This is a genomic window from Modestobacter sp. SSW1-42 (assembly GCF_046635825.1).
Lineage (GTDB): Bacteria > Actinomycetota > Actinomycetes > Mycobacteriales > Geodermatophilaceae > Modestobacter.
Genome location: NZ_JBISCA010000003.1, coordinates 171041 through 228711 on the forward strand (window position 1 = coordinate 171041; position 57671 = coordinate 228711).

Genomic DNA, 57671 nt, shown 5'->3' on the forward strand with positions numbered 1-57671 from the left:
CGAGCACGAGGACTACATGGGCCGCCTGCTGCGTGACGGCGGGGTGCAGGTCCCCGAGCCGATCGGGGTCGTCGAGGTCGTGCCCGGGCGGGAGTACCTGCTGGTCACCGAGCTGGTGCCCGACGCGGTCGAGGTGCTCGAGTCCGGAGTGCCCGACGCCGTCGTGGACGACGCGCTGCGGCAGGTCCGCCGGATGTGGGCCGCCGGCGCCGCGCACCGCGACGTCAAGCCCTCGAACGTCCTGGTCCGCGGGGAGCGCGTGGTCCTGGTGGACGTCTCGTTCGGCGAGCTGCGTCCCTCGCGGTGGCGCCAGTCGGTGGACCTGGCCAACATGCTGCTGACCCTCGCCCTCGTCGCCGGTCCCGAGCGCGTCCTGGCCCGGGCGACGGCGTTCTTCACCGCCGACGAGCTCGCCGAGGCCATGGCCGTGACCGGTTCGGTGACCGTCCCACGCCAGCTGCAGCGGCTGATCCGGGAGACCGGTCGTGACCTGGCGGCCGAGTTCCGCGGGCGGCTGCCGGAGCGGCCCCGGGTCAGCGTGCAGCGGTGGAGCCTGAGCCGGGTGCTCCTCGCGGTGGCGACGGTGGGCGGGCTGCTCCTCGCGGCGACGCTGGTCGGCCTGAACCTGGAGGCGGGCGGGCTGCTGTAGCCACCGTCCGTCCGGGCACCGTGGGACGACGCGGTGCGCACGCACGTCGCCCGGGACCTCAGCAGGAGAGGAGTCCGGCGCGGTGACCGGGGACCAACGACCCGGGTCAGGGGCGCGCATGCGGACCTAGCGTCCTGAGCAGGACGTCGACGACCCCGGAGGGCACCGTGACCCAGCTGCGAGACCCCGGATCCACCGCCACCCGGACCAACCGGCTGGGCTGCGTGCTGGCCGTGCTGGTCAACGCCGCAGGCCTGGTCGTGCTCCACGTCTGGCCGGGCTGGGAGGAGCTCCCCTTCCTGACCGACGAGGCCTGGGACGTGCTCCCGTTCGTCGACGCCGCGCTCGTCGCGGGGATCGTCGTCAACGTCGTGCTGCTGGCGCGCCGCCCGGGCTGGCCCATCGCGGCCGGCACCCTGGTGACCACGGTGTTCGGCCTCGTGGCGTCGGTGGAGGTCCTGTCGGTCTTCCCGTTCGACGTCTCGCCCACCTGGGCCACGCTGCTGCGGGTGGTGCTGGTCTTCGGCATCGTCGGTGCCGTCCTCGGGATCCTCGCGCTGCTGGTCTCCCTGCTGCGGCTGCGCCAGGTCGAGGGCCGCTGACGGTCGCCGTGGACCTGGCCACGGACGTCGAGGGACCCGCTCACCGCGGCGTCCTGGCCCGCCGTCCCACGGCAGCCGCGGGGCTCTCCGCCGCGGAGGTCGCCGCGCGGGCCGCTGCCGGGCAGACCAACGCGACGACGACCCGGACCAGCCGCACGGTCGGTCAGGTGGTCCGGGCCAACGTCCTCACGTTCTTCAACGGCCTGCTCGCCGCGCTGTTCGTGCTGGTCGCGCTGACCGGCCAGTGGCAGAACGCCCTCTTCGGCGGGGTCGTGGTCGCGAACTCGGCGATCGGCATCGTCCAGGAGCTGCGGGCCAAGCGGACGCTGGACCGGCTCGCCGTGCTCGACGCCCCACGGGCGCGCGTGCGGCGCGACGGCGCCGACCGGCAGGTCGGGGTGGCCGAGGTGGTCCTCGACGACCTGCTCTCCCTGGGCGCCGGCGACCAGGTGACGGCCGACGGCGTGGTGCGCGACGCCACGGGTCTGACCGTCGACGAGTCGTTGCTGACCGGGGAGTCCGAGCCGGTGGTCAAGGCCGCCGGTGACCCGGTGCTCTCCGGGTCGATCGTCGTCGCCGGCCGTGGGCTGGCGCAGACCACGGCCGTGGGCGACGACGCGTACGCCGCCCGGCTGGCCACCGAGGCACGCCGGTTCACCACCACGAGCTCCGAGCTGGTGGCCGCGACGAACCGGCTGCTCCGGTGGATCTCGCTCGTGCTGCTCGTCGTCGGCCCCGCGGTCCTGTGGAGCCAGTTCCGCACCAGCGACAACCCGACCTGGCGCGACGCCGTCACCGGGACGGTCGCCGCGCTCGTGGGGATGGTCCCCGAGGGGCTGGTGCTGCTCACCACCCTGGCGTTCGGGGTGGCCACCGTGTCCCTCGCCCGGCGGCAGACGCTGGTGCAGGAGCTGCCCGCCGTCGAGGGGCTGGCCCGGGTCGACGTCGTCTGCCTGGACAAGACCGGGACGCTGACCCACGGCGACGTCCGCTTCGACGAGCTGGTCGAGCTCACGCCCACGGCAGCCGTCGACGCACCGCGGGCGCTGGGGCTGCTGGCAGCCGGCGACCCGGCGAACGCGACCGCCGCCGCACTCGCGGCGGTCTTCCCGCTCCGGGGGCCCGTGCCCACCGACCTCGTGCCCTTCTCCTCCGCCCGCAAGTGGTCGGCGGTGCGCGAGGAGGCCTCGACCTGGGTGCTGGGAGCGCCGGAGATGGTGCTGCCGGCCACGACCACGGCCGCCGGGGCGGCCGCTCGGGCGCGGGCCGACGAGCTGGCCGGCCGGGGGCGCCGGGTCCTGCTGCTGGCCCGGGCGACCGCGCGCTGGACGTCGGGCGCACAGGACGCCGAGCTGCCGGCGGACCTCGGGCCGGTGGCGCTGGTGGTGCTGGCCGAGCGCATCCGGGCGGACGCGGCCGAGGTGCTGCGCTACTTCACCGCCCAGGGCGTGGCGCTCAAGGTCATCTCGGGGGACAACCCGCGCACCGTGGGCGCGGTCGCCGCCGCGGTCGGGGTGCCGGGTGTGACGGGGGCGGTGGACGCCGTCGACGCCCGCACCCTGCCCGAGGACCCCGGCGCGCTCGCCGCGGCGATGGAGGCGGGGAGCGTCTTCGGCCGGGTGACACCGCACCAGAAGCGGGCGATGGTCGCCGCCCTGCAGAGCCGCGGCCACGTGGTGGCGATGACCGGGGACGGCGTCAACGACGCCCTGGCGCTCAAGGACGCCGACATCGGGGTGGCCATGGGCAACGGCTCACCCGCCACCCGCGCCGTGGCCCAGCTGGTCCTGCTGGACGGCCGGTTCGCCCACCTGCCCGAGGCCGTCGCCGAGGGGCGGCGGGTCATCGCCAACATCGAGCGGGCCGCCAACCTGTTCCTGGTCAAGAACGTCTACGCGCTGTTCCTGGCGTTGATCACCGTGCTCACCCTCGGCGCCTATCCGCTCGCGCCGGTCCAGCTGACCCTGGTCTCCACCTGCACGATCGGCGTCCCCGGGTTCTTCCTGGCGCTCGCCCCCAACAGCCGGCGCTACCTGCCCGGCCTGCTCCGGCGGGTCCTGGTGTTCTCGGTGCCGACCGGGGTGCTCACCGGGGCCGCGGCGTACGCCGGCTACGCGGTCACCCGGTGGACGGTGCCCGAGGTCGGCCCGGCCGGGGCGCGTACGACGGCGACCGTCGTGGTCCTGCTGGTGGCGCTCTGGACGCTCGGCGTCCTCGCCCGGCCGCTCACCCGCGGCAAGGCGCTCCTGCTGGCCCTCATGGCCGGTCTGGCCTGCCTCTGTGTCGCCGTCCCCGCCGTCGCCCGGTCGATCGTCCTGCTCGAGGTGTCGGTGCCGACGCTGACCATCGGCCTGGCCGTCGGGGCGGGCGGGGCGCTGCTGGTGGAACTCGCCCACCGCGCGACGCAGCGGTGGGTCCGCTGACGGTCCCCGGGACCGAGCGGGTGGACATCGTGCGCCCGGCCGGTGTCCGGCGGCGATCGACCCACGGATCGAGGACCTCCGGCCCCGGTGGGCTCCGCCGCTGCCTGCCAGGGTCGGTGCCGAGGCCGCCGACGTGGGCGGACCCGGGGCGAGGAGGCGCCGTCCATGTGGGCCCGCAACCACCTGGTCAACCCGGTCGTCCGGGCACTGGGACACAGCCGGGCGCACCGGCTCCTGGGCCGGCACCTGGTGCTGCTGTCCTACACCGGGCGGCGCACCGGCCGCCGGTTCGAGCTGCCGGTCATGGCCGCACCGGCAGGGGAGGACCTGGTCGTGGTGGCCGGCGGAGCCGGGGGCAAGACCTGGTGGCGCAACTTCGGTGCGGACCCGGCGGAGGTGCTCGTCCGCGCCGGGGGCGGCGACCAGCGGCGCAGCGCGCGCCGGCTGTCCCCGGGAGACCCCGGGCACGCCGCCGCGCTGGAGGCCTACCGCCGGACCTTCCCGCGGGGGCACGTGCCCGGCGGGAGCCCGGTCGTCGTCCTGACCCCGCCGGACCGGACGTGACCGCTGCCCCGGCGCGCCCTCCGGCACGCCCACGCCCGGTGCAGAGCCGATCGGCCCGCGCGGCCGCGACCTCCGGCCCTGGTGGCGGTCGCCGGGCGGGGCGAGGCTGACGGCCGGAGACGACGGGCCCCCGGTCCACGGCCGGCGGGCCGCCTGGACCGCCGCGGCCCGGGACGACCAGGAGGAGGCCCGCATGCACCCGACGTCGATCGGCCCCGGTGCGCGGCGGTGGCGCGCGGACGGCGTCCTCGCGGTGGTGCCCCGGGCCAGCCGCCGTGCCGCGGTGGCGGTCTCGGTCCCGGTCGCCCTGCTCGGCGCGCTGTTCAGCCCACCGGTGGCCACCCTGGTGGCCGCTCCCTTCGCGGCCGCGGCCGCGGCCCTCCAGGCCGCCGTCGTCTGCCCCGGCTTCCCGGACGAGGTCACGGCCCGCCGGGCAGTGGTCCTCGTGGGGGCGGGCGGAGGGCTGGTGGTGCCCTACGTGCTGGGCGCCGCGGCGCTCGGCCCTGTCGGCGTGGCGGCCAACGTGCTGCTCCTGCTCCTCGGCGTCGTCGCGCTCGTCGGCTGGATCGCCGAGCTGGACCGCCGGGGGCACGACGCGTCGTCCGCCGGCCGGGACGAGGAGCTGCTGGGCGACCTGGTCGGCGGGCTGACGACGGCGACGCTGCTGGAGGAGTGGCGGTCCACGGACGGCGCGGCGGAGGCCGGGGACCCGCAGCGGCGGTCCGACGCCCTCCGCCTCCGGGCGGCCGTGGCGCAGGAGCTGACCCGCCGCCACCCGGCCGAGGCGGGGGAGTGGTTGCGGCCGGGGTCGTCGGCGTTCCCGGACGGACCGCCACCTCCCAGGTGACCCCGGGGCGTCGTCCGGCGCCAGGATCCGGGCGCCCCGCGACGCGGCCGTCCCCGCGGATCGCGGTCAAGGATCAGACGTCTCATACGTCTGGAACTCGTGGGCTAGGCTTCGGCGAGCCGGTCGATCGGGGGTCCAGACCGGCGCTCCGTCGGCCGACGGCGCCGCGGTCCCCAGGCCCCCAGGACGGAGGTCCGATGAGCCCCTCGGCTGCGACGACGCGCGGGAGCTGCCGGGGGACGCGCGCCGGCCGGTGTGCGCACGTCCGTCGGGTCGGCAGGACGTCCGGGCCGTGCGCCCCGGCGCCGGGCCGCGGCGTCCGGTGAGCGGACCGTCCTCGGCCGGTGACCCCGACGACGTCGTCCCGGTGTTCTTCCTGTCCGACAGCACCGGGATCAGCGCCGAGACGATGGGCAACGCACTGCTCATCCAGTTCCCCGACCGGCAGTTCGAGCGCACGCTGGTCCCGTTCATCTCCACCGTGGAGATGGCCCGCGAGGTCGTCGCCCAGCTCGACGAGGTGATGGCCGGCCCGGTGCCGCCGCTGGTGTTCCTGACCGCCGCGGTCGAGGAGGTGCGGGCCGAGCTGCTGCGCACCAAGGCCCCGGTCATCGACTTCTTCGGCCTGCACATGGCCCGGGTGGAGGAGCAGCTCGGGGTGGCCGGGCTGCGCGAGGCCCGGCGGCTGCACGGGGTGGGTGACGTGCGCCGCTACAACGACCGGATGGCGGCGATCGAGTTCGCCATCGAGCACGACGACGGGCTCAGCCCCCGCGGGCTCGACCGCGCCGACGTCGTCCTGCTGGCCCCCTCGCGGTGCGGCAAGACCCCGACGGCCATGTACCTGGCGCTGCAGCACGGGCTGTTCGTCGCCAACTACCCGCTCGTCGACGAGGACCTGGAGACCACCGACCTGCCCCGACCGGTGCGCGAGCTGGCCGACCGGTGCTTCGGGCTGACCACCACGGTGGCCCGGCTCAGCCGGGTGCGCCAGGAGCGCCGCCCCGACTCGCGCTACGCCTCGGAGGAGCAGTGCCGTGCCGAGCTGCGCCGGGCGACAGCGATGTACGACACCCACTCCCTGCCCACGGTCGACACCTCGGCGGCCTCCGTCGAGGAGATAGCCGCCGTGGTGATCCAGACCCTGGCCCGCCGGCGCCGCCGGCCGGGTGCACCCGCGTCGTCCCGCCCCGCCCGATGAGGAAGGACCTGTCATGAGCACCGAGACCGCACCCGAGGCCACCGCACCCGACCGACACGCACCCGAGGACAACGTCCGGTGGTTCGCCGAGCTGGGACTGGGCGACCTGGAGGTCGTCGGCGGCAAGAACTCCTCGCTGGGCGAGATGATCTCCCACCTGGCCGACGCCGGGGTGCGCGTCCCCGACGGCTTCGCGACCACGGCCGCGGCCTACCAGCGGTTCCTCGGCGACACCGGCCTGGCCGCCCGGATCGCCGACCGGCTGCGCGCGCTGGACACCGACGACGTCCGGGCGCTGTCCGCCGCCGGAGCGGAGATCCGGCAGCTCGTGGTCGACCAGCCCTTCCCGCCGGCGCTGGAGGCCGACATCCGCACCGCCTACGCGCAGCTGGCCGGCGACGACGCCGAGGCCTCTTTCGCCGTCCGCTCCAGCGCCACCGCCGAGGACCTCCCCGACGCCTCCTTCGCCGGGCAGCAGGAGACCTTCCTCAACGTGCGCGGCATCGACGCGGTGCTGCAGGCCGTGCGGGAGGTCTACGCCTCGCTCTACAACGACCGGGCGATCGCCTACCGGGTGCACCACGGCTTCGACCACGAGGCGGTGTCGCTGTCGGCCGGCGTCCAGCGGATGGTGCGCTCGGACGTCGGGGCGTCCGGCGTCATGTTCACCATGGACACCGAGTCCGGCTTCCGGGACGCCGTCTTCGTCACCTCGGCCTACGGGCTGGGGGAGGGCGTCGTGCAGGGCGCGGTCAACCCCGACGAGTTCTACGTCTACAAGCCCGCGCTGGCCGCCGGCCGGCCCGCGGTGCTCAAGCGGGGCGTGGGGGAGAAGGCGACCAAGATGGTCTACACCGAGCACGCCGAGGTCGGCCGGACGACGGAGTTCGTCGACGTCGACCCCGCGCAGCGCCGGCTGCTGTCGCTCACCGACGACGAGGTCACCGAGCTGGCCCGGCAGGCGGTGCGGATCGAGGAGCACTACGGCCGGCCGATGGACATCGAGTGGGGCAAGGACGGCCTCACCGGCGAGCTGTTCGTGCTGCAGGCCCGACCGGAGACGGTGCAGTCGCGCGCCGGCACCACCACCGAGCGCTACCGGCTCACCGGCAGCGGGGAGGTGCTGGTCGAGGGGCGGGCGATCGGGCAGAAGATCGGCGCCGGCGCGGTGCGCGTGCTGTCCGACATCGACCAGATGGACTCCTTCGCCCCCGGCGACGTGCTGGTCGCCGACATGACCGACCCCGACTGGGAGCCGATCATGAAACGCGCCTCGGCGATCGTGACCAACCGGGGCGGGCGCACCTGCCACGCGGCGATCATCGCCCGCGAGCTGGGCATCCCCGCCGTCGTCGGCACCGGGACCGCGACCCGCGCGCTGCGCGACGGCGACCCGGTCACCGTCTCCTGCGCCGAGGGCGACACCGGCCTGGTCTACGCCGGGGAGGTGGGCTTCGAGGTCGCCGAGACCTCGCTGGAGGCCATGCCGGAGATCCCCACCAAGATCATGATGAACGTCGGGACGCCGGAGCAGGCGTTCGCGTTCTCCCGGCTGCCCAACGCCGGGGTCGGGCTGGCCCGGCTGGAGTTCGTCATCAACCGGCAGATCGGCATCCACCCGCGCGCGCTGCTGGAGCTCGACACCCTCGACGCACCGCTGAAGGCCCAGGTCGAGGAGCGCATCGCCGCCTACCCCTCGGCCCGGGACTTCTTCGTGCGGCGGGTCGCCGAGGGCGTCTCGATGATCGCCGCGGCCTTCGCGCCCGAGCCGGTCATCGTGCGGATGAGCGACTTCAAGTCCAACGAGTACGCGAACCTGCTGGGCGGCGAGCAGTACGAGCCGCACGAGGAGAACCCGATGCTGGGCTACCGGGGGGCCTCCCGGTACCTGTCGGCCGACTTCGCCGAGTGCTTCGCTATGGAGTGCGAGGCGCTGCGGTACGTGCGTGACGAGATGGGCCTGACCAACGTGCAGGTCATGATCCCGTTCGTGCGCACCGTCGCCGAGATCGAGGGCGTCGTCCGGCTGCTCGGCGAGCACGGCCTGCGGCGCGGGGACAACGACCTGAAGGTCGTGATGATGTGCGAGCTGCCCTCCAACGCGCTGCTGGCCGGGCAGTTCCTCGAGCACGTCGACGGGTTCTCCATCGGCTCCAACGACATGACCCAGCTCGTGCTCGGCCTGGACCGCGACTCCAGCCTGGTGGCCGGCAGCTTCGACGAGCGGGACCCCGCCGTGCTCGCCGTCCTGGAGATGGCGATCACCGCCTGCCTGGAGCGCGGCAAGTACGTCGGCATCTGCGGCCAGGGCCCCAGCGACCACCCCGACCTGGCCGAGTGGCTCGTGGCCCGGGGGATCGGGTCGATGTCGCTGAACCCGGACACCGTCGTCGACACCTGGCTGCACCTGGCGCGGGTCGCCTCGACGGCCTGACCTGCGGTCGGAGCGCCCGGCGCGCGGCAGGACGGCACCGGGGCCGTGCTGCTGCGCGCCCGTCCCCGGGCGACCCGGTTGCTGGGCGGGACGATCTCGTGTCGGTACGCTGCTGCCTGCGACTTCCGGTGACCTCCGGCGACCAGGGGAGCGGTTGCATGCCCAGTGAGCGGTTCACCGGGCTGGTCGCCGTCCTCGATGCGATCCGCACCGGCCAGGGCATCACCCAGCCCGAGCTGACCGAGCGGGTCGGCCTCGGCCGCAGCGTGGTCGCCCAGCGGGTGGCCGAGCTCGAGCAGGCCGGGCTGGTCGCCAGCGACGGCCTGGGTCCCTCCACCGGCGGCCGGGCCCCGCGGCGGCTGCGTCTGCGAGCCGAGGCGGGGCACGTCCTGGGCGTCGACATCGCCTCCAACGAGCTGGTGGTGGGCCTGGCGGACCTGGCCGGCGACATCCTGGCCGTCCGGCACGAGCACGCCCCCGTCACCAGCGGCCCGGAGCACACGCTGGCCGCCGCCGAGCGGATGGGCGACGCCCTGGTCCGGGAGGCCGGGCTCACCGGGGGTGTCTGGGCCGTCGGCGTGGGCACGCCCGGCCCGGTGGCCTTCGAGCGTGGTGACCTCCTGGCCGGACCGCACATGCCGGGCTGGGCGGGCCACCCGTTGCGGGCGCGGCTGGCCCGGCACTGGTCGGCGCCGACGTGGGTCGACGACCGGGTGAACCTGCTGGCGCTCGGTGAGATGTGGCAGAACCCGGTGGCCGCGCGGGCGGCCCAGTTGCTGTACGTGGGCGGCGGGTCGACCATCGCCGCCGCGGTGGTCGTCGACGGGCGGGTCTACCGCGGCGCGAACGGCCTGGCGGGGGCGATCGGGCACATCCCCGTCGCCGAGTCCTCCGACGTCATGTGCGCGTGCGGGCAGACCGGCTGCCTCGAGGCGGTCGCCGGCGGGACGGCGCTGACCCGCAACGCCCGGCTGCTGGCCGAGTGCGGGCAGAGCGAGGCGCTGCTGACGGTGCTCCGGGAGAGCGGCCGGATCCGGCCGGTGGACGTCACCCTGGCGGCCGACGCCGGTGACCCGGCCGCGCGCGCCCTGCTCCGCCGCACCGGCCTCCTGCTCGGGGACAGCCTGGCGACCCTGGTCAGCGTCTTCGACCCGGAGCTGCTGGTCATCGGCGGTGGCATGGCCCGCGCCGGCGAGCACGTCCTGACCTCGATCGGTGAGGCGGTGCGGGCGCGCGTGCCCTCGCTGACCGGCCAGCGCCTGCGGGTGGAGCTGTCGGCGGTCGACGAGGAGGTGGCCGGCGTGACCGGCGCCGTCCAGTTGGCGGTCGGTGAGCTCTTCTCCCGCGACCAGCTCTCCTCCTGGCTCGACGACCGGTCGCCGGCCGGCCGGCCGGAGCTCGCCGGTGTCGGCGACGAGGACCTCTCGGCCTGACCCGTCGGGCCCCAGCTGGGCGACCGGCATCCACCCGGGTCGCCGGGCGGGGGAGTCCATCAGCGGAGGTGATGCTCGGCATCAGGAGGTCGTCGGTTCTGGTCCATTGACTTCCTCCGGTCATAGGCAGAAGGCTGTGGTGGTCATCACGTAGTCCTGTACCGCAACGACGCGGTGCACCACGAGAGGTCCCCCCATGACACAGCGAGGCCCCTGGCGTCTCCGCCGCGTGAGCGTCCTGCTGGCTGCACCCGCGGTCGGCGCGCTGACCCTGACCGGGTGCGGTGGCAGCGACGACGCGAACGTGGCCGGCGGTCCGGCCGCCGCCGCGGACAGCTTCACCTTCACCTTCGAGAACGCCAGCGGTGGCGAGAGCCCCTGGCAGCTGCTGGCCGACGCCTACACCGAGGCCACCGGCGTGGAGATCGAGACGCAGGGGCTGCCGCCGGACAGCTACGGGCTGACCGTGCGCACGCAGCTGCAGGGCGGCAACGCCTCGGACCTGATGATGTTCTCCCCGGGCGCCGGCAACTCCAACGCGGTGCTCCCGCTGGCCGAGGCCGGCTACATCGAGCCGCTGGGGGAGAGCTCGACCGACCTGATCCCCGAGGGCAACGAGGACCTCTTCCAGATCGACGGCAAGACCTACGCCCAGCCCACGGACCTCGTCCCGGTCGGCATGGTGTGGAACGCCGGCGCCGCCACCGAGGCCGGCGTCCAGGTGCCCGGGGACTTCGACGCCATGATCGAGGCCTGCAAGACCCTCGGTGAGGGCAAGTCGATGTTCGCCATCGCCGGGTCGGTGCCGCAGAACGCCGGCCTGATGACCATGTCGATCTCGGCGACCCGGGTCTACGCCGAGGACCCGGACTGGAACGAGAAGCGCGCCGAGGGCTCGGTGTCCTTCGCCGACAGCAAGGGCTGGCAGGACACCCTGCAGACGGTCGTGGACATGAACGAGGCCGGCTGCTTCCAGGACGGCGCCGCCGGTGGCGGCTTCGACGCGATCACCCAGGGGCTGACCCAGGGCAGCTCGTACGCCGCCTTCGTGCCCGGCGCTGCCGCCACCGAGCTCGCCAAGGCCACCCCCGGTGCGCAGTTCGAGGTCGAGCCGTTCCCGGCGCCGACGGGTGCGGACCCCTACATGTTCGCCAGCCCCAACTACGCGCTGGCGGTCAACGCCAAGGCCGAGCCCGGGGCCAAGCAGGCGGCCATCGACTTCCTGGCCTGGGCCGCGCAGCCGGAGAACTCCAAGACCTTCACCGAGCTGCAGGGTGGCGTGGCGATCACCGGTCCCGACGAGAACCTCGCGCCGGTGTATGCCCCGGTGGCCGACCTGCTCGAGGCCGGCGACTACTCGCCGCTGCCGCTGCTGTCCTGGCCCAACCCCGGCGTCTACGACGCGCTGTCCACCGGCGTCCAGGGGCTGCTGACCGGCCAGGGGGACATCCCCTCCGCGCTCGCCGCCGTCGACGCGGCGTGGGACCAGTAGGACCCTCGAGCACCGTCCTCCCGACCCGATCCGAGGGACTGACTGACGATGACTGCGACGATGCGGACCACCCCGGTCGTGCGAGAGGGCAGTTCGGCCGCCGGGGGCGGGGCACGACCCCGCTCCCGGCGCACCGGGCCGCTGATCACCTACGGGCGGTGGTGGTGGGCCCTGCCGGCCATCCTGATGGTGGTGCTGGTCCACTACGTGGCCACCGCGGGTGGAGCGGTCTACGCCTTCACGAACTGGACGGGCATCGGTGACTTCGACTTCATCGGCCTGGACAACTTCCGGCGGATCTTCGCCGACCCCAAGCTGATCGGGTCGCTGCAGAACACGCTGTTCCTGGCGTTCGGCTTCCTGGTCCTGACCAACGTGATCGGGCTGGCCCTGGCGCTGGCGCTCAACCGGACGCTGAAGTCGCGCTACCTGCTCCGCGTGCTGTTCTTCATGCCCGTGGTGCTCAGCCCGCTGGCGGTCTCCTACGTCTGGAAGTTCATCTTCGACTTCAAGGGGCCCCTCAACGGCGTGCTCGGCTGGGTGGGCATGGAGCCGCGCACCTGGCTGGCCGACCCCACCCTGGCCCTGTGGGCGGTGCTGGTCGTGATGGCCTGGCAGACCACCGGCATGGTGATGGTGATCTTCCTGGCCGGGCTGGCGACGGTCCCGGTCGAGATCGAGGAGGCGTCCGCGATCGACGGGGCCGGCACCTGGAGCCGCTTCCGGCACATCACCATCCCCTCGATCCGGCCCTCGATCGCGATCGCCTCGACCCTGATGCTCATCCAGGGCCTGCGCGTCTTCGACCAGGTCATGGCCCTCACCGGCGGCGGCCCGGCCGGGGCCACCGAGACGCTGGCCACGCAGGTCTACAAGCAGACGTTCGCGCTGAGCAACTTCGGCTTCGGCGCGGCGCTGGCCCTCCTGCTGACCCTCATCATGCTGGTGTTCTCGGTGCTGCAGCAGACAGCCACCCGAGACCGCTCACAGGGAGCGTGACGCCCGTGTTCCGGTACTCCAAGGCCACGGCGGTGCGCGAGGCCGTCGTCTGGGTCTTCGCGCTGCTGACCCTGCTGCCGTTCTACTTCCTGGTCGCCACCGCGCTCAAGCCGAGCGAGGAGCTGCTCACCACCAGCACCTCCGCGCCGCCGAAGCGGCCCACGCTGGAGAACTTCACCGACGTACTGACCGGCGGCGGGGACAACAACATCCTGCTGGCCCTGCTGCACAGCGTGGTCATCACCGCGGGGAGCATCCTGGGCCTGGTGGCCTTCGGGTCACTGGCGGCCTACGTGCTCTCCCGGACCACACGGCGCTGGGGGACGATCGCCTTCTACGGCTTCCTCATCGCGATCCTGCTGCCCACCCAGCTGGGTCTGGTGCCGCTCTACATCGGTGCCCGGCAGGTCGGTCTGGTCGGCACGATGTGGGGGATGATCGTGCTCTACGTCGGCACGCTCATGCCGCTGGCGGTCTTCCTCTACGCCGGGTTCTTCCGCAACCTGCCGCGGGACTACGAGGAGGCGGCGTCCCTGGACGGCGCGAGCCCGGGGCGGGTGTTCCTGCGGGTGGTGTTGCCGCTGATGTCCCCGGCGACCGGCACCGTGGCCATCCTGGCCGGGCTCATCGTGTGGAACGACTTCTTCTCCGCGCTGATCTTCCTCGGCGGATCGGACAACCAGACGCTGCCGGTGTCGATGTACTACTACGTCGGCTCGCTGGTCTCGGCGTGGAACAAGATCTTCGCCATCGTCCTCATCTCGATGGTGCCGATCCTGGCCTTCTACCTCTTCGCACAGAAGCGGTTCATCCAGGGCTTCGCCGGCGGGATCAAGTAACCCGCCGTCGGTTCCTGCGGCATCCACCGCGTCGATCGCACCCATCAGCAGCGTGACGATGCCTGGGCTCGACTTCATCCGGCCACCGGACAAAGCTGGGGGTCGCCGCTCGCCCAGGCGACGGGTCGACCACCCGTCCACCTGCACCGCCCGGCCCGTCCTCCCGACCGGCCGTTCCCCTCCCGCGCGCACCCGTCGTCGCGGCCGCCTGAGACGAGGCCCTCCATGACCACACCCGCCCACCGCATCCAGCGGGGCGTCAGCCTGTACTCCTACCAGGAGGAGTTCTTCCTCCGGACGATGTCGCTGGAGGACTGCATCCGCGCCGCCGCGGAGTGCGGGGCCCTCGGCATCGAGGTCATCCCCGAGCAGTCGATCCCCGGGTACCCGCAGCTGACCGACGAGTTCCTGCAGACCTGGCACGGCTGGATGGGGCAGTACGGCACCCACCCGGCCGCGACCGACCTCTTCCTGGACACCAAGCGCCACCCCGACCGCTGGCTCACCCTCGAGGAGCAGGTCGCCTCGGTCCGCCAGGACGTCGACATCGCCGTCCGGCTGGGGGCGCCGGTGGTGCGCGCCATCATCAACACCCCGCCGGAGGTGATGGAGGCGGCGGCCCCCTACGCCGAGGAGGCCGGCGTCCGGCTGCTGCTCGAGGTGCACGCGCCCTTCCACTACGAGCACCCGTGGGTCCTCCAGCACCTGGAGGTCATGTACCGGACCGGGTCCCCGGCGCTGGGCCTGATGCCGGACATGGGCACCTACGTGCGGCGGTTCCCCCGCGTCGTGAGCGAGCGGGCGCTCCGCGACGGCGCGAAGCCCGAGCTGGTCGACCTGATCGTGTCCACCTACGACGACCACGGCGACACCCATGCCCTGATGGACGTCGTCAACTACCGCGGCGGCGGCCCGGTCGACTTCGGGCTGGCCCGCCAGGCCACGCACTACATCTGGTCCGAGCCCAAGGCGATGCTCGACCACATGGGCCTCATCGGCCACGTGCAGGCGAAGTTCTACGAGATGACCGACGAGGGCGTCGAGTACTCGATCCCCTACGACGAGATCGTCCCGGTCCTGGTCGAGGGTGGCTTCACCGGCCACCTGTCCAGTGAGTACGAGGGCAACCGGCACGTCCAGGACGCCTTCCCGGTGGACAGCGTCGAGCAGGTCCGCCGTCAGCACGCCATGTTCGCCCGCCTGCTCGGCGAGACCACCGGAGAGGACGCCTGATGTTCGACCAGTACATCGTCTGCGAGGAGGGCTTCCGGGCCCGCGAGGACGGCCGCCCCGGCGGGGTCGTCGAGGTGCGCATGCCCTACTACCGCGGTCTGGCCCTGTCGATGGTCGAGGCCGTCGACCTGGTCCTGGACGGCCGGCCGGTGCCGGCGGCCCGCACGACCTTCACGGTGCACGGCCACACCTACGGCTTCGACCAGCTGCCGCAGACCACCGACGACCGGTGGGAGATGGGGGAGCGGGCGCAGCTGGCGTTCACCACCGACGAGCCGCTGGCGCCCGGCGAGCACGACGTGGCCGTCGCGGTGCGGCTGCGCATCTCCTACATGCCGGTGCCGGGCGGGGGCCGCGACAGCAAGCGGCTCACCCTCGCCGGCGCCTGACCCGGACCGGGGGACGCCAGCGATGAGCGAGCAGGACGAACGGGGCGGCGCCGCGCCGGCCGGCGGGTACGACGTCGTGGTCGTCGGGTCCGGCCCGGTCGGCACCGCGGTGGCGCGGGAACTGGCCGATCGGGGACCCGGGCTGCGGGTCCTGGTGCTGGAGGCCGGCCAGGCGATCGGCGAGACGCCCGGTGGGCACGTGAAGAACATCGCCGACGCCGCAGCCCGCGACGCGGCCCTGGCCGCGCTCCCGGCGAGCCGGGACGCCCTGCCCGGGGGGCGCCCGGCCCGGCCGGGGACGGCGCTGGTCGGCACCCCGGCCATGCCCAACGCGGCCATCTCCACCAACGTCGGCGGCATGGGCGCGCACTGGACGGCCGCCTGCCCGCTGCCCGGTGACGACGAGGTGCCCGACTTCCTGGACCGCGGGCAGTTCGACGCCGCCCTGGAGCGTGCCGCCGAGCTGCTGTCGGTGACCACACACGCCTTCGACGGGGCGCCGCTGACCCCGGCGGTGCTGCGGGTGCTCGGCGGGGTGTTCGACGGGCCCGGACGCCGGCCGGTCGGGCCGATGCCGGTCGCGGTGCGGCGTGAGGCCGACGGGCAGCTGCACTGGACCGGGCCCGCGGTCATCGCCGGCGACCTGTGGGATCGGCCGCGGGTCACCCTGCGGACCGGGACCCTGGCCCGGCGGGTCGTGGTCGACGGCACCACGGTGACCGGGGTCGAGGTGGTGGACGTCGCCACCGGTCGGAGCGAGGTGCTGGCCGCGCGGGCCGTCCTGGTCGCCGGCGACGCCTTCCGCACCCCGCAGCTGCTGTGGACCTCCGGCATCCGCCCGCCGGCCCTGGGTCGCTACCTCAACGACCAGCCGCAGGTCATGCTCGCCTCGCTGGTGGCCGAGGAGCACGTCCCCGCTGATGCCGCGGGGCTGGGCTCGGTCCCGACGTCGGTGGCCACGACCCCGGGAGGCGGGGCGATCGTCCCGCTCTCGGGGGTGTCCTGGGTGCCCTACGCAGCCGACCGCCCCTTCCACGGCCAGGTGATGCAGCTGGACGCGTCGCCGGTGCCCCTGGAGCCCGACGTGACCGTGCGGCCGGGGCAGGTCGTGGGGCTGGGCTGGTTCTGCCGCAAGGAGCTGTCGGCCGACGACCGGGTGTGGTTCGACGAGCGCGAGCTCGACGAGCACGGGATGCCGGCGATCCGCATCGACTACACGCTCACCGCGGCCGACGAGGAGTCGATCGCCGCGGCGACGGTGGAGATCCGCCGGGCGGCGGCGGCGCTGGGGCGGACCCTCGGGGAACCGTTCTCCATGCCCGCGGGCACGTCGCTGCACTACCAGGGCACGACCCGGATGGGCCCGGTCGACGACGGCACCAGCGTCTGCGACACCACGGGCCGGGTCTGGGGCACCGACAACCTCTACGTCGGGGGCAACAACGTCATCCCGACGGCCACCGCCTGCAACCCGACGGTCACCGCCGTCGCGCTGGGGGTCCTCTCCGCGCGCGCGCTGTTGGGCCGGCTGGCCGCGGACGGGTCGCCGGTCGACGCGCGCGCGGTGCCCGAGGGCGCGCAGGCCTGACGTCCGCCGTCCGGGGTCGACCGACCCCGGACGGCGGGGCGCGCCCGGCGCCGACGACGGTCCGGTGGGGGCCGTTGACGAGTTGCCTGGCGCACTCTACGGTCACAAAACCGAACCAACATTCTGATTCGAAGCATCGACGACGAGGAGGAGCGGGATGCCCGCGAGCACACCGCCCGCCACCGCTCCGGCGGGGTTCCGCCGGGCGCTCGGCCACTACCCGACCGGCGTCTCGCTGATCACGGCCCGGCAGGCCGACGGCACGCCGGTGGCGATGGTCGTGGGGACCTTCACCTCCGTCTCGCTGGACCCGCCGCTGGTGGGGTTCCTGCCCGACCGCGCCAGCACCTCGTGGCCGCTGATCCGGGAGTCGGGGCGCTTCTGCGTCAACGTGCTGGCCGCGGACCAGGAGCAGGTCTGCCGCGCGTTCGTCTCCAAGGACCCCGACCGGTTCGAGCGCTGGACCAGCGTCGAGGACCGGCACCGCCCGCCGGCGCTGCGCGGCGCGGTGCTGCAGATCGACTGCGACATCGCCGACGTCCTGCCGGCCGGCGACCACGACATGGTGCTGGGTCGGGTGCGCGGCATCTCCGTGGCCGAGGGTGCCGGGATGCCGCTGCTCTTCCTGCGCGGGGGCTACGGTTCGCCGTCCCTGCCCTCGATCCAGGTCGAGCGCCCCGGCTTCGCCGAGCAGCTCCGGCTGGCCGACCTGGTCCGCCCGGAGGCCGAGCGGCTGTCGGCCGACCTGGGGCTGGAGTGCCTGGTCAGCGCCGCCGTGGACGACGCCGTCGTCTCGCTGGCGGCGGCCGGCATCGGCACCGCGGGGGGCAGCAGCGACACCCGGGTGGGCAGCACCTTCCCGCTGGCCGCCCCGATCGCACCGCTGTTCGCCGCGTGGGCCCCGGCCGCCGACCAGGAGGCCTGGGTGGCGCGGGGCGCCCGGCTCACCGGCGCCGACACCTCCGGGTGCGCCGCGGACCTCGCCGCGGTGCGCGCGCTCGGCCACCAGGTCACCACCGGCCGGGCCAGCGCCGACCGGTTCGAGCGCTCGCTGTCCGGCCGCGACGCCCCCGGCGGGGTCGCCGACGTGCTCGGCGAGCTGCTGCAGCGGGGGCCCGAGCCCGGTCTGCGCCGGCCGCTGCGAGAGCTCTCCGACGTCACCTCGATCGCCGCGCCCGTCCGTGACCGCGACGGACAGGTGGTGCTGGCGCTGCACCTCATGGGCTTCACCGGCCAGGAGACCCCCGACCGGCTCACGACCTGCCTGGACCGGCTGCTCGACGCGGCCCGCCGGGCGACCGACCGCACCGCTGCCTGACCCCACCCGTCCGGACCCGACCAGGAGGTCGCCGTGCACTTCTCCGCATTCCTCACCAGCCGCTCCATGGCCCCCGAGCAGGACCGGGCGGTGACCCTGGCGATGATCCAGCACGCCACGGACGCCGAGCGGCTCGGCTTCGACGCCGTCTTCCTGCCCGACCACCACTTCACCGGCTACACCCCGCCGGCCAGCGACCCGATGATGTTCGCCGCCTACCTGACGGCCAAGCTGCCCCGGCTGCACCTCGGGTTCTCGGTGCAGACCATCCCGCTGCACCACCCGGTGCGCTTCGCCGAGCGGCTGAACATCATCGACCAGCTGACCGAGGGCAAGGTGCTGGTCGGGGTGGGCAGCGGCACGACCCCGGAGGAGATGATCGGCCTCGGGGTCAACTACAAGGACGCCGCGGAGCTGGCGATCAGCAACCTGGAGATCGTCGAGCGGCTGTGGGCCAAGAAGCCCACCGACGAGCCGGTCGTCTTCGACAACGGCCGCTACCAGGGCGCGGTCGTCTCCCGCATCGCGCCGGCGGCCTACTCGCCGGACGGCCCGCAGGTCATGTCCGTGGCGCTGCGTCCCAGCAGCGTCCAGCGGGCAGCGGAGAAGGCCCAGCCGGCGTTCATCCCGGCCTTCACCCCGCCCGGCTTCGACGGCGACCCGATGCCGCACCTGCGCCGCTACTTCGCCGCCTACCGCGACGCCCTCGAGGCGGCCGGCCACCCGGAGGAGAAGGTCGCCCACGCCCTGGAGTGGACGACGCACACCTACCAGCACGTGCACGTCGCCGAGACCGACGAGCAGGCCGAGGAGGAGTTCCAGCAGCTGATGGCCGAGTACCAGGAGGCCATCGACCACGAGTACGAGGCGAACAAGGCGGCGGAGGAGCTCAGCGGGGTCGACCTGCGTCGCGCGCCGGACGCCCGGGGCCCGGAGTACCAGGGCACCTGGTGCCTGCGCGGCAGCGTCGAGACCGTCACCGCGCACCTGGCCGAGATCAGCGACCTGGGCATCGGCAACTTCCTCGGGGGGTTCATGGGCGGCCCGCTGACGCCGGGCCGGCAGGAGCTGGGCACCCGCTCCATGGAGCTGTTCGCCACCCGCGTCATGCCCCGGTTCCGGTCCGCGTGACGCCGTCCGGGGGTGCGGCTGCCGGCGAGGACGTCCTCCGCGCGGTCCTGGCGCAGCTGGAGCCGGGGCGGCGGGCGGAGCTCACGGCGGGGGAGACCGGCTGGAGCACCGTGCCGGCCCCGGAGGTGGGCCTGCGCCCGGTCGTGCTGGTCGACGGGCCGCTGGGCCTGGTCAGCCCGACGTTCGACGAGCGGGACACCTCCCTGCTGCTGCCCTGCGGCACCGCGCTGGGCGCCACGTGGGACCCCGAGGTGGTCCGGGCGGTGGCCGCGGCCGAGGCGTCGGAGGCCCGGCGGCGCGGCTTCGACGGGGTGTACGCGCCGAACCTGAACCTGGCGCGGACCGGGCTGTCCGGGCGCACCTTCGAGATGCTCTCGGAGGACCCGCAGCTCGCGGGCGTGCTCGGTGCGGCGTTCGTGCAGGGCGTGCAGGGACAGGGGGTGGCCTCCTTCCCCAAGCACCTGGTCTGCAACGACACCGAGACCGAGCGGCAGCGGATGAGCGCGACCGTGGACCCGGTGACCCTGCGGGAGGTCTACCTGCGCCCCTTCGAGCTGGCCGTGCGCGCCGGCGCCTGGGGCGTGATGACCGCCTACAACGGCATCAACGGCGTGCCCTGCGCCGAGGACGCGGAGCTGTTGGGCGTCCTCAAGGACGAGTGGGGCTTCGACGGGCTCACGGTCTCGGACTACTTCGCGCTCAAGCAGACGATCGCGCCGGCGCTGGCCGGGCTGGACCTGGAGATGCCGGGTCCGGCGATCCACCTGGGCGCGCGGCTGGCCGCGGCCGTGGCCGCCGGTCAGGTGCCGCAGGAGCGGGTGGACGACGCCGTCCTCCGGCTGCTGCGGCTGGCCGGCCGGGTCGGGGCCCTGCCCGGGCACGACCGCGTGGTCGGCGCACCCGGGGAGCAGGTGGACCGCGAGCAGGCCGCGGACGTGCTCGCCGCCGCCGCGGCCGCCGCGTTCACCCTCGTCCGCAACGAGGGGCCGGTGCTCCCGCTGGACGGCGCGGGCACCGCCCGCCTCGCGGTGCTCGGCCCCAACGCCGACCGGCCCTGCTACCAGGGCGCGACCTTCGGCCGGATCCGGCCCGACCGCCCGCCGGTCGTGCCGCTGGACGCCCTCCGCGCGCGCTTCGCCGGCGAGGTCGTGCACGAGCCGGGCATCGCGCTGACCCGGCCCGAGCCGCTGGGCGCCTTCGCGGTGACCGCCCCGGACGGCACCCCCGGCGTGCTGCTCGAGCACCGGGTCGCCGACGCCGGCGCCGAGCCGGTCCTGACCGAGGTGCGCGGGGACAGCAGCTTCATCTGGTTCGGCACCGTGCCCGGGGTCGGCCCGACGACCCGGCCCGGCTCGCTGCGGCTGACCGCCGTCCTCACCCCGACCGTCAGCGGAGTCCACCTGCTGGGCGCCGGCGGCTCGGGGGACACCACGCTGACCGTCGACGGCCGCCCGGTGGCCGACCGGCCCGCGCCGGCGCCGCAGGACGTGATGGGCCAGGTGGCCCGCGCGGAGATGACCGCCGGCGAGGTGGAGCTGACCGCCGGGGTGCCGGTGACCGTGGTGGTCGAGATGCGCTCGGCGGGCTCGCGGGTGCAGGCACTGACCGTCGGCTGTCTGGCCCCGCAGCCCGCGGGCGCCCTGGCCCGCGCCGTCGGTGCCGCGGCGGGCGCCGACGCCGTCGTCCTGGTGGTCGGTGACGTGCTGGAGACCTCCCGGGAGAGCCGGGACCTCGAGGACTCCGCCCTGCCGGCCGCCCAGGAGGAGCTCATCCGGGCGGTCGCGGCGGTCAACCCGCGCACGGTCGTCGTGGTCAACGCCGGTCGTCCGGTGCACGCGCCCTGGGCCGAGGAGGTGGCCGCCGTGCTCTTCGCCTGGTTCCCCGGGGAGGAGTTCGGGCCGGCGCTGGCCGGTGTGCTCGCCGGGGACCGCGAGCCGGGCGGGCGGATGCCGGTCACCGTGCCGCTGCAGGACGCCGACCGCTCCACCTGGGGCGAGCAGCTCGACGCCGACCTGGCCCTGGACTACACGGCCACCGAGCCGGTCGGGTACCGGCACCTGCAGCGCACCGGGCGCCCGGCCCGCTTCCCGTTCGGCTCGGGTGAGGGCTACACCAGCTGGGAGGTGCGGGAGCCCGGGCTCACGGTCGACCGCGACGGGCCGGTGGTCCGCGCCGAGGTCGGCGTGACGGTGGTCAACACCGGTGCCCGGGCCGGCCGCGACGTGGTCCAGGTCTACGTGCAGGGCCCGGGCGAGGACTCCGCGCGGCTGGCCGGGTTCGCCGCGGTGCGGCTGGGCGCAGGGGAGAGCGCCCGGGTGGCGGTGACCCTGGACGAGCGGTCGTTCCAGCGGTGGGACGTCGGCGCCGGCTGGGTCGTGCCGGGCGGCCGGCACGCGGTCCGGGTCGGCCGCTCCTCGGCGGACCTGCCGCACGAGCTGGCCGTGGACCTGTGAGCGCCGCGGACCAGGCCGCGCCGGAGGCGGCACCGGGCCGGCGCAACCGGACGGGGATCGCCCTGGCGATCGCCTGTGCCACCCAGTTCATCAGCGTGCTGGACGTCTCGATCGTCAACGTCGCCCTGCCGGCGATGCGCACCGACCTGTCGCTGTCGGCGCCCGGTCTGCAGTGGGTGGTCAACGGCTACACCCTGACCTTCGCCGGCTTCCTGCTGCTGGGCGGCCGCGCCGCGGACCTGCTGGGCCGGCGCACCGTGTTCATCGCGGGGCTGCTGCTGTTCACCGTCTCCAGCCTGGCTGCGGGGCTGGCCCAGGAGGGCTGGCAGCTCGTGGCCGCCCGGGTGGTGCAGGGCCTCGGTGGTGCGGTGCTGGCGCCCACCGCGCTCAGCCTGGTGACCACCACGTTCACCGAGCCCGCCGCGCGGGCGCGCGCGCTGGCCGCGCTCACCGCGGGCGCGGGGGCCGGCGGCGCGCTCGGCGGCGTCATCGGCGGGGTGCTGACCGGGCTGCTCAGCTGGCGCTGGGTCTTCTTCGTCAACGTCCCGCTGGGGGCGCTGCTCGTCGCCGGGGCGCTGTGGGCGCTGCCCGGAGCGGTCCGGCAGCCGCTGCGGGGCAGGCTGGACCTGCCCGGGTCGGCCACCGTGACCACCGGCACCGCGGCGCTGGTGGCGGCCATCGTGGTCAGCGAGGAGCGCGGCTGGACGTCGACCCCGACGCTGTCGCTGCTGGCCGCCGCCGTCGTGCTGCTCACCGGGTTCGTGCTGCGCGAGCGCCGGGCGGCGCACCCGCTGGTGCCGTTGGCGGTGTTCCGGATCCGGTCGCTGGCCCTGGCCAACGGGCTGTCGGCGCTCATCGGCGGGGTGCTGCCGGCGACCATGTTCTTCCTGTCCCTGCACCTGCAGCAGGTACTGGGCATGAGCCCGCTGCGCGCCGGGGTGGCGTTGCTGCCCGGTGCCGCCGGCATCGCCGCCGGGGCGTGGGCGGCCTCCCGCCTCGTGGCCCGCGGGGCGAAGACGACCTTCATCGGGGGGTGCCTGCTCAGCGGCGCCGCGCTGGCGTGGCTGTCGGCGATCGACCCCGACGCCGGGTACGCCCTGCCCGTCGCCGTCCCGCTGTTCGCCGTGATGTTCGGCTTCGGGGTCTCCGGGCTGCCGCTGACCGTCGCCGCCACCTCCGGGGTCGGCCCGCACTGGGCCGGGCTGGCGTCCGGGCTGCTCAACACCGCCCGGCAGGTCGGCGGCGCCGTCGGCCTGGCGGCCCTGGTGACCCTCGCCGCGACCCGCACCGCCGGTCTGCTGGCCGGCGGGGGTGTGCCGGAGGACGCGGCCACCACCTCCGGCTTCGGCGTCGCGCTGCTCTGCGGCGCCGCGGTCATGGTGCTGGCGGCCCTCGGCGGGTCGGCCCTCCCGCGGGCGTCCCGTCCCGCCGCCCGCCCCGCACCGGTGCCGGGCGCATGACCGGCACCCTGCGGGCCGCCCCGCTCGCCTGCTCGCCGGAGGACCGGGGCGCGGCCACCGCGGCCACCGCGGCCGACCGGCTGGTCGCCGACGTCACCGCCCGGACCGGGCGCGCACCCGGCGCGGTGTGGTCGGTGCCAGCGGTCCTGCCGCTGCTGGGTGGTGCCGAGCCCGGCCGGACCGCCGCGGTGTTCACCACCGTGGACCGCCGCGCGCTGGTCGCCGTCGGGCGGTGGCCGGCAGGCGGGACGGACCTGCTGGCCGAGGACGACGGTGCGCCCGTGCCGCCGCTGCTGCGACCCTCCGCCGAGCGCGTGGCCCGTGGCCTCGCCGCGCAGCAGCCCGGCGCGGGGCCGGCCACCGGCGGGCCGGCGCGCGGGGTGGTGGCCGCGGAGCTCGAGGCCGCCCTCGCCGGCCCCGGCACCGCGGTGGCCGTGCGTGCCGACGGGGCGGTCTGCGTCCCCGTCCCACCGGGCGTCGGCGCCGGCGGGTGGTCCCTGCTGCTGCTGGACTCCGGGCAGCGCGACCCGGCTCCGGCCGCGGGCCGCAGCCGCCTGCACGCCGCCGGCGGGAGGCACGCGCGCCTGGCCCGGTGGTCCGCGGCCGAGGAGGCCCGGGTCACCGCGGCGGTGGCCGCCCTGCGCGCCGGTGACCTGGACGCCGTCGGGCAGCTGATGACGGCCTCGCACGTCGGCGCCCGCGAGGACCTGCGGCTGTCCTCGGCGCAGGTCGAGGCGACGGTGGCCGCGGCCCTGGGCGCCGGCGCCGCCGGGGCGCGGCTGGTGGAGGCGGCCTTCTGGGGCCCGGTGCTCGCCCTGGTGCCGGCCGCGCGGGTGGAGGACGTGGCTGCCGCGGTCCGCGAGTCGGCGGCCCGCCTGGGCTTCCCCTGCCCGTGGGCGACGCGGCTGGGGCCGGGCGTCCGGGCCCGGCGGGTCCGGTGAGGACGTGACGACACGGGGGAGGCGCCTTCCGTACGGTCGCGGCGTGGAGAACACCAACGCCTACGTCCGCGAGCCCAAGCAGGAGCGCAGCCGGCTGTCCTTCGACCGGGCCGTGGACGCCGCGGTGTCGCTGCTGGTGGAGCGGCGCGCGGCCACGTTCACCCTCGCCGAGGTGGCCGAGCGGGCCGGGGTCTCCACCGGCTCGATCTACGGCCGGGTCGACAGCAAGGACGACCTGCTGCGCACGGCGCACGCGCGCGAGATGACCCGGATGTCGGTCGAGCAGACCGAGGCCCTGACCGCCGACGCGCCAGAGGGGGAGACCTTCCCGGAGACGGTGAGCCGGCTGGTGCACACCGCCGGGGACCTGCTGCGCCGCAACGCCGGCGTCCTGGCGCCCTTCATGGTCATGGGCCCCCATGACCCGGTCATCGCCGAGCTCGGCCAGCGCAGCTACCGCGAGTTCAGCGACGCCTTCAGCGCAGCGCTCCTCGCGCGGGACGAGATCACCCACCCCGAGCCCGCACGCGCGGCCGCCTGGAGCTGCACGGTGGTCTACAGCGTGCTCGCCCGCTGGCTGGGCCTGGGCAGCGCGCCCGACGCGGCCGGCGAGGGGGACTGGGACGTCATCCTCGACGACCTCGCCGAGATGGTCACCGCCTTCCTCACCGGCGCCCCCCGCGGCTGAGCCACCGCGACGCCGCACCGCTCGAGGACTTGAGCGGAGCACCTGCCAGAGAATAGAATCCGAACACCGGTTCTGATCTAGTGGGCGGAGTGTCGAACGCCCCGCCGCGCCACTGCTCGACCCCGGGTCCGACACCGACGTCCCCCACCGCCGACCGAGAGCAGGCCACGTGTACCAACTGTCCCCGAACATCGAGCTCCTCTTCACCGAGGCCGGGCCCGCCCACGCCGACCGGGTCCGTGCGGCCGCGGCCGCGGGCTTCGACGCCGTCGAGATGTGGGGCACCGCCGAGAAGGACGTGCCGGCCATCGCGCAGGCGCTGGCCGACACCGGTGTGTCCATGACGGCCGTGCTGGCCGAGCCACGCACCAACTTCGCGCTGCCGTGGGAGACGATGGACGCCTTCTTCGAGGGGCTCGACCGCGGCGTCGAGGCCGCCCGGACGCTCGGCTGCCCGCGCATCGTGCTGCAGTCCGGCGTCGGGTTCGGTGGGGCCAAGCGCTCGGTCAACCACGAGCGGCTGGTCGGCATCTACGCCCAGGCCGTCGAGCGGGTGCAGGGCTCGGGCGTCGCGCTCGTGCTGGAGCCGGTCAACACCCGGGTCGACCACCCCGGCACACTGCTGGACTTCACCGCCGACGCCGTCCTGGTCGCCCGGGCGGTCGGGTCGGACTCCTTCGGCCTCCTGTACGACCTCTACCACTCCCTGACCCAGGGCGAGGACCCCGTGGCCGAGCTCGCGAACGCCGGCGACCTCGTGCACTACGTGCAGGTCGCCGACGTCGCCGGGCGCGGCGAGCCGGGCAGTGGGGACGTCGACTGGGCCGCGCGCCTGGCCGACCTGCGCGCCGCCGGCTACGACGGCCCGATCGGCCTGGAGTACGTCCCGACCACGGAGACGACGGCCTCGGTGGCCCACGTCCGCGCCGTCGCGGCGGACGCGTGATGAGCGCCCCGACCGAGCGCGCGGTCAAGTGGAGCTACATGGACCACTGGCGCAGCAACGGCCCGTCCGGGCCGGTCGACCAGTGGCACTCCCACAAGACGATGTCGGCGTTCCTCAAGCAGGTGAAGGCGGTCGGCTTCGACGCCATCGACACCTTCGACTTCCGCATCTGGCAGATGTACGGCGACTACGGCGGCCCGGCGAAGTACCAGGAGATGGTCACCGACCACGGCCTGGAGCGGATCGTGAACACCTTCCACGCCGCCGACTACGACGTCCGCACCTACGCCCCGCACGTCCCCGAGACGCACGCGAACATCCTCGAGGACTTCCGGGTCACCATGGGCCGCTGGTCGGAGATCCAGCTGGACAACATCATCGTGATGCCGGCGACCCTGTACCACGACATGGAGCCGGTCACCGAGGACAAGCTCAAGACCACCGCGGAGCTGTGGAACAAGGTCGGGGAGATCACCGCCGGGTACGGCGTCAAGCTCACCTGCCACCACGAGTTCTTCTGCGGCATCCAGTCCGAGGCCGACATCGAGACGTTCTACTCCTACACCGACCCGGAGTACGTCCACCTCTTCCTGGACACCGCCCAGCACTGCATCGCCTCGGTCGACCCGGTCGCGCTCTACCGGCGGCACGCGTCCCGGGTCAGCGGTTTCCACTTCAAGGACACCCACGACGTCGCGACCGGCGACGACCACCGGCACCGGCCGGACTCCGAGATCATGGCGCCGACCACCGGCAAGTGGTTCTACGAGATGGGCACGCCCGAGGGCCGGGTGGACTTCGAGGCGATGATGACCGCCGTCCGGGACGAGGGCTACCGCGGCTGGATCAGCGTCGAGCACGACAAGGCCAACAAGCAGGGCGGCGACTACTCGGAGGCCACGGCCGTCTCCCGCTGGTACGCCAAGAACGTCCTCGAGAACATCTACCGGTAGGGGCGCGACATGACCGACATCCAGTGGGGCTACGCGCTCAACCAGTGGAAGCCCCAGTTCGACGACTTCGTGCGCCGCGAGGAGCACGAGCGGGCACTGAAGACGATGTCCATCGCCGGGTTCACGGGTGTGGAGCTGACGGCGGCGAGCGGGCGGTGGGAGCCCTTCGGCAACCCGCAGCAGGTGGCGGCGAACTTCGGGTCGCTCGCCGGGTTCCGCGCGTTCCTCACCGACTGCCGGGTGGACGCCGTCCCGGCCTGGTTCTACGACCCCCAGCAGCGGTTCCACGAGACGCTGACGGCGGCGCTGTCGCCGCTGGTGGAGGGGGACGTGGCCGGGATCGTGGAGAAGGCCGAGTGGTTCGCCGCCGCCCTGGCCGAGCTCGGCGGCACGGTGCTGTCGGTGCGGGCCGCGCCCTCGGGCTGGGACGTGCCGGCCGACGCCGAGGACGTCGTCGGCCGGCTCGCCGCCTGCTGGGACGCCGTCGGGCGGGCCACCGCGCGCCACGGTGTGCGCACCGCGCTGCACGTGGACTTCCTGTCCTGGTTGCGCCGTCCCGGCACGCTGGACGACCTGCTCGCGGCCACCGACGCCGGCCTCGTCGGGCTGACGCTGGACACCGGCGAGCTGACGGTCGCCGGCATCGACCCGCTGGCGGTCCTGCAGCGGCACGCCGGACGCGTCTGGCACGTGCAGTTCAAGGACGCGTTCGCCGTCGACGAGGCGCAGGAGTACCTGCAGCCGCACGCGGAGTACTCGGTGCGGGTGCAGGGTGGCGCGCGGGAGGTGCCCCGCTGGTTCGGTGAGCCCGGCACCGACGGCGGGCTGGTCGACTTCCCGGCGCTCACCCGCGCCCTCGTCGCGGCCGGGTACGCGGGCTGGGTCGTGGTGGAGAGCGACCAGAGCCCGCACCCGGCGCAGAGCGCGCTGGTGGCCGGCTACACGGTGCAGCGCGAGCTCCGCCCGCTCGTGGAGGCCGGCGGCGCGACGCGGTGACCCACGTCCGCAGGCCCCTCCGGGGGGGGGGGGGGGGGCCTGCGGACGTGCACGAAGGGGCGGCGGTCCGGCTGGACCGCCGCCCCTTCGTGCGTCCTGATCAGTTGACGACGTGCAGCTGGTCCATCCACGTGACCTGCCACGCGTGGCCGTCGGGGTCGGTGAAGCTCCCGGTGACGCTGGTCCCGTCCTCCGGCGCGGGCGCCCCGGGACGGCCACCGGCGGCGAGCGCCCGGTCGACCAGTTCGTCGACGCCGGCGCGCTCGTCCACGGTGAGGCGGTGGACGGCCGTCGGCGCGGAGCCCGGTCCGGGCACGTCCCCGGCGACGAGCGCGGCGAAGGAGTCCCTGACCAGCAGCTGGACCACGATGTCGTCGGCGAGGACGACGGCGGCGGTGTGCTCGTCCGAGGAGTGCTCGTTGACGCCGAACCCCAGCGCCTCGTAGAAGGCGCGGGAGGTGGGCAGGTCCTGCACGGGCAGGACCACGAAGAGCATGGGCACGGGAGTGAGCTCCTGTCTGGAGGGGTGGACGGGGAGGTCAGTCCCGGGTGGCGAGCTCGGCGAAGGTGTCGGCGACCCAGTCGGCGACGAAGGTGCTCACGTGCGGCAGGTGGTCGAGGCCGATGTGCTCGGTCGCGCCCTCCTCGGGGGTGAAGACCCGCAACTCGACCTTGGGGGAGTTGACCGCCTGCTCCTGCGAGCGGTGCGCCATGGCCAGCGGGATCTGCCGGTCGTTGGCGCCGTGGGCGATGAGGAACGGCACGGTGATCTGCTCTACGACGCCGTCCAGGTTCACCCCGTCGGCGAAGTCGAGGAAGGGGTCGAGGTGGTCCTCGTCGCCGTCGAAGCCCCAGACCCACAGCACGTGGCTCCAGTAGTGGGGGACCGGGCGCTCGCCCTCGCGCTCACGCCGGCGGCGCTGCACCGCGCCCCAGTCGTGGTTGGCGCCCCACGCCACGCAGAGCGCGAACCGCTTCTCGAACGCGGCCGCGCGCGGGGCGTAGTAGCCGCCCAGCGACCAGCCGGTGATGCCGATCCGGCGCGCGTCGACGTCCGGACGCGTCTCCAGCCAGTCGACGGCCGCCCCGGCCCACGCCTCGGTGTCGATGCGCGCGGTGAGGCCCTGCAGCCGCAGCGCCTCACCGGTGCCGGGCTGGTCGAGCATCAGGCAGGAGATGCCGCGGGCGGCCAGCTCCTCCCAGTGCCCTGAGGAGTACATGTGCTCCTTGGTCGAGTCCAGCCCGTTGACCAGCACGATCACCGGCGCGGGCCCGTCGTCGGTGGCCGGTGCCTGGCTGAAGTAGGCCGGCAGCGTGGTGCCCTCGTACGGGACGGCGACCCGGCTGACCCGGGGGCTGTGCAGGTCGAACGCCTTCTGCGCCAGCTCCAGCAGCCGCCGGTAGCTGGGCACCCGCTCCGGGTCGGCGTGCGACAGCATCCGCTCGGCCTGGGCGAGGTAGTTGGTGGCGCGGGCGTACAGCTGACCGGCCGTGCGGGTGTGCCCGGCCTTCTCCGCCTCCTCGGCCTGGCCGACCAGCTGCTCGGTGAGCGCGGTCCAGGCCCGGAGGAAGTCCGGTGTCCCGGCGTCCTCGCCGGCGTTGGCGGCGTCCTTGATCGGCCGGCAGGCGCGGTCGACCTCGTCGATGAGGCCGCCGGAGTTCAGCGTCGCGACGACGCCGAGGTTCCAGGTGTAGGGGCCGGTGGGGAAGTACTCGAACACGGGTGTCCTCTCGGTGCCGTCGGTCAGACGGGACGGGTGCGGGGGCGGGGTCGGGCGGGGGGGACCGGGGGCAGCTCGACCCCGGCGACGACGCGGTTGCGGAGGGTGCCGATGCCCTCGACGGTCATCTCGACCACGTCGCCGGGCTGCAGCGGCGGGGGAGCGTCCCCGCCGCGGGTGCCCCACAGCTCGGCCAGGCAGCCGCCGTTGCCGCAGGTGCCCGAGCCCAGGACGTCGCCGGCGCGCACCTGCGTCCCGCGGGAGGCGTAGCTGATGAGCTCCTCGAACGGCCAGCCCATGTTCGACAGCAGGTCCCGGCCGACCTCGGCGCCGTTGACCGACACCCGCAGGTCCAGGGCCAGGAAGCCCTCGGCGTCCCGGTAGGGCTCCAGCTCGTCGGCGGTCACGAGCCAGGGCCCCAGCGTGGTCGCGGAGTCCTTGCCCTTGGCCGGGCCGAGGCTGACCTTCATCTCCCGGGCCTGCAGGTCGCGGGCGGACCAGTCGTTGAGCACCGTGTAGCCGAACACGTGCTCGCGGGCCTGCTCGGGGGTCAGCGAGGCGCCGTCCCGCCCGACGACGACCGCGACCTCGAGTTCGAAGTCGAACCGCTGCGACCCGGGCGGGACGGCGACGTCGTCGTGCGCGCCGACGAGCGCGTACGGGTTGGTGAAGTAGAACGTCGGCGCCTGGTACCACTCCGGTGGCACGTCGGCGGCGCCGTCGATCGCCTTGCGGACGCCCTCGACGTGCTCCTCGAAGGCGACGAAGTCCCGCACGGTCGGGGCCTGCAACGGGGGCAGCAGCCGCACGTCGGCCAGCGGCACCGACGGCCCGGTCAGTGCCGCAGCACCCGCCTCCCGGGCCGCGGGCAGTCCGGCGCGGACCAGGTCGAGCACCGTCGTCCCGTCCGGGAGCGGGTGGACGCCGGCGTCGGAGACGACGCCGGCCGAGACCGACCCGTGCCGCTCGTAGGTGGCGAAGCGCATCAGACCGGCGGGGCCACGAACAGGCCCTTGTCCGGGTCGTTGAACGAGCGCTGGGCGACGAACTCGTTCATCGCGTTCGCGGTGCCCCACTGGTCGCTGACCTCGGGGTTGGAGAAGTCGTAGAGGTGCGGGTGCCAGGTGTCCTCGTCCAGCACGTCGAGCTCGGTCGTGTACTCGACGGTGTTGCCGTGCGGGTCGAGGAAGTAGCTGAAGGTGTTGTTGCCGGCCATGTGCCGGCCCGGGCCCCAGATCTTCTCGACCCCGGCGCGCAGCAGCCGGCCGGTGCCGCGCATGTACTCGTCGATGCCGCGCAGCTCGAAGGAGGCGTGGTGCAGCGAGGCGTGCGGACCGCGGGCGACGGCCAGGCTGTGGTGCCAGGCGTTCGTGCGCATGAACCACATCATGTTGCCCATCCGCGGGTGCATCAGGGTGTCCGACAGGGCGAAGGCCAGGTGCTGCTCGTAGAAGGCGACGGTGCCCTCGGGGTCCCGCGAGTTGAGGACGACGTGGGACAGGCGCACCGGGATCGACTCACCCTCCTCGATCGTCCGGTGCTGCCGGGCTTCGACGTCGGAGCTGATCTCGACGGTGCGGCCCTCGTTGTCGAAGAACCGGAAGCCGTACCCGCCGCCGGGGGTCTGCAGCACGTCGGGCTCACCGATCAGCGGGACCCCGGCCCCGGCGATCTGCGCGGCCAGCGTGTCGACGTCCGCGCGGTTGGCGGCACCGAAGGAGATCAGGTCGATCCGCTTGTCGGCGGCCTGCCGCAGCCGCACGATGTACTGCTCCGGCGACCCCTCGGCGGCCAGGTAGGCCAGGCCGGAGTCGGTGTGCTCTGTCTTCAGTCCCCAGGTGCCGGAGTAGAAGCCGAGCTGCTTGTCGAAGTCGGGCACGGCGAGGTCGACGTGCCGCAGGTGGGTGATCAGCCGCTGACGGGGCTGGGTCTCGGTCATGGTGGGTCGTCTCCGTGTTGTTCCGGCCGCCTCCCGGGTCCCGCCCTGGGCCTGCGAGGGGTGGGGAGGAGGGGGTCCTTGATCAGGCGGGCTGGCTGGTGAGCGCGGCGATGGAGCGCATGAGCGCGGGGACGTCGCCCCGGACGTGGTCGAGTTGCCACTGGGCGAGGGTGTTGGAGGCCTCGACGACGGTGCGGGCGCGGTCGACGCGCCGGCGGTGGAACTCGTCCCACAGCTCCTGGTCGAGGGTGGTGTGCTCCGTGAGCAGCGCACCCAGCACCGCGGCGTCCTCCAGCGCCATGGCCCCGCCCTGCGCGATGGTCGGCGGGCAGGTGTGTGCGGCGTCGCCGATGAGCACCACCCGGCCGCGGTTCCACGGCTCCTCGAGCAGGTGGGTCTCGAACCAGGTGTAGTTGACCTGGGAGGCGTCGGTCAGCTGCTCGCGGACCTCGTCCCACGGTCCGTGGTAGGCCAGCGACAGCTCCTTCATCGTGGCCAGCTGCTCGTCGGGGGACATGTCGCTGCGGTCGACGGCCGGCTCGACGATGTAGGCGTAGAGCGAGTCCTCACCGGTGGGGCAGTAGCCGGCGATGAAGGAGGGCCCGCCGTAGAACAGGTCGGTCCGGGTCACGCTGGCCGGCCGCGGGCCGAAGGCCCGCCAGATCCCCATGCCCATCGACCGGGTCTCCAACTGGACGCCGATCGCCCGCCGCGTGTACGAGCGGAGGCCGTCGGCGGCCACGACCAGGTCGTAGCGCCCGGTCGACCCGTCGGACAGGGTCACCGCGACGCCGGTGTCGTCCTGGGTGAGCTCGGTGAAGGTGGTGCCGAAGCGCACCCGGACCCCGACCTCCACGGCCCGGTCGACGAGGATCCGGGCCAGTTCCGGACGGGGCATGCCGAGGGCCGCGGGGAGGTCCGGGCCGCCGGTCTTGGCGTCCGGGACCTCGGCCACGACCGTGCCGAACGGGTCGGGTGCCCGGATCCCGGTGACGTCGAAGGGGTAGCCGGCCGCGCGCACCCGGTCCCAGACGCCCAGGGTGCGCAGCTCGCGGAGCGCGTTGCCCTGCAGCGTGATGCCGGAGCCGAGTGCCCCGACGGCCGGCTTGATCTCGATCAGGTCGACTGCCACCCCGCGGAGGGCGAGGTGGACGGCGGTGGCGGTGCCGGCCAGGCCGCTGCCGACGACCAGGACGTTGTCCACTGCGGGCATCGGTGTGCTCCTACTTGACGGCGATCGGGTTGACCGGGGCGCCGACGGCGCCGGTCACGGGCAGGGGGGCGGCGGTGAGGAGGAAGTCCCACACGCCGTCGGCTGCGCAGTCGGCGGCGAGGGCGTCCAGGTCCCACATCTCGCCGAGGTAGAGCCCGATGTTGGGGATGCAGACCTGGTGCAGCGGCTGGAAGGCCACGTCGAACTCGTTGGGCCGCACCTCGAAGCCCCAGGTGTCGGTGGCGATGCCGGCGATCTCGGTGCCGTGCAGCCAGTCGGCGGTGGTGAACGACAGCCCGGGGGAGGCCCCGCCGGCGTAGTCGCCCCACCCGCGCCCCTCGGCGATGTCGCGGCGGGCCCGGGTGAGCCGGCCGGTGCGCACCAGCAGCAGGTCGCCGCGCCCGACCCGGGCGCTCTCGCCCTGGGCGGCGATGGTGGCCTGCAGGTGCTCGGTGGTGATGGCGAAGCCGTCGGGCAGCTCGCCGTCGGTGCCGACCGCGCGGCCGACGTCGAGCAGCACGCCGCGGCCGGTGATGTGCGCGGCGGCCGTCTGGATGCCGGTGACCAGGTCGCCCTCGCTCGTGACGACGTCGCCGGCCCGGCGGCCGTTCCAGGCCCTGCCGTGGTCGAAGATGTGGCCGAGGCCGTCCCACTGGGTGGAGCACTGCAGCGGCATGGCGATGACGTCGTCGGCGCCGCCGATGCCGTGCGGGAAGCCCTGGTTGCCGCGCTCGGCGTCGGTGCCGGTGTCGGTCATCGTGTGCACCGGGTTCGTGCGCCGCCGCCAGCCCTTCTGCGGGCCGTCGGTGTCGAAGCTCTGGGCGAGGGAGAAGCTGACCCCGCGGTGGACCAGCTGGGCGCCCTCCACGCGCTTGTCCTCGGTCAGGAAGTTGAGCGTGCCGAGCACGTCGTCGGGGCCCCACCGTCCCCAGTTGGAACAGCGGGCCACGGCGGCCGCGATCGCCCCCTCCGGGTCGGTGCGGTCGAGCGGGGCGATCTGCGGCACTGCGGTCTGGGACACGTCGGGTTCCTCCTCGAAGCGACGCGGACCACATTCCGGGCCGCCGGGTGATCGAGGAAGACGAAACTCCTTATGAACGGCATCAGGGGGGTGGATACTCCCGGCCGTGAACCTCGCCCGGCTCGACCTGAACCTGCTGGTGTCGCTGGACGCGCTGCTCCAGCAGCGCAGCGTCACCCGGGCTGCGGCGCAGATGGGGCTCAGCCAGCCGGCGCTGTCGGCCTCGCTGGGCCGGTTGCGCCGGCACTTCGGCGACGACCTGCTCACCCGGGTGGGCAACGAGTACCGGCTGACGCCGCTGGCGCTGCAGTTGCGCGAGCTGGTGCGGATCGCACTGTCCGGCGCCGAGCGGGTCTTCGACGCCCAGCCCGACTTCGACCCGGCGTCCTCCACCCGGGAGTTCACCGCGCTGGTCAGCGACTACGTGGTCGTCGTCCTCGGCGACACCCTGGCCGCGCTGCTGGCCGAGGAGGCCCCGCACACCCGGCTACGGCTCACCCCGCACTCGCCGGCGATGGTCGAGCGGGCCGAGCAGGTCCTGCTGGGCGGGGACGTGATGATGCTCCCGCACGGGTTCGTCCACGACATGTCGCACCTGGACCTCTACCAGGACGAGTGGGTGTGCGTGGTGTCGGCGGACAACCCGGTCGCCGACGAGGGGCTCACGACCGAGCACCTCCGGACCATGCCCTGGGTGCTCACGTACCACGGGCCGGCGGCCTCCACCCCGGCCGCGCTGCAGATGCGCATGCTCGGCATCGAGCCGCGGGCCCAGGTGATCACCGAGAACTTCATCACCGTGCCCGGCCTCGTGGCCGGCAGTGACCGGATCGCGCTGCTCCAGCGGCGACTGGTCGACCTGCTGCCGCTGGGCAGCGGCATCCGCCCGCTGCCGTGCCCGTTCGAGGTCGGACCGCTGATGGAGGCCATGTGGTGGCACCCGGCCCTGGACGACGACCCGGAGCACCGCTGGTTCCGCGACGTGATCAGCCGGGCCGCCGAGCAGGCGGTCGGGTCACCTCATCTACCGGGGTGATGACCCGGTTCAGCGACCCTGATTTCCGCCCCGGCGCACTCGTCCCGCACACTGCGGATGTGTTGCAGGTCACCGGCGACCTGCACGCTCCACCGGAGGTGCCCCGTGTCCGAGGCGACTGCGACGTTCGACGACGTCATCGGCCCGATCCGCGCGGAGTTCGCGCTCTGCCCGGTCACCGGGCAGCTGGCGGGTCGCCGCAGCGGGCGCCTGGCCCGGCTGCTGCGCGGGCTGGCCGTGCTCGGCTGCGTCCAGGGCCACGCGATGCTCACCCCGGCCGCGACCGGCATCCACCACGCTGATGGCCGGCCCGGGAGGGGATGACCTGACCCCGGTCCCCGCCGCGGCGGGGACCGGGGTCCTGGCGCTCGCGGCAGTCAGAACGGGTAGGCAGGCAGGTCCCCGCGCAGCGTCACCCACTGGGTCTCGGTGAAGGCCTCGATGTTGGCCTGCGGGCCGCCGTGCCGGGAGCCGGTGCCCGACGCCCCGACGCCACCGAAGGGGGCGACCGCCTCGTCGTTGACCGTCTGGTCGTTGATGTGCACCAGCCCGGCGGGGATCCGCTCGGCCAGCTGCAGCCCGGCGTAGACGTCGCGGGTGAGGATGCCCAGCGACAGCCCGTACTCGGTGCCGGCGGCCAGCTCGGCCACCTCGTCGACCGAGGAGAACGGCGTCACCGGGGCGACCGGACCGAAGATCTCCTGCTGGTAGGCCGGGGCCTCCACCGGGACGTCGCCGAGCACGGTCGGCCGGTAGAACAGCCCGTCGTAGGTGCCGCCGGTGCGCACCGTGGCCCCGGCGTCGACGCTGGCGGTGACCAGCCCGTGCACCCGGTCGCGCTGGCCGGCGTCGATGACCGGGCCGAGGGCCACGGAGTCGCGGAACGGGTCGCCGACCGGGAGGTCCTTGACCTTGTCGGTGAGGACCTGGGTGTACTCCTCGGCGATCGAGGCGTGCACCAGGTGCCGGGACGTCGCCATGCAGATCTGGCCGGAGTGGGCGAACGTGCCCCACGCCCCGACCGAGGCGGCCGCGGTCACGTCGACGTCGGGCATGACGATGAGCGCGGAGTTGCCGCCCAGCTCCAGGTGCGCCCGCTTGAGGTGCTGCCCGGCCAGCGCGCCGACCGCGCGGCCGGCCTTGGTCGAGCCGGTGAAGGCGATGACCCGCACCGCGGGGTCCACCACGAGCGCCTCGCCGACGTCGGCGCCGCCGGGCAGCACCTGGAAGACCCCCTCCGGGACGCCGGCCTGCTCGAACAGGGCGGCGAACATCGCGCCACCGGAGACCGCCGTCCGCGGGTCGGGCTTCAGGATGACGGCGTTGCCCAGCGCGAGCGCGGGGGCGATGGCCCGGATCGCCAGGATGGTGGGCACGTTGAACGGTGCGATCACGCCGACGACGCCGACCGGGACGCGCCGGGCGAACGACAGCCGCGGCGAGCCGGTGCGCAGCAGCTCCCCGTACGGGTGGCTGGGCAGCGCGGACGCCTCGTAGCACTCCTGCGCGCTGGTGTGCACCTGGAAGTCGCCGAAGGGGAGGATCGACCCGGACTCCCGGGCCAGCCAGCCCTTGACCTCGTCGGCGGAGGCGGCCAGCAGGTCGCCGGCCCGCCGCAGCACCGCCGCGCGCTGCTCGAACGGCAGCGCCGCCCACCCGCGCTGGGCCTGCGCCGCCCGGGCGCCGGCCTCCTCGACGTCCGCAGGCGTGGCCTTGCCGACCTCGCCGAGCTCCTCGCCGGTGGCCGGCTCGACCGCGGGGTACGTGCCGCCGGCGCCGTCGGTCCACGCGCCGGTCCAGACCTTGCCGCGCCATGCGCCGTCCTCGAGCAGTGCCATGTCAGGTCCTCCTGGTGGGTCGTCGTGCGGGGTCGTGCGGGGATCAGTGATGGGCGCGCAGCTCGGCCAGGATCGGCCGGGCCACCGCCAGCGCGTGGTTGGCCGCGGGCACGCCGGCGTAGACGGCGGTGTGCAGGCACACCTCGGCGATCTCCTCGTCGGTGAGCCCGTTGTTCACCGCCGCCCTCACGTGCAGGGCGAACTCGTCCCAGTGCCGCAGCGCGGCGGTGATCGCCAGGGTGAGCATGCTGCGCTCGCGCCGGCCGAGCCCGGGCCGCTGCCACAGGTCGCCCCAGGCCACCCGGGTGATGAAGTCCTGGAAGTCGGCGGTCAGCGGCGTGACGGCGGCGACGGCCCGGTCGACGTGGGCGTCGCCGAGCACCTCCCGGCGCACCCGCATGCCGGCCGCGCGGCGCTGCTCGTCGGTCTCCAGCGGTCCGGTCTCCAGCGGTCCGGTCTCCAGCGGGTCGGTCACGGGGTGCCTCCGGTGGCGTGGGCGATCAGGGCGTCGGTGACCGCGTCGGGCTGCTCGAGGTTGGCCAGGTGCGCGGCCGGGCTGAGGCGGAGCAGCCGCGCGCCCGGGACGCCCTCGGCGATGGCCTGCTGGTGCTCCGGCGGCACCGCCTGGTCCTCGGCGCCGGACACCACCAGCGTCGGTGCGGTGATCCGGTGCAGGTCACGGCGCTGGTCCATCGCGGCGATCGCCGCGCAGCAGCCGGCGTAGCCCTCGTCGTCCGCGGCCGCGACCATCGCCTGCAGCCGGGTCACCAGGTCGGGGTGGGCGGCGGCGTACGGCGGGGTGAGCCAGCGGGCGACCACCCGCTCGGCGATGGTGGCGCTGCCCTCGGCGCGGACGGTGCGTGCCCGGTCCGCCCAGCTGTCGGCGTTGCCGGTGTGCGCGGAGCTGCACAGCACCGCCAGCGTGAGCACCCGCTGCGGCTCGCGCACCGCCAGCCGCAGCCCGGTCATCCCCCCGATCGAGACCCCGGCGACGTGCGCCCGCGCCACGCCGAGCCGGTCCAGCAGCGCCACGACGTCGTCGGTCAGGTCGTCGATCGTGAGGTCGCCCCGGGACGACGGCGAGCGGCCGTGCCCGCGGGTGTCGTAGCGGACCACCCGGAACCGCTCGGTGAGCGCGGGCACCTGCGGGTCCCACATCGACAGGTCCGAACCGAGGGAGTTCGACAGCAGCAGCACCGGGGCGTCGTCCGGGCCCTCGACGACGGCGTGCACGTCCAGCGCGGTCACGGCGCTCCTGTCTGGTCGGCGATCACGTGGGCGGCGAGCGCGGCGTCGGTCTGGGCACCGGCCTCGCCGACGTCGGGGGTGGTGTCGGCGAGCAGCGCGGCGCCGTCGACGTCGCCGCGCGCCAGCACCAGGTCGGCCAGCGGGCGGCCGGTGGTGGCCGCCTCGCGCACCGCGGCGGCCGCGGCGTCGTGCGCGGCGCCGGCGCCGAGCGCGGGGGTGAGCGCCTCGGTGAGCGCCCGGGCCAGCTGCGGGTCGCCGGCGGCGGCGACGGTGGCGGCCATCCGGTCGGTGTCCAGCCGCAGCGAGGCCAGGCACTCGGTGAGCCAGGAGGCCGCCGACCCGACGGTGGCCAGCAGGTCGGTCAGCGTCGGCCACTCGGCGTGCCAGGTGCCCGCGCCCCGCTCGTGCTCCTGCTCCATCGCCGCGTACAGGGTCGCGACCAGGCCGGGGGCGCGGCGGGCGCAGGCGCGGGCGGAGATCGCGGCGACCGGGTTGCTCTTGTGCGGCATCGCCGACGACCCGCCCCGGGACCCGGACACCTCGCTGACTTCGGCCACCTCGGTCTGGGCGAGCAGGACGACGTCGACGGCGATCGTGGCGACCACCCCGGCCGCAGCGCCCAGCACCCCGGCGACGTCGGCGATCGGCAGCCGCACCGTCGACCACGGGACGGCGGTGGTGACCAGGCCGAGCTCGGCGGCCAGCTCGCGGCGCAGGTCGAGCCCGGACCCGGAGCTCGCGGCCAGGGTGCCCACCGCGCCGCCGTACTGCACCGGCAGCGCCGCGGTCACCGCGCGGATCCGGGAGCGGGCGCCGTCGAGCCCGGCCAGCCAGCCGGCGGCCTTGAACCCGACGGTGACCGGCAGCGCCTGCTGCAGCAGGGTGCGCCCCATCAGCACGTCGTCGCGGTGCTCGGTGGCCAGCCGCGCGCACGCGTCCGCGGCGGTGCCGAGGTCGGTGTCGATGAGCTGGAGCCCGCGCCGGGCCAGCAGCACCGCCGCGGTGTCCACGACGTCCTGACTGGTGGCGCCGACGTGCACCGCCCGCGCGGCGTGCGGGCCGACGGCGTCCTGCAGCGCCCGCACCAGTGGGGGCACGGGGTTGCCGGCGTCGCCTGCTGCGGCGGACACGGCGGCGAGGTCGAGCCGGGAGGGGTCGGCGCAGACCCGGCTGACCTCGTCGGCGGCGGTCGCGGCGACCAGCCCGACCCGGGCGGCGGCGCGGGCCAGCGCGCCCTCCACCTCCAGCAGCGCGACGAGCCAGAGGTCGCCGTCCGTGGCGGGGACCGGGCCGCGGGCGAAGGTCGCGTCCAGGAGGTTCACGCGGGCATCCTGCCCCGGGCGGCGCTCACACCGCGAAGAAGACGGTCTCGACCATGCCCCGGGCCGTGCAGTCCTGCAGGTGGACGTCGAGGACGTAGCCGTCGTCGGTGGCCCGGGCAATCAGCGTCCGGCGCGCGTCGTCGTCGGGCAGGGCGGCCAGCACCGGGTCGGCGGCGTTGGCCTCGGCCTCGTCGGCGAAGTAGATCCGGGTGACCACCCGGTCGAGCAGGCCTCGGGCGAACACCGAGACGTCGACGTGCGGGGCCTGCCAGCCGCCCGCGCCGTCGGGCACCGGGCCGGGCTTGAGGGTGCGCACCGCGTAGGCGCCGCCGTCGACGGTGTCCGAGCGGGCGAAGCCGCGGAAGCCGGGCACGGTCACCGCACCGCGCGGGTCGTCGGGGTGGGCGAAGCGCCCGTCCGGGTCGGCCTGCCAGGTCTCGACCATCGCGTCGGGCACCACGTCGCCGTTGCCGTCGAACACCCGGCCGCGCAGCCAGATCGCGCCCGGGGTGCCCTCGGCGACCGCGTACGGGCCGTCGGGCCAGGTCAGCCCGATCGCGAGGTAGGGCCCGACGGTCGCGCTGGGCGTGGTGCCCAGCCGGAACGGCTCGTCGAGGAAGCCGCTGCCCCGGCGGGGGGTGCCCGGGACCCGGTCGTTGTCCTCCCGCGCGCCGCGCACGAGGGGGGACAGGTGCGGGCTGCTCATGCGACATCTCCGTCGTCGTCGGTCTCGAACGGCGTCTGGTCGGTGCCTCGCAGGACGATGTCCCACTGGAAGGCCAGCGCCCAGTTGTCCTGGGTGCGCTCCAGGTCGAACCGGCTCACCGCCCGGTGCCGGGCGGTCGGCGGGATCGCGTTGTAGATCGGGTCCTGGCCGAACAGCGGGTCGTCGGGGAAGTACATCTGGGTCACCAGCCGCTGGGTGAAGGCCGTCCCGAAGAGGCTGAAGTGGATGTGCGCCGGCCGCCACGCGTTGTGGTGGTTGCCCCACGGGTAGGCGCCGGGCTTGATCGTCGTGAACTCGTAGCGGCCCAGGGCGTCGGTGACCACCCGGCCCAGCCCGTCGAAGTGCGGGTCCAGGGGGGCCGGCCAGTTGTCGACGACGTGCCGGTAGCGGCCGGCGGCGTTGGCCTGCCACACCTCGACCAGCGCGTGCGGCACCGGGCGGCCGTCGCTGTCGAGCACCCGCCCGAACACGATGATCCGCTGGCCCTGCGCCTCCCCGCCCGTCCGCAGCGTGAGGTCGGCGTCGGCGGCGGTGACCCGGTCCTCGCCCAGCACCGGGCCGGTGACCTCGGTGAGCCGGTGGGGCAGGTCGACGGGTGTGCGCAGCGGGGCGCGCAGGCCGGTGCTGCGGTACCCGGGGAAGGCCACCGGCGTGCGGCTGCCCTCCGGTTCGCGCCCGTACCGCGGGAGCACCAGGGCGCTCTCCTGCGGCGGTCGGGGGTCGCGCGATGTGGTCCCGGTCATACTCGCCGACGGTAGGGCGTCGCAGTACGGTGCCCAAGCAGGGACTTCCACTGAGAGGAAAGACGACGTGTCCGGTGGTGCTGCGGCGACGGGGCGGTCGGTGACCTCCCGCGCCCTCGGTGTGCTCGACGCCTTCGACGCCGGTCACCACCGGCTGACCCTCTCGGAGGTCGCGGCACGCTCGGGCACCCCGCTGACCACCGCCCACCGGCTGCTGGCCGAGCTGGTCGCCTGGGGAGCGCTGGCCCGCCGGGACGACGGCCGCTACGAGATCGGCCGCAAGCTGTGGGACCTCGGCCTGCTCGCGCCGGTGCAGCTGGAGCTGCGCCAGGTCGCCGCCCCGTTCCTGCTCGACGTGCACACGGCCACCCGTGACACCGTGCACCTGGCGGTCCGCGAGGGCACCAAGGCCCTCTACGTCGAGCGCATCTCCGGCCGGGAGTCGGTGCCGATCGTCAGCCAGGTGGGCAGCCGGCTGCCGCTGCACGCCACCGCGGTGGGCAAGGTGCTGCTGGCCTCGGCGCCCGACGACGTCGTCGAGCAGGTGCTGCGTGCGCCCACCCGCGAGACCCGGCACACCGTGGTCGACCCCCGGCGGCTGGTCCGCGACCTGTCCGAGGTCCGCCGCGAGGGCTGGGCGCGCACGTGCGAGGAGATGTCGCTGGGCGCGGCCTCGGTCGCCGTCCCGGTCACCGTCGAGCGCGCGGCCGGACCCGTGGTGGTGGCCGCGCTCGGCATCGTCGTGGCCGCCCACCGCCGCGACGTCGCCCGGCTCGCACCGGTGCTCCAGGTGGCCGCCCGGGGCATCGGCCGGGCGCTGGGCGGCGCCGAGTAGTTCCGCTGACCTCTTCCGTCCAGCGGGAGGAGGGGCTGGGTGGGCTCCCACCACGGCGGCACACTCCGGGGATGCGCACCCAGGTGGGGATCATCGGCGCCGGCCCGGCCGGCCTCCTGCTGTCCCGGCTCCTGCAGTTGCAGGGGATCGACACGGTGGTGCTGGAGAACCGGTCCCGCGACTACGTCGAGGCCCGCATCCGCGCCGGCATCCTCGAGGAGCACACCGTGTTGACCCTCGTCGACGCCGGCGTGGGGGAGCGACTGCAGCGCGAGGGGCTCCCGCACGACGGGGTGTACCTGCAGTACCCCGGCGTCCGGCACCACCTGGACTTCCCGTCGCTGTGCGGCCGCCGGGTGTGGGCGTACGGGCAGACCGAGGTCACCAAGGACCTCATCGCCGCGCAGTTGGACGACGGCCCGCCGCTGCTGTTCGGCGTCAGCGACGTCGTCCCCGAGGACGTCGACGGTGACGCCCCGCGGATCCGGTTCACCGACGCCGAGGGCCGTCCGCAGGTGCTGGAGTGCGACGCGGTCGCCGGCACCGACGGGTTCCACGGTGTCTCCCGCCCGGTCGTCACCGCGGGCACCGGCGGTCGGCTGTGGGAGCGCACCTACCCCTACGCCTGGCTCGGCGTGCTGGCCGACGTCGCCCCCTCGACCGACGAGCTGGTCTACGCCTGGCACCCCGACGGTTTCGCGCTGCTGTCGATGCGCTCGCCGTCGGTGTCCCGGCTCTACCTGCAGGTCGATCCCGGCGAGCGGATCGAGGAGTGGTCCGACGACCGCATCTGGACCGCACTCGCCACCCGGTCGGCGCTGGAGGGGTGGGAGCTGGAGACCGGCCCGATCACCGAGAAGTCGGTGCTGCCGATGCGCTCGTTCGTCTCCGCGCCGATGCGCCGCGGTCGGCTCTTCCTCGCCGGGGACGCCGCGCACATCGTGCCCCCGACCGGGGCCAAGGGCCTCAACCTGGCCGTCGCCGACGTCACCCTGCTGGCCACCGCGCTCACCCGGCTGCTGGCCGAGGGGCGCACCGACCTGGTCGACACCTACTCCGACCGGGCGCTGGCCCGGGTCTGGCGGTGCACCCACTTCTCCTGGTGGATGACCTCGATGCTGCACCGCGCCGGCGACGACTTCGACGCCGAGCTCCAACTGGCCCAGCTGCGCCGGGTCTGCAGCTCCGAGGCCGCCGCCCGCGAGCTGGCGGAGAACTACACCGGCCTGCCGGTCGGCTGACCGCCGGGCGCTCGGCCTTCCGCTGGGCGGAACGACCTGCTTGGCGCGGCGGTCGGGCGCTGACACGGTGACCCGATGGACGACGTCGTCATCTGCGCACCGCTGCGCACCCCCGTCGGCCGGATGGGCGGGGTCTTCGCGGGCCTGTCGGCCAACCAGCTCGCCGCCACCGCGATCCGCGCCCTGGCCGAGCGCACCGGGCTGGGCGAGGGTGAGGTCGACGACGTGGTGCTGGGCCACTGCAACCCCAGCGGGGAGAACCCCGCGATCGGCCGGATCGCCGCCCTGGACGCCGGGCTCGGGGTGCAGGTGCCCGGTCTGCAGCTCGACCGGCGGTGCGGCTCGGGCCTGCAGGCGGTGCTGTACGCGGCGATGACCGTCGCCTCGGGCGCGGCGACCACCGTGGTGGCCGGCGGCGTGGAGTCGATGAGCTCGGTGGAGCACTACGCCCTGGGCCTGCGCACCGGGGTGCGTGGTGACGGCGTGATGCTGCACGACCGGCTCGCCCGCGCCCGGGAGACCGCCGGCGGCGTCGACCACCCGGTGCCCGGCGGGATGCTGGAGACCGCGGAGAACGTGCGCCGCGAGCACGACATCGACCGGCTGGCGCAGGACGCCTGGGCGCTGCGCTCGCAGCAGGCCGCCGGCGCCGCCATCCGCGAGGGCCGGTTCGCCGACGAGATCGTCGGGGTCGAGGTGCCGGGCACGCGGAAGGCGCCGGCGCACCTGGTCACCACCGACGAGCACCCCCGCCCGGACACCACGATGGCCGACCTCGCCAGGCTGCGCCCGGTCGTGGCCGCGGTCGACCCGGCCGCCACGGTCACCGCCGGCAACGCCTCGGGGCAGAACGACGGGGCCGCGGTCTGCCTGGTCACCACCCGCGCCGAGGCCGACCGCCGCGGCTGGGACCCCTTCCTGCGCATCGCCGGCTGGGCGGTGGCCGGCGTGCCGCCGGAGACGATGGGCGTGGGGCCCGTACCCGCGACGGCCGCGGTGCTGGCGCGCACCGGGCTGTCGTTCGCCGACCTGGACCTGATCGAGCTCAACGAGGCCTTCGCCAGCCAGGTGCTGGCCTGCCTGGACCTGTGGGGGCTGGGCGCCGGCGACCGGGAGCGGGTCAACGTCAACGGCTCGGGCATCTCCCTCGGCCACCCGGTGGGGGCCACCGGCGCGCGCATCCTGGCCACCCTGGCCCACGAGCTGCGCCGCCGCGAGGGCCGGTACGCGCTGGAGACGATGTGCATCGGCGGCGGGCAGGGGCTCGCCGCCGTCTTCGAGCGCGTCGTCTGACCGCACCGCAGAGACACCTGCCCGCCGTCCGGCGGGGGGAGACAGCAGTCGATCGGGAGATGGAATGGACAAGGTCGTCCCCAGCGCCGCCGAGGCGGTGGCCGACATCGCCGACGGGGCCACGCTGGCCGTCGGCGGGTTCGGGTTGTGCGGGGTGCCGTTCGCGCTGATCGACGCGCTGCTGGCCCAGGGCGCGACCGGGCTGACCACGATCAGCAACAACTGCGGGGTCGACGACCAGGCGCTGGGCGTGCTGCTCTACGCCGGCCGGATCTCGAAGACGATCAGCTCCTTCGTCGGCGGCAACAAGGAGCTCGCCCGGCTCTACCTGTCCGGGCAGCTGGAGGTCGAGCTCACCCCGCAGGGCTCGCTGGCCGAGCGGCTGCGCGCCGGCGGCACCGGCATCCCGGCCTTCTACACGCCCACCGGGGTCGGCACGCTGGTCGCCGAGGGCGGCATCCCGGTGCGCTACGACGCCGACGGGAACGTGGTGGCCACCAGCGCGCCGAAGGAGGTGCGCCGGTTCGGTGACACCGACTACGTGCTGGAGACCGCCCTGACCGCCGACTTCGGGCTGGTCCGCGCCGCGGTGGGCGACCGGCACGGCAACCTGGTCTTCGAGGCCTCGGCCCGCAACTTCAACCCGCTGGCCGCGATGGCCGGGCGGGTGACGATCGCCGAGGTCGAGGAGCTGGTCGAGCCCGGCGAGATCCCGCCCGGCTCGGTGCACCTGCCCGGCGTGTACGTCCAGCGCGTCGTGGTCGTCGAGCCCGGGGCGGCGAAGCCGATCGAGAAGCACACCACCCGCCCGCGGACGGCGCCGGGCACCCCGGCGGCGGCCGGCGACGAGACCACGGAGGCCTGAGATGGCACTGTCCCGCGACCAGCTCGCCGCCCGCGTCGCCGCCGACCTGCGCGACGGCCAGTACGTCAACCTCGGGATCGGGATGCCCACGCTGGTGCCCGGCCACGTCCCGGCCGGCGTGCACGTGGTCCTGCACAGCGAGAACGGGGTGCTCGGGGTCGGCCCCTACCCGTTCGAGGGCGAGGAGGACGCCGACCTGATCAACGCCGGCAAGGAGACGATCACCGTCCTGCCCGGCGCCAGCTACTTCGACTCCGCGGCCTCGTTCGGCATGATCCGCGGCCACGTCATCGACGTCGCCGTCCTGGGCGCGATGCAGGTCAGCGTCCGCGGCGACCTGGCCAACTGGCTCATCCCCGGCAAGATGGTCAACGGCATGGGCGGGGCCATGGACCTCGTGCACGGCGCCCGCGAGGTGGTCGTGATGATGGAGCACACCGCCCGCGACGGGTCGCCGAAGATCGTCGAGGAGTGCTCGCTGCCGCTCACCGGCCGGGCCTGCGTCGACCGCGTCGTCACCGACCTGGCCGTCGTCGACGTCACCCCCGAGGGCCTGGTGCTGCGCGAGGTCGCCCCCGGCGTCACGGCCGCCGACGTCGTGGCCGCCACCGGCGCCCCGCTGCACGTGCCCGACGACGTCCCGACGATGCGGGTCCCGCTCGCCCGCTGACCCCTCGGCCGGGGTCAGCGGGCCGGCAGCTCCCGCAGCCCGAGCAGCCGGTCCAGCACCCGGAACCGGTAGGCCGCCCCGAGCGCGAGGAACCAGACGACGAGCACCGGCAGCACGATCGCGTAGACCGGTGGCGCGGCGCCGGTCAGCCCCAGGTACCCGGAGGTGACCGGGGTGACCAGCGCCGCGACCAGGGCGACCACCAGCCCGGTGACGAGCAGCCCGGTGCGCCGGTCGGTGACCGGGGTGAAGACGGTGAACACCCGGGCCGGCGGCACCAGGAACAGCACCAGCAGCACCGAGGCCAGCGACACGAAGGTGTTCAGCCCGGTCTGCGCGCCGATCGTGGCGGCCGCTTGGGCGAAGTCGGCGTCGGTGCCGTAGGTCAGGCCGGTGTAGCTCTCGAACTCGGTGACGATGAAGCCCGGTGCACGTCCGGTGCTGAAGACCCCCGACACGGTCGTGTACAGGAACGCGTAGACGGCGACGCCGCCGCCGGCGGTGAGCAGGGCGGCCGGGACGACGAAGCGGCCCAGGGTGCCGAGCACGTGCGGGTCGGGGGGCGCCGGCCGCGCCCAGGCGGTGAGCACCAGCGTGGGCAGCCCCACGGTGAACAACGTCAGCCCGCCCTGCGCGGGGGAGTAGGGGAAACCCAGGCCGAGCATCGTCACCGCGACGATCACCAGGGCCTGGGTGGCGACCCGGGCCAGGAAGAGCTGGGCGGAGGTCGTGATCCCGGCGATCAGCCGCCGCCCCAGCCGCCGGGCGGGCACCAGGGCCGCCAGCGAGTCCCCGGTGAGCACGATGTCGGCGACGTCGCGGGTCACCGCGCTCCCGCTGGCCATGGCCACCCCGACCTGGGCGGCCTTGAGCGCGCGGGCGTCGTTGACGCCGTCGCCGACCATCGCCACGTAGCGGCCCTGCCGCCGCAGCGCGGCCACCACCCGTTCCTTCTGCTCCGGCGCCACCCGGCCGAACACCGAGCCCGCCGCGACGACGGCGTCCAGCTCGGCGTCGGTGAGCGCGGGGAAGCCCCCGGCGTGCACCGGGGTGGCGTCGCGGAGCCCGGCGCGGGCGGCCAGGGCGGCGACGGTGCCCGGGTCGTCGCCGGAGAGCACCTTGACCGCGATGCCCTCCTCGGCGAAGCGGGCCAGGGTGGCGGGCACGTCGGGCCGGAGCTCGTCGGCCAGCGCCACCAGGGCCAGCCCCTCCAGGTCCGGCAGCAGCGGCCGGCCGGCGGCGTCCCGCAGCGGTGCGGCGGGCCCGGCGGCGCGGGCGGACACTAGCACCCGCAGGCCCTGCGCCGTCCGGGCGGCGACCTCCTCGGTGGGGACCGGGGTGCGCAGGGCCGGGGCCAGCGCCTCCGGTGCGCCCAGCACCCAGGTGGCACCCGCCGTGCGCACCGCGCTCCACCGCAGCGCGGAGCTGAACGGCACCTCCTCGACCACCGGGACCGGCTCGCCGGGCAGCGCGGCGGCCAGCGCGGCGCTGGTCAGGTTGGGCGCGCCGGTGCTGTGCGCCATCGCGGCCAGCGCCGCGGTGACGGAAGCGGTGTCCTGCCCGCCGAGGGGCACCAGCTCGGCCAGGCCGAGCCGACCGGTGGTCAGCGTCCCGGTCTTGTCGGTGCAGACGACGTCGACGTTGCTCACCGACTCGACCGCGTTGACCCGCTGCACGAGCGCGCCCTGCCGGGAGGCGGTGACCGCCCCGGCGGTGTAGGCCAGCGCGATCAGGAAGAACAGCCCGTAGGGCACCAGCCCGGACAGCACCGCGGTCGTCTGCACGACCCGCACCAGCGACAGCCCCTCCAGCGCCGCCTGGGCCAGGATCGCCCCGCTCATCAGCACCACCAGCAGCATCGTCAGCCGGACGACGAAGGCGATCCGCCGCTGCAGCGGCGTCGCGTCGGTGGTGGCCCGGCGGGCCTCGGCGGTGAGCCGCTGGGCGTGGCTGTCGGCGCCCACGTCCCGGGCCAGCTGCAGGGCCGCCCCACCGACCGCCACGCTGCCGGACAGCAGGTCCTCGCCCGGGGCGCGCAGCTGGGGGTCGGACTCACCGGTCAGCAGCGACTCGTCCACCTCGACCTGCCCGGTCAGCACCGGGCCGTCGACGACCAGCTGGTCGCCGGGCCGGACCCGGACGACGTCGCCGCGCACGACCTCCTCGGGGCGCACCCCGGTGTCCGCGCCGTCGCGGACGACGACCACGGTGCCCCGGGCCAGCAGCTGCAGCCGGTCCAGCTGCCGCTTGGCGCGGACCTCCTGCACGGCGCTGATCGCCGCGTTGAGCATCCCGATGCCGACGCTGATCAGCGCGTCACCCGGCCTGCCCAGCGCCAGCAGCGCGACGCCCAGGGAGAACAGGATGGAGTTGTAGAGGTTCAGCACGTTGGTGCGCACGATCCGCGCGTACGTCCGGGACGACGCGCTCACCGCGTCGTTGCCCTCGCCCCGGCGGCGGCGGGCGGCCGCCTCTCCGGAGGTCAACCCGAGGGTCGACGGGGGCGCGGCCGTGAGGCTGGGGGTCACCGGCCCAGGATGACGCCCCGACCGGCCGATCCCGTGGTGGACGTGGCGGACGGCCCCACCCGGACGGGGTGGGCACCGGCGCTGCCCCGCGCCGTTGCGGAGAACAGGTGAAGTGCGGTTCACTGGTCTCGTCGTGGAGGGGAGTACCCCACGCCACCTCGTCGTCAGCACGGCCCTCGTGGCCCGGCGGGGTGGGGTCCCGGGCAGGGGGCAGGGGAGACCTCCGGTCGCAACCTGACCGGGAGGTGCCCTGTGAACGTCCCCCTCTGGACCTGGCTGGCCGTGCTGGCGGTCATCCTCGTCATGCTCGCCGTCGACCTGTTCGCCCACCGCCGCGCGCACGTGATCGGCGTGCGCGAGGCCGCCGCCTGGTCGGCCGTCTGGGTCGCGCTCGGCGTCGGCTTCGGCGCCCTCGTCTGGTGGCAGGCCGGCGCGGACTTCGGCCAGCAGTACTTCGCCGGCTACCTGATCGAGAAGTCCCTCGCCGTCGACAACGTGTTCGTCTGGGCGATCGTGCTGACGTACTTCGCCGTCCCGCGGGAGTACCAGCACCGGGTGCTGTTCCTCGGCGTCGTCGGCGCCCTGGTCTTCCGCGGGGTCTTCATCGCCGCCGGGTCGGTGCTCATCGCCAGCTTCAGCTGGGTGCTGTACGTCTTCGCCGCGGTCCTGCTGGTCACCGGCGTGAAGATGATCCGGGCCCGCGACGAGCACCTGGACCCCGAGCGGTCCCGGGCGCTGCGGGTGTTCCGCCGGTTCGTGCCGATGACCGACGCCTACCACGGCCAGCGCCTCGTCGTCCGGGTCGCCGGCCGGCTGGTCGCCACCCCGCTGCTGGCGGCGCTGGTGGTCATCGAGGTCACCGACGTCGTGTTCGCCGTCGACTCGATCCCGGCGATCTTCGCCGTCACCGACGAGCCGTTCCTGGTGTTCACCGCCAACGCCTTCGCCGTCCTGGGGCTGCGGGCGATGTACTTCCTGCTCGCCGACCTGGTGCACCGGTTCGTGTACCTCAAGACCGGCCTGGCGCTGGTGCTGGTCTGGGTGGGGATGAAGATGCTGCTGAAGGTCGACCTGTTCTACGTGCCGACGACGATCTCGCTGGCCGTGATCGCCACGATCATCGGCGTCTCGGTGGGCCTGAGCCTGCGGGCCACCCGGGGCCAGGGCCGGACCCCGGTGACCGTGGCCGGCGCGGCACCCTTCCGGGTCGCCACCGCGGAGGAGACCGCCGCGCTGGAGCCGGTCCGGCGGCGTCGCCGGGAGCGGACGGAGGTGCAGGTGCGGTGAGCGCCGGCCGGCCGTGGACCTTCCTGACCAACCACGCACACGTCCTGCTCGCCGTGGCCGGGACGCCGGACGCCCGGGTCGTCGAGATCGCCGAGGTCGTGGGCATCTCGACCCGGTCGGCGCTGTCGATCCTGCGGGACCTGGAGGACGCCGGGTACGTGGCGCGGTCGAAGGAGGGCCGGCGCACCCACTACGTCGTGCAGCCGCACCGGCCCTTCCGGCACCCGGCCGCGTCGGCGCACGAGGTGGACGAGCTGCTGGAGGTCTTCCGGCGGCCGGCCGGCACCGGTCGACGCGGGCTCAGTCGGCGGGGGTGACCAGGCGCGGGTCGAGGTCGGCCAGGGAGGGCACGCCGGCCAGCGCCATTACGTGCCGCAGGTCCTCGGTCAGCGCCGTCAGCACCTCGGCGACCGCGGCCGCGCCGCCGCTGGCCAGCGCCCAGAGCACCGGGCGGCCCACGAGCACCGCCCGGGCGCCGAGCGCCAGCGCGGTCAGCACGTCGAGCCCGGAGCGCAGGCCGCCGTCGACCAGCACCGGCACGCGGTCGCCGACGGCCGCCACCACCTCGGGCAGGGCGAGTGCTGTGGGCACGGCCCGGTCCAGCTGCCGGCCGCCGTGGTTGGACACCACCACCCCCGCCGCACCGGCCGCCACGCAGCGCAGCGCCTCGTCACCCCGCAGCACGCCCTTGACCAGGACGGGCAGCCCGGACGCCGCGGCCAGCCGGCCGATGGTGGCGACGGTGGCCGCCGGGTCCTGCTCGGCCGCCGCCCGGGCCGCGGCGCGGTCGGGGAGGTGCTGGCCCAGGTTGACCAGGAAGTCCGCGTCCGGCACCTCCAGGCGGGTGCCGGCGACCCGCTCCTTGCGCCCCACGTACGGGGTGTCGGCGGTGAGCACGACCGCGGTGGCGCCGGCGTCGGCCGCCCGCCGGGCGAGGGCGTCGGTGAGGTCCGGGTCGCGCATCGCGTACGCCTGGAACCACCACGGGGACGTCGCCGTCCGGCCGACGTCCTCCAGGCGCCGGGACGCGCGGGTGGACACGACGGTCAGTGCGCCGGCAGCGCCGGCACCGGTGACCGTCGCGCACTCGCCGTCCGGGGACGCCAGGCCGTGCAGGGCGGTGGGTGCCACCGCCACGGGCGTGGCCAGGCGCACACCGAGCAGGTCGGTGGCCACGTGGACGGCGGAGACGTCGGTCAGCACCCGCGGCCGCAGCCGGTACCGCCCCCAGGCCGCCGACGCCTCACCGGCGGTCGTCTCGTCCCCAGCGCCGGCGGCGTAGTAGTCGACGACGGCGGCGGGCAGCTCACGGGCGGCGGTCAGCTCGTGTTGCCGCAGCACCCGGCGGGCAGAGCCGCTCATCCGCGACGGGCCGCGCGCCGCCGCGGGACCGGGGAGGTCACGCCCGCTGCCGGTCGAACGCCTTGCCCCCGGGGTAGCTGACCAGCTCGAACTGCGCACCCCAGGGGGAGAGGAAGTACACCCAGCGCTGCCCCTCGCTCGGGCCGCGGCTGGCGGTCGGCTCGCCGAGCACGGTCAGCCCCAGCGCCCGCAGGTGGGCGACCGCGGCGTCCAGGTCGTCGACGTAGAGCGCGATGTGGTGCCCGCCGACGTCGCTGTTGCGCGGAGGAGCGGTCACCTGGTCGCGGGCCTCGTAGCGGAACACCTCGAAGACGGCCTGGCCCCCCAGCCGGTAGAAGCGCAGCTCGCGCATGACGGTGTCGTCGGCGACGGCCAGGTGCTCGCTCATCCAGGAGCTTTCGTCCTGGAACGGGCCCAGGGCGTACAGGAACTCGCATCCCAGGACGCCGGTGAAGAAGGCGTGCGCCTGCTCCAGGTCCGGGACGGTCACCCCGACGTGGTCCAGGCGGGTGAGCCCGGGGACGGGGCCCGGTCCCGTCGTCTGCTCGTCCGGCACGAGAGGGCTCCCTCGGTCGGGACTGCGCGTCGTGCAGCCCAGGTGAACGACAGCTTAGCCACCGGTGGCCCACGTCACCGGACACTTGTTGCGGCGGTCACAGGTCTGTACAGTCGCACTGAACAGCGACGTCGCGTCGGGTCCGCTCCGACCCGGCCACCAGCGCTCGATGGGAGCCCGCCCGTGACCACCCGCCAGGCACTGATGCCTGCCACCCCGTGGACGCAACTGTCGGTCGACGAGTCCGACTGGGACGCCGCCGACCCCCAGCTCCTGCTGACCATGCTGGCCCAGGGACTGTGGATCCGGGTCTTCGAGGAGCAGGTGCTGCAACTGGCCGCCGAGGGCCTCGTGCACGGGCCGGCCCACTCCAGCATCGGCCAGGAGGGTGGCGCGGTCGGCTCGATCGTGGGGCTGCGCAGCGACGACTACGTCAACGGCTCGCACCGCGGCCACCACCAGTTCCTGGCCAAGGCCTTCACCCACGTGATGCCCGCCGGTCACCAGGGCCTGCCCGCGCTGGACGACGAGGTGCGCACGGTCCTGCGGCGCACGCTGGCCGAGATCTGCGGGCTGGCCGAGGGCTACTGCCGCGGCCGCGGCGGGTCGATGCACCTGCAGTGGCGCGAGGCCGGCGCGATGGGCACCAACGCCATCGTCGGCGGCGGGGTGCCGCAGGCCCTGGGCTTCGCCCACTCCCAGCGCTTCGCCGGCACCGACGCGGTGTCGGTCACCTACTTCGGCGACGGCGCGATCAACATCGGTTCGGTGCTCGAGTCGCTCAACCTCGCCGCGGCGTGGAAGCTGCCGGTCTGCTTCTTCGTGGAGAACAACAGCTACGCCGTCTCCACCCCGGTCGCCCGGGCCACCGCCGAGACCCGGCTGTCGGCGCGCGGGCTGGGGGTGGCGATCCCGAGCTGGCGGGTCGACGGCATGGACCCCCTGGCCGTGCACACCGCGATGGCCGAGGCCGTGGCGCACATGCGCGGGGGTGGCGGGCCCACCCTCGTCGAGGTCGACGTCTACCGCTACTTCCACCAGAACGGCCCCTACCCGGGCAGCGCCTTCGGGTACCGCAGCAAGGACGAGGAGACCTCCTGGCGCGGCCGGGACCCGATCGACCTGCTGCGCGCCCACGCCATCCGCCGCGGCCTGGTCGACCAGGTCCAGCTGGACGCCGCGCACCAGGAGGTCAGCGACGAGCTGGCCGCGATCGTCGCCGACCTGACCGAGCCGGTGCCCGACGGCAAGCCCGGGCAGAAGCGGATCAGGGCCGATCGCTGGCCCGACCCCGGCTTCGTCGACGTCGGCATCCGCGGCGACCTCAGCGAGCTCGAGGGCAGCCGGTACGCCGAGCCCGAGACGTTCCAGGGCGAGCTGGCCGAGCGGAAGTTCATCGACGTGGTCAGCGAGGTCATGGCCCGCCGGATGGAGACCGACGAGCGGGTCGTCGTCCTCGGCGAGGACGTCGACGGGCTCAAGGGCGGCACCAACGGGGCCACCCGCAAGCCGCTGGAGCAGTTCCCCGAGCGGGTGCTCGGGACGCCGATCAGCGAGAACGCCTTCGCCGGCATGGCCGGCGGGATGGCGCTGGACGGCCGGGTCCGCCCGGTCGTGGAGTTCATGTACGCCGACTTCATGTGGGTGGCGGCCGACCAGGTGTTCAACCAGATCGCCAAGGCCCGGCACATGTTCGGCGGGGAGAGCGCGGTGCCCCTGGTGCTGCGCAGCAAGCTCGCCGCCGGGACCGGCTACGGCTCGCAGCACTCGATGGACCCGGCCGGGGTGCTCACCACCGCGCCCGGCCTGCGGGTGGTCGCCCCGTCCAACCCCTTCGACTACGTCGGGCTGATGAACACCGCGCTGGCCTGCGACGACCCGGTCGTGGTGCTCGAGCACGTCGACCTCTACGTCTCCACCGGCACCGGCCCGGTCGAGGACCTGGACTACCGGATCCCGGTCGGCAAGGCCGCGCTGCGCAGCACCGGGGACGACGTGACGGTGATCAGCTACCTGTCGATGGTCACCCACTGCCTCGAGGCGCTCGAGCAGGTGCCCGAGCTGTCCGCGGACCTCATCGACCTGCGCTGGCTGGACCGCGCCAGCCTCGACTGGGACACGATCGAGGCCAGCGTCCGCAAGACCAACCGGGTGCTGATCGTCGAGCAGGGCGCGGTGGGCACGTCCTACGGCGGCTGGCTGGCCGACGAGCTCCAGCGCCGGCTCTTCGACTGGCTGGACGCCCCGATCGAGCGCGTCACCGGCGCGGTCGCCTCGCCCAGCATCAGCAAGGTGCTCGAGCGGGCCGCGATCGCCCGCACCGAGGAGGTCGTCACGGCCTTCCGCGCGCTCGTCCGCGACTGACCGCTGCCGGCAGCACGGCTGCCGGCACCTGACCGTCCTGCACCGTTTTGCCCTGCACCGTCGAGGAGGACAGTGGTGGCATCGTTGTTCCGCGTGCCCGAGGTCGCCGCCGGCGCGACCGAGGCGACGTTGTCGGAGTGGGTGGTGGCCGAGGACCAGGCCGTCACCGCCGACCAGACGATCGTCGTGATCGAGACCGACAAGGCCACCGTGGAGGTGGAGGCCGGCCAGGACGGCGTGCTGCTGCGCCAGCTCGCCCGCGGCGGTGAGACCGTGCAGGTCGGCGCCCCGATGGCGCTGTTCGGCACCGAGTCCGAGCGGGGGGCCGACGTCGACGCGCTCCTGGCGGGACTGGGCGTGCTGTCCGGGGACGGCCCCGCGACCCCCGCGGTGCCGGCACCGGCGGCGATGGGGAGCGTGCACGCCGCACCCGAGCCCGAGACCGCCGCCGAGCCGGAGGTGGCGGAGGAGCAGGCCGCCCCGGCGCACGCCCGGTCGGGCAGCCCCGCCCCGGCGGCCGGGCCGGCCCCCACCGGGGGACGGGTGTTCGCCTCCCCGCTGGCCCGGCGGATCCTGGCCGAGGCGGGCATCCCGCTGCACGGGGTGACCGGCAGCGGACCCGGCGGCCGCATCGTCCGCAAGGACGCCGAGCTCGCCGTCGCGTCCGGCCGCACGGCCCCGGCCGACGAGCCCGCCGTGGCCGCGCCTCCGCCTGCCGCGGCGCCCGTGCCCGCCGCGGGGACCCGCCGTCCGGCCCCGGCCGCGGGCTGGCACGACGAGCCGCACAGCCGGGTGCGCCGCGCCATCGCCAGCCGGCTGACCACCAGCAAGCAGACGGTGCCGCACTTCTACGTCAAGCGCACCGCCCGCCTGGACGCGCTGCTGGACCTGCGGCGCCAGCTCAACGAGGTCTCCGCCACCCGGATCTCGGTCAACGACCTGGTGCTGCGGGCGGTGGCGGTGACCCACACCCAGGTGCCGGAGGCCAACGCCGTCTGGACCGAGGACGCCGTCCGGGTCTTCGACTCCGTCGACGTCGCGGTCGCCATCGCCTCGCAGCGGGGTCTGGTCACCCCGGTGCTGCGCGACGTCGACCGCACCGCGCCCAGCGCGGTGGCGGCCACCGTGCGCGACTTCGTCGCCCGGGCCGACGCCGGCACGCTGGCCCAGCGCGACCTGGAGGGCGGGTCGATCGCGGTCACCAACCTCGGCATGTACGGCGTCGAGGAGTTCGCCGCGATCATCAACCCCCCGCAGTCGGCGATCCTCGCCGTCGGTGCGGCGGCCCCGACCGCGGTCGTCGACGACGGCGTGCTGGCCGTCGCGACCGTCGGCGCGTTCGTGCTGTCGGTCGACCACCGGGTCGTCGACGGCGCGCTGGCCGCCCGGTGGATGGCGCAGCTGGTGCGCAACCTCGAGCAGCCGCTCCGGCTGCTGGCCTGAGGGGGCGACGGTGACGACGACGGTCGCCTTCCTCGGACTGGGCCGGATGGGGACGGCGATGGCCGGGCACCTGGCCGCGGCCGGGCACCCGCTCACGGTCTGGAACCGCTCACCGGCAGCCGCGGAGGCCTTCGCCGCCGCGCACGGCGCCCGCAGCGCGCCCACCCCGGCGGCCGCGGTCGCGGGGGCGCAGGTGGTCGTCACCATGCTCGCCGACGACCGGGCGCTGCTGGAGACCTACCGTCGCGAGGACGGGGTGCTGGCCGGCCTCGAGCCGGGGGCGCTGGCGATCGACATGAGCACCGTCTCGCCCTCCACCGTGCAGCAGGTGCACGACTGGGTGCGCGAGCGGGAGGGGTCCTTCGTCGACGCGCCGGTCTCGGGCAGCGTGGCCAGCGCGCAGGCCGCGGGGCTCACGATCATGGCCGCCGGCCCCGCGGCCGACGTGGACCGCGCCCGCGAGGTGCTCGACGTGCTCGGCGCCCGGGTGCTCCACCTGGGGCCCACCGGGGCGGGCGCGGCGATGAAGCTGTCGGTGAACACGATCGTGCACAGCCTCAACCAGGCCGTGTCCGAGGCGCTGGTGCTGGCCGAGCGGGCCGGGATCGCCCGCGAGCGCGCCTACGAGGTGTTCGCGAACAGCGCCGTCGCCGCGCCGTTCGTGCAGTACCGCCGGGCCGCCTACGAGCGGCCCGGCGAGGTGCCGGTGACCTTCGCGCTCGAGCTCGCCGCCAAGGACCTCCGGCTGGCACTGGAGCTGGCCGGCCGGGTCGGGGCGCCCCTCCCGCAGACCACCACCAACCTCGCCGTCCTGGACGCCGCCGTCGCCGCGGGCCTGGGGCAGGACGACGAGTCGGCCGTCGCGGTGCACCTGCGCACCGCCACCCCGCCCACCCGCTGACCGACCCACACAGGAGCCCCCGTGCCGATCGCCACGACCAACCCCGCCACCGGAGACGTCGAGCAGGTCTTCGAGCCGCACCCGCCGGCGGAGGTGGAGCAGCGGCTGCAGCGGGCCGCCGACGCCGTCGAGGCGCTGCGCGCGACCACCTCGGAGCAGCGGGGCGCGTGGCTGCGGGCCGCCGCCGACCTGCTCGAGGGCGACCTGGACGAGGTCGCGGCGATGATGACCCGGGAGATGGGCAAGCCCGTCGCGCAGTCGCTGGCCGAGACCCGCAAGTGCGCCGCCGGCATGCGCTTCTACGCCGACCACGCCGCGCAGTTCCTCGCCGACGAGCCGCTGGCCGACCCCTCGGTGGTCGGCGCCTCGCGGGCGTGGGCGCAGTACGAGCCACTGGGCGTGGTGCTGGCGGTGATGCCGTGGAACTACCCGCTGTGGCAGGTCGTCCGCTTCGCCGCCCCGGCGCTGATGGCCGGCAACGCGGGCCTGCTCAAGCACGCCTCCAACGTGCCGCAGACCGCCCTCTACCTCGACGCGCTGTTCGAGCGGGCCGGCTTCCCGCGCGGTGCCTTCTCCACCCTGCTCATCGGGGCGGCCGGCGTCGACGCCGTCATCGCCGACCGGCGGGTGGCCGCGGTGACCCTCACCGGCTCCGAGCCGGCCGGCCGGGCCGTGGGCGCCACCGCCGGCCACCACCTGAAGAAGGTCGTGCTCGAGCTGGGCGGCGCCGACCCGTTCATCGTCCTGCCCTCGGCCGACGTGACGCGGGCGGCCGAGGTGGCCACCCGGGCGCGCACCATCAACAACGGCCAGTCCTGCATCGCGGCCAAGCGCTTCATCGTCCACACCGACGTCTACGACGCCTTCGTCGCCCGCTTCGTCGACACCATGGCCGCCCTCGTCGTCGGCGACCCCCAGGACGCTGCGACCGAGCTCGGCCCGCTGGCCACCCCGGGCGGGCGCTCCGACGTCGCCGAGCTGGTCGACGACGCCCTGGCGCACGGGGCGACGGCGCTGACCGGAGGGACGACCCCCGAGGGGCCGGGGTTCTGGTACCCGGCCACCGTGCTGGCCGGCATCACCGAGGAGATGCGCATCCACCGGGAGGAGGCGTTCGGCCCGGTCGCCACGGTCTACCGCGTGCGGGACGTCGAGGAGGCCGTGCGGCTGGCCAACGACAGCAGCTTCGGGCTGAGCTCCAGCGTCTGGACCAGCGACGAGGCCGAGCAGGCCGAGCTGGTGCGGCGCCTGGCGGCCGGGGCGGTGTTCGTCAACGGGATGACCGTCTCGCACCCCGAGCTGCCCTTCGGTGGGATCAAGGACTCCGGCCACGGGCGCGAGCTGGCCGCCGTCGGCATCCGCGAGTTCTGCAACCTCAAGACGGTCTGGCGCGCCTGACCAGGGCCGGTGCCCGGCGGGCAGCGGCGACGCCCTGCCCGCCCGGCAGCGGGGAGGTACGTTCACAGCGACGTACCGGGAGGTACCGACACGTGCGTCGACAGGTGGAGCGGAGGACCGTGTGAGCCGACCCGCCCCACGCACCGAGTCCCCGGACGACGAGGAGCCGGTCGCGGCCGGGTCCGACCGGCCCGGCGCACCGCTCGGTCGGGGGATGCCCGTCGAGCACGCGCTGGCCACACTGTCGACCATGGACAAGCTGGGTCCGCGTCTGAAGGAACTGCGCCAGGCCGCGGGGCTGAGCCTGCGCGAGCTGGCCCGGCAGGCCGAGGTCTCGCCGTCGCTGGTGTCGCAGATCGAGAACGGCAAGTCCCGGCCCTCGGTGTCGACGCTGTACACCTTCGCCCGGCTGCTCGACGTCCGGGTCGACGAGCTCTTCGACGCCGAGGCCGACCAGGTCACCCCGGCCGCCCCGGCCGCCGGCACCCTGGCCGTGGCCTCCGCCGAGCCCCCGCGGCCGGTCGCGGCGCGGCACCCGCTG

Annotated in this window: 52 protein-coding genes (2 of these 52 running past the window's edge); 37 read left to right on the forward strand and 15 right to left on the reverse strand. The window is 74.6% G+C overall.

Annotated elements, in window-relative coordinates; all coding sequences use genetic code 11:
* The 23 genes from ACGBYP_RS11075 to ACGBYP_RS11185 all read left to right on the forward strand — a co-directional run.
* Positions 1–649 carry the 3' portion of a hypothetical protein gene (locus ACGBYP_RS11075; RefSeq protein WP_411583983.1) on the forward strand. The gene continues 884 nt to the left of window position 1, outside the view, so 649 of the gene's 1533 nt are visible here — the last part of the coding sequence; its start codon lies beyond the left edge, outside the window; it ends in the stop codon at positions 647–649.
* Positions 650–816: 167 nt separating this feature from the next.
* Positions 817–1251 carry a hypothetical protein gene (locus ACGBYP_RS11080; RefSeq protein WP_411583984.1) on the forward strand — a complete coding sequence of 145 codons (435 nt, stop codon included), beginning with the start codon at positions 817–819 and terminating at the stop codon, positions 1249–1251.
* A gap of 8 nt (positions 1252–1259) precedes the next feature.
* Entirely contained in the window at positions 1260–3674 is a 2415-nt protein-coding gene (locus ACGBYP_RS11085; RefSeq protein ID WP_411583986.1) for an HAD-IC family P-type ATPase, read from the forward strand.
* Between the two features lie 165 nt (positions 3675–3839).
* On the forward strand, positions 3840–4238 hold the full coding sequence (locus ACGBYP_RS11090) for a nitroreductase/quinone reductase family protein (RefSeq protein ID WP_411583988.1): 399 nt from the start codon (positions 3840–3842) through the stop codon (positions 4236–4238).
* Between the two features lie 193 nt (positions 4239–4431).
* The gene (locus tag ACGBYP_RS11095; protein ID WP_411583990.1) at positions 4432–5085 is read left to right on the forward strand and encodes a hypothetical protein; all 654 of its coding nucleotides are present in this window, start codon (positions 4432–4434) and stop codon (positions 5083–5085) included.
* A gap of 322 nt (positions 5086–5407) precedes the next feature.
* Positions 5408–6286, forward strand: coding sequence for a pyruvate, water dikinase regulatory protein (locus ACGBYP_RS11100; RefSeq protein ID WP_411583992.1), 879 nt, complete (start codon positions 5408–5410; stop codon positions 6284–6286).
* A 13-nt stretch (positions 6287–6299) separates the two neighbouring features.
* A complete protein-coding gene (ppsA, locus tag ACGBYP_RS11105) occupies positions 6300–8720 on the forward strand; it encodes a phosphoenolpyruvate synthase (RefSeq protein WP_411583993.1) in 2421 nt (806 codons plus the stop codon).
* 158 nt (positions 8721–8878) lie between these two features.
* Positions 8879–10153 carry an ROK family transcriptional regulator gene (locus ACGBYP_RS11110; RefSeq protein ID WP_411583994.1) on the forward strand — a complete coding sequence of 425 codons (1275 nt, stop codon included), beginning with the start codon at positions 8879–8881 and terminating at the stop codon, positions 10151–10153.
* A 229-nt stretch (positions 10154–10382) separates the two neighbouring features.
* Complete coding sequence (locus tag ACGBYP_RS11115) at positions 10383–11645, forward strand: ABC transporter substrate-binding protein (RefSeq protein WP_411583995.1); 1263 nt, start codon at positions 10383–10385, stop codon at positions 11643–11645.
* Between the two features lie 48 nt (positions 11646–11693).
* The gene (locus ACGBYP_RS11120; protein ID WP_411583997.1) at positions 11694–12644 is read left to right on the forward strand and encodes a carbohydrate ABC transporter permease; all 951 of its coding nucleotides are present in this window, start codon (positions 11694–11696) and stop codon (positions 12642–12644) included.
* 5 nt (positions 12645–12649) lie between these two features.
* Entirely contained in the window at positions 12650–13483 is an 834-nt protein-coding gene (locus ACGBYP_RS11125) for a carbohydrate ABC transporter permease (protein WP_411583999.1), read from the forward strand.
* Between the two features lie 225 nt (positions 13484–13708).
* Positions 13709–14716 (forward strand): sugar phosphate isomerase/epimerase family protein, encoded by a 1008-nt coding sequence (locus ACGBYP_RS11130; protein WP_411584001.1) that lies wholly within the window; start codon positions 13709–13711, stop codon positions 14714–14716.
* Positions 14716–15105, forward strand: a complete 390-nt coding sequence (locus ACGBYP_RS11135; RefSeq protein ID WP_411584003.1) for a DUF6379 domain-containing protein — start codon at positions 14716–14718, stop codon at positions 15103–15105. The genes ACGBYP_RS11130 and ACGBYP_RS11135 overlap by 1 nt, the downstream gene beginning before the upstream one ends.
* 22 nt (positions 15106–15127) lie before the next feature.
* Positions 15128–16693, forward strand: a complete 1566-nt coding sequence (locus ACGBYP_RS11140) for an FAD-dependent oxidoreductase (protein ID WP_411584005.1) — start codon at positions 15128–15130, stop codon at positions 16691–16693.
* Positions 16694–16850: 157 nt separating this feature from the next.
* Complete coding sequence (locus ACGBYP_RS11145; protein ID WP_411584007.1) at positions 16851–18011, forward strand: flavin reductase; 1161 nt, start codon at positions 16851–16853, stop codon at positions 18009–18011.
* Between the two features lie 33 nt (positions 18012–18044).
* Positions 18045–19142, forward strand: a complete 1098-nt coding sequence (locus ACGBYP_RS11150) for an LLM class flavin-dependent oxidoreductase (protein WP_411584009.1) — start codon at positions 18045–18047, stop codon at positions 19140–19142.
* Positions 19139–21595 carry a beta-glucosidase family protein gene (locus ACGBYP_RS11155; RefSeq protein WP_411584011.1) on the forward strand — a complete coding sequence of 819 codons (2457 nt, stop codon included), beginning with the start codon at positions 19139–19141 and terminating at the stop codon, positions 21593–21595. The genes ACGBYP_RS11150 and ACGBYP_RS11155 overlap by 4 nt, the downstream gene beginning before the upstream one ends.
* Complete coding sequence (locus tag ACGBYP_RS11160) at positions 21592–23055, forward strand: MFS transporter (protein ID WP_411584013.1); 1464 nt, start codon at positions 21592–21594, stop codon at positions 23053–23055. The genes ACGBYP_RS11155 and ACGBYP_RS11160 overlap by 4 nt, the downstream gene beginning before the upstream one ends.
* The gene (locus ACGBYP_RS11165) at positions 23052–23996 is read left to right on the forward strand and encodes a hypothetical protein (protein ID WP_411584015.1); all 945 of its coding nucleotides are present in this window, start codon (positions 23052–23054) and stop codon (positions 23994–23996) included. Before ACGBYP_RS11160 ends, ACGBYP_RS11165 begins: the two co-directional genes overlap by 4 nt.
* A 43-nt stretch (positions 23997–24039) precedes the next feature.
* The gene (locus tag ACGBYP_RS11170; protein WP_411584016.1) at positions 24040–24684 is read left to right on the forward strand and encodes a TetR/AcrR family transcriptional regulator; all 645 of its coding nucleotides are present in this window, start codon (positions 24040–24042) and stop codon (positions 24682–24684) included.
* A 169-nt stretch (positions 24685–24853) separates the two neighbouring features.
* The gene (locus tag ACGBYP_RS11175; protein ID WP_411584018.1) at positions 24854–25630 is read left to right on the forward strand and encodes a TIM barrel protein; all 777 of its coding nucleotides are present in this window, start codon (positions 24854–24856) and stop codon (positions 25628–25630) included.
* Positions 25630–26583, forward strand: a complete 954-nt coding sequence (locus tag ACGBYP_RS11180) for a sugar phosphate isomerase/epimerase family protein (protein WP_411584020.1) — start codon at positions 25630–25632, stop codon at positions 26581–26583. Before ACGBYP_RS11175 ends, ACGBYP_RS11180 begins: the two co-directional genes overlap by 1 nt.
* A gap of 9 nt (positions 26584–26592) precedes the next feature.
* The gene (locus ACGBYP_RS11185; protein WP_411584022.1) at positions 26593–27579 is read left to right on the forward strand and encodes a sugar phosphate isomerase/epimerase family protein; all 987 of its coding nucleotides are present in this window, start codon (positions 26593–26595) and stop codon (positions 27577–27579) included.
* Between the two features lie 100 nt (positions 27580–27679).
* Here ACGBYP_RS11185 and ACGBYP_RS11190 read toward each other — a convergent pair whose 3' ends face one another.
* The 6 genes from ACGBYP_RS11190 to ACGBYP_RS11215 form a co-directional block, all read right to left on the reverse strand.
* Positions 27680–28075, reverse strand: coding sequence for a VOC family protein (locus ACGBYP_RS11190; protein ID WP_411585220.1), 396 nt, complete (start codon positions 28073–28075; stop codon positions 27680–27682).
* A 43-nt stretch (positions 28076–28118) separates the two neighbouring features.
* On the reverse strand, positions 28119–29300 hold the full coding sequence (locus tag ACGBYP_RS11195; RefSeq protein WP_411584024.1) for an alpha/beta hydrolase family protein: 1182 nt from the start codon (positions 29298–29300) through the stop codon (positions 28119–28121).
* 23 nt (positions 29301–29323) lie between these two features.
* Positions 29324–30286 carry a fumarylacetoacetate hydrolase family protein gene (locus ACGBYP_RS11200; RefSeq protein WP_411584025.1) on the reverse strand — a complete coding sequence of 321 codons (963 nt, stop codon included), beginning with the start codon at positions 30284–30286 and terminating at the stop codon, positions 29324–29326.
* A complete protein-coding gene (locus ACGBYP_RS11205) occupies positions 30286–31239 on the reverse strand; it encodes a VOC family protein (protein ID WP_411584027.1) in 954 nt (317 codons plus the stop codon). Before ACGBYP_RS11205 ends, ACGBYP_RS11200 begins: the two co-directional genes overlap by 1 nt.
* 82 nt (positions 31240–31321) lie before the next feature.
* The gene (locus tag ACGBYP_RS11210) at positions 31322–32452 is read right to left on the reverse strand and encodes an FAD-dependent oxidoreductase (RefSeq protein WP_411584029.1); all 1131 of its coding nucleotides are present in this window, start codon (positions 32450–32452) and stop codon (positions 31322–31324) included.
* 10 nt (positions 32453–32462) lie between these two features.
* Positions 32463–33473 (reverse strand): cyclase family protein, encoded by a 1011-nt coding sequence (locus ACGBYP_RS11215; RefSeq protein ID WP_411584031.1) that lies wholly within the window; start codon positions 33471–33473, stop codon positions 32463–32465.
* A 106-nt stretch (positions 33474–33579) separates the two neighbouring features.
* Here ACGBYP_RS11215 and ACGBYP_RS11220 point away from each other — a divergent pair, with 106 nt between their 5' ends.
* Together ACGBYP_RS11220 and ACGBYP_RS11225 are read left to right on the forward strand one after the other, a co-directional pair.
* Positions 33580–34509, forward strand: a complete 930-nt coding sequence (locus ACGBYP_RS11220; RefSeq protein ID WP_411584033.1) for a LysR family transcriptional regulator — start codon at positions 33580–33582, stop codon at positions 34507–34509.
* Positions 34510–34614: 105 nt separating this feature from the next.
* Entirely contained in the window at positions 34615–34833 is a 219-nt protein-coding gene (locus ACGBYP_RS11225; protein ID WP_411584035.1) for a hypothetical protein, read from the forward strand.
* Between the two features lie 53 nt (positions 34834–34886).
* On the opposite strand, the gene ACGBYP_RS11230 is transcribed toward ACGBYP_RS11225, so the two are convergent.
* From ACGBYP_RS11230 to pcaH, 6 genes are read right to left on the reverse strand one after another with little or no spacing between them, the layout of a single operon-like run.
* Complete coding sequence (locus tag ACGBYP_RS11230) at positions 34887–36347, reverse strand: aldehyde dehydrogenase family protein (protein WP_411584037.1); 1461 nt, start codon at positions 36345–36347, stop codon at positions 34887–34889.
* Between the two features lie 43 nt (positions 36348–36390).
* Entirely contained in the window at positions 36391–36822 is a 432-nt protein-coding gene (pcaC, locus tag ACGBYP_RS11235; RefSeq protein ID WP_411584039.1) for a 4-carboxymuconolactone decarboxylase, read from the reverse strand.
* Complete coding sequence (gene pcaD / locus ACGBYP_RS11240; RefSeq protein WP_411584040.1) at positions 36819–37595, reverse strand: 3-oxoadipate enol-lactonase; 777 nt, start codon at positions 37593–37595, stop codon at positions 36819–36821. The genes pcaC and pcaD overlap by 4 nt, the downstream gene beginning before the upstream one ends.
* Complete coding sequence (gene pcaB, locus ACGBYP_RS11245) at positions 37592–38917, reverse strand: 3-carboxy-cis,cis-muconate cycloisomerase (protein WP_411584042.1); 1326 nt, start codon at positions 38915–38917, stop codon at positions 37592–37594. Before pcaB ends, pcaD begins: the two co-directional genes overlap by 4 nt.
* Positions 38918–38942: 25 nt before the next feature.
* Complete coding sequence (gene pcaG, locus ACGBYP_RS11250) at positions 38943–39623, reverse strand: protocatechuate 3,4-dioxygenase subunit alpha (RefSeq protein ID WP_411584044.1); 681 nt, start codon at positions 39621–39623, stop codon at positions 38943–38945.
* Entirely contained in the window at positions 39620–40387 is a 768-nt protein-coding gene (gene pcaH / locus ACGBYP_RS11255; RefSeq protein WP_411584046.1) for a protocatechuate 3,4-dioxygenase subunit beta, read from the reverse strand. The genes pcaG and pcaH overlap by 4 nt, the downstream gene beginning before the upstream one ends.
* 100 nt (positions 40388–40487) lie before the next feature.
* Between pcaH and ACGBYP_RS11260 the strand changes: the two genes are divergently transcribed.
* From ACGBYP_RS11260 to ACGBYP_RS11280, 5 genes are all read left to right on the forward strand, one after another.
* Positions 40488–41222 carry an IclR family transcriptional regulator gene (locus ACGBYP_RS11260; RefSeq protein ID WP_411584048.1) on the forward strand — a complete coding sequence of 245 codons (735 nt, stop codon included), beginning with the start codon at positions 40488–40490 and terminating at the stop codon, positions 41220–41222.
* A 71-nt stretch (positions 41223–41293) separates the two neighbouring features.
* Positions 41294–42463 carry a 4-hydroxybenzoate 3-monooxygenase gene (locus ACGBYP_RS11265; RefSeq protein WP_411584050.1) on the forward strand — a complete coding sequence of 390 codons (1170 nt, stop codon included), beginning with the start codon at positions 41294–41296 and terminating at the stop codon, positions 42461–42463.
* A gap of 75 nt (positions 42464–42538) precedes the next feature.
* Positions 42539–43756: an acetyl-CoA C-acetyltransferase gene (locus ACGBYP_RS11270; RefSeq protein WP_411584052.1), complete on the forward strand. Its 1218-nt coding sequence runs from the start codon at positions 42539–42541 to the stop codon at positions 43754–43756.
* Positions 43757–43820: 64 nt separating this feature from the next.
* Complete coding sequence (locus tag ACGBYP_RS11275; RefSeq protein WP_411584054.1) at positions 43821–44621, forward strand: CoA transferase subunit A; 801 nt, start codon at positions 43821–43823, stop codon at positions 44619–44621.
* A 1-nt stretch (position 44622) separates the two neighbouring features.
* Positions 44623–45291 carry a CoA transferase subunit B gene (locus ACGBYP_RS11280; protein ID WP_411584056.1) on the forward strand — a complete coding sequence of 223 codons (669 nt, stop codon included), beginning with the start codon at positions 44623–44625 and terminating at the stop codon, positions 45289–45291.
* A 14-nt stretch (positions 45292–45305) separates the two neighbouring features.
* On the opposite strand, the gene ACGBYP_RS11285 is transcribed toward ACGBYP_RS11280, so the two are convergent.
* A complete protein-coding gene (locus ACGBYP_RS11285; RefSeq protein ID WP_411584058.1) occupies positions 45306–47819 on the reverse strand; it encodes an HAD-IC family P-type ATPase in 2514 nt (837 codons plus the stop codon).
* A gap of 252 nt (positions 47820–48071) precedes the next feature.
* Here ACGBYP_RS11285 and ACGBYP_RS11290 point away from each other — a divergent pair, with 252 nt between their 5' ends.
* The gene (locus ACGBYP_RS11290; protein ID WP_411584059.1) at positions 48072–49106 is read left to right on the forward strand and encodes a TerC family protein; all 1035 of its coding nucleotides are present in this window, start codon (positions 48072–48074) and stop codon (positions 49104–49106) included.
* Positions 49103–49423, forward strand: coding sequence for a helix-turn-helix transcriptional regulator (locus ACGBYP_RS11295; RefSeq protein ID WP_411584061.1), 321 nt, complete (start codon positions 49103–49105; stop codon positions 49421–49423). The genes ACGBYP_RS11290 and ACGBYP_RS11295 overlap by 4 nt, the downstream gene beginning before the upstream one ends.
* On the opposite strand, the gene ACGBYP_RS11300 is transcribed toward ACGBYP_RS11295, so the two are convergent.
* Entirely contained in the window at positions 49407–50468 is a 1062-nt protein-coding gene (locus ACGBYP_RS11300; RefSeq protein ID WP_411584063.1) for an alpha-hydroxy acid oxidase, read from the reverse strand. The two genes, ACGBYP_RS11295 and ACGBYP_RS11300, sit on opposite strands and share 17 nt — an antisense overlap.
* A 37-nt stretch (positions 50469–50505) precedes the next feature.
* The gene (locus tag ACGBYP_RS11305; RefSeq protein ID WP_411584064.1) at positions 50506–51024 is read right to left on the reverse strand and encodes a VOC family protein; all 519 of its coding nucleotides are present in this window, start codon (positions 51022–51024) and stop codon (positions 50506–50508) included.
* 183 nt (positions 51025–51207) lie between these two features.
* Between ACGBYP_RS11305 and ACGBYP_RS11310 the strand changes: the two genes are divergently transcribed.
* The 5 genes from ACGBYP_RS11310 to ACGBYP_RS11330 all read left to right on the forward strand — a co-directional run.
* Positions 51208–53388, forward strand: a complete 2181-nt coding sequence (locus tag ACGBYP_RS11310) for a thiamine pyrophosphate-dependent enzyme (protein WP_411584066.1) — start codon at positions 51208–51210, stop codon at positions 53386–53388.
* 75 nt (positions 53389–53463) lie between these two features.
* Positions 53464–54831 (forward strand): dihydrolipoamide acetyltransferase family protein, encoded by a 1368-nt coding sequence (locus ACGBYP_RS11315; RefSeq protein WP_411584068.1) that lies wholly within the window; start codon positions 53464–53466, stop codon positions 54829–54831.
* A gap of 10 nt (positions 54832–54841) precedes the next feature.
* Positions 54842–55732, forward strand: coding sequence for an NAD(P)-dependent oxidoreductase (locus ACGBYP_RS11320; RefSeq protein WP_411584070.1), 891 nt, complete (start codon positions 54842–54844; stop codon positions 55730–55732).
* Positions 55733–55753: 21 nt separating this feature from the next.
* Positions 55754–57130 carry an NADP-dependent succinic semialdehyde dehydrogenase gene (locus ACGBYP_RS11325; protein WP_411584072.1) on the forward strand — a complete coding sequence of 459 codons (1377 nt, stop codon included), beginning with the start codon at positions 55754–55756 and terminating at the stop codon, positions 57128–57130.
* 121 nt (positions 57131–57251) lie between these two features.
* Positions 57252–57671 carry the 5' portion of a helix-turn-helix domain-containing protein gene (locus ACGBYP_RS11330; RefSeq protein ID WP_411584074.1) on the forward strand. It continues 384 nt past the right edge of the window, so 420 of the gene's 804 nt are visible here — the first part of the coding sequence; the start codon lies at positions 57252–57254; its stop codon lies off the right edge, out of view.

Bases quoted from the DNA above. Each gene is read 5' to 3' on its own strand.
- ACGBYP_RS11090 (WP_411583988.1), top strand. From the start codon at position 3,840: ATGTGGGCCCGCAACCACCTGGTCAACCCGGTCGTCCGGGCACTGGGA.
- ACGBYP_RS11095 (WP_411583990.1), top strand. From the start codon at position 4,432: ATGCACCCGACGTCGATCGGCCCCGGTGCGCGGCGGTGGCGCGCGGAC.
- ppsA (WP_411583993.1), top strand. From the start codon at position 6,300: ATGAGCACCGAGACCGCACCCGAGGCCACCGCACCCGACCGACACGCA.
- ACGBYP_RS11110 (WP_411583994.1), top strand. From the start codon at position 8,879: ATGCCCAGTGAGCGGTTCACCGGGCTGGTCGCCGTCCTCGATGCGATC.
- ACGBYP_RS11120 (WP_411583997.1), top strand. From the start codon at position 11,694: ATGACTGCGACGATGCGGACCACCCCGGTCGTGCGAGAGGGCAGTTCG.
- ACGBYP_RS11130 (WP_411584001.1), top strand. From the start codon at position 13,709: ATGACCACACCCGCCCACCGCATCCAGCGGGGCGTCAGCCTGTACTCC.
- ACGBYP_RS11135 (WP_411584003.1), top strand. From the start codon at position 14,716: ATGTTCGACCAGTACATCGTCTGCGAGGAGGGCTTCCGGGCCCGCGAG.
- ACGBYP_RS11140 (WP_411584005.1), top strand. From the start codon at position 15,128: ATGAGCGAGCAGGACGAACGGGGCGGCGCCGCGCCGGCCGGCGGGTAC.
- ACGBYP_RS11145 (WP_411584007.1), top strand. From the start codon at position 16,851: ATGCCCGCGAGCACACCGCCCGCCACCGCTCCGGCGGGGTTCCGCCGG.
- ACGBYP_RS11165 (WP_411584015.1), top strand. From the start codon at position 23,052: ATGACCGGCACCCTGCGGGCCGCCCCGCTCGCCTGCTCGCCGGAGGAC.
- ACGBYP_RS11180 (WP_411584020.1), top strand. From the start codon at position 25,630: ATGAGCGCCCCGACCGAGCGCGCGGTCAAGTGGAGCTACATGGACCAC.
- ACGBYP_RS11185 (WP_411584022.1), top strand. From the start codon at position 26,593: ATGACCGACATCCAGTGGGGCTACGCGCTCAACCAGTGGAAGCCCCAG.
- ACGBYP_RS11190 (WP_411585220.1), bottom strand. From the start codon at position 28,075: ATGCTCTTCGTGGTCCTGCCCGTGCAGGACCTGCCCACCTCCCGCGCC.
- ACGBYP_RS11200 (WP_411584025.1), bottom strand. From the start codon at position 30,286: ATGCGCTTCGCCACCTACGAGCGGCACGGGTCGGTCTCGGCCGGCGTC.
- ACGBYP_RS11205 (WP_411584027.1), bottom strand. From the start codon at position 31,239: ATGACCGAGACCCAGCCCCGTCAGCGGCTGATCACCCACCTGCGGCAC.
- ACGBYP_RS11210 (WP_411584029.1), bottom strand. From the start codon at position 32,452: ATGCCCGCAGTGGACAACGTCCTGGTCGTCGGCAGCGGCCTGGCCGGC.
- ACGBYP_RS11230 (WP_411584037.1), bottom strand. From the start codon at position 36,347: ATGGCACTGCTCGAGGACGGCGCATGGCGCGGCAAGGTCTGGACCGGC.
- pcaG (WP_411584044.1), bottom strand. From the start codon at position 39,623: ATGAGCAGCCCGCACCTGTCCCCCCTCGTGCGCGGCGCGCGGGAGGAC.
- pcaH (WP_411584046.1), bottom strand. From the start codon at position 40,387: ATGACCGGGACCACATCGCGCGACCCCCGACCGCCGCAGGAGAGCGCC.
- ACGBYP_RS11265 (WP_411584050.1), top strand. From the start codon at position 41,294: ATGCGCACCCAGGTGGGGATCATCGGCGCCGGCCCGGCCGGCCTCCTG.
- ACGBYP_RS11270 (WP_411584052.1), top strand. From the start codon at position 42,539: ATGGACGACGTCGTCATCTGCGCACCGCTGCGCACCCCCGTCGGCCGG.
- ACGBYP_RS11275 (WP_411584054.1), top strand. From the start codon at position 43,821: ATGGACAAGGTCGTCCCCAGCGCCGCCGAGGCGGTGGCCGACATCGCC.
- ACGBYP_RS11280 (WP_411584056.1), top strand. From the start codon at position 44,623: ATGGCACTGTCCCGCGACCAGCTCGCCGCCCGCGTCGCCGCCGACCTG.
- ACGBYP_RS11300 (WP_411584063.1), bottom strand. From the start codon at position 50,468: ATGAGCGGCTCTGCCCGCCGGGTGCTGCGGCAACACGAGCTGACCGCC.